We start from the raw sequence: 57671 nt of genomic DNA, 5'->3' as shown, positions 1-57671 counted from the left end.
GGCCGTTCTGAAGCGACTTTTTGGCCCGAGGTAACTATCGTCAGGCTTACTGCTAGGGCGGCCTCTCCAGTTCGAGCCCCGATCCGATGATGGTCGGTGCGGGCTGAGGGTTAGGCCGGTATGGATCAAAATATTGAAGGGGGTCCGCTGGATGCCTCGTCGGGTTGGGTTCCGCCTCTCAGGCCGAATACCTGGGGTCACTCATGATCGCCAGGACTTTGGTAGTCCGTGGGCTCCGGTTTTCGAAACGGTGAGGGGTGAGCCCGTCGAAATAGATGCTTTCCCCTGGTTTCAGGTTGATATCTCGAGAACCAACAGTCAGGTGGAACCGTCCCTGCAGTACGTAAATGAACTCGTCGCCAGCGTGTGATGAATGATCAGAAATCTTCGCCAGAGGTTCCAGGGTGACTTCGATGGGAATGAACCGACCGTCTTGAAGTCGAGGCAGGTGACGGTACGAGACACCTTCGGCTGCTGAGACAAATGTTCGATCTTTGCCGAATTCCCCGGTAATAAGCGACTCTTCGCCTCGCTCCGGCAGGCCGGACTCTGGTTCCAGGAAGTCGGTCACGCGGATGGAATTGAACTCAAGCAGTTTGTTGAGTCGGCCGATGGTGATGTCGGACTTGCCATTCTCGACGAGCGAGATGAAGCCGGCCGACAGCCCAGAGCCCTCGGCGACCTCACTTATCGTCAGACCACGATCTAGGCGCACTTGCTTGAGACGCATCCCGATTTCTCTTGGAGAAAGTATCACCGGTTCACTCCCTCCCGAGGGGCGTTGGTAGTCAGCATCGTAATGGTGTCCATTGCTGATCCCAAGTGGACACCCGGGCGGAGCCAAGCCGATGAAAGTTAACTCTCTGGAAACGGATATTCAATATTTTGAAAATGTGGCACAGGCATCCTGTTCTTACGCAAGTAGCTATTACAAGGAGAGCGATGCGTTCAATGAAAGATTTCGATGCGGATGTGATCGTCATCGGGCTAGGAGCGTGGGGGTCCTCGACCCTCTGGCGACTGGCTGAAAGAGGGGTTCGCTGCATTGGCATCGAAAGGTACGGGATCAATCATGCCTTTGGATCCTCCCATGGCTACTCACGGCTATTCAGGATCGCGTGCCAAGAGCACCCTGACCTCGTACCGCTGGCCCGACGCTCACGTGATCTGTGGCGCGAACTTGAAGACCGCTCCAGCGAGGAGCTGCTTTTCGAGACAGGGCTGCTCACGGTCGGAAAGCCCGAAAGCGACATGGTCAGCGGAGCAATCGCTGCAGGGGAGAAGTTTGGCGTCGAGCTGGAACAGTTCTCGGCGGAAGAAGTTCGAGCCAAGTACCCTGCCTACGCCACGGTCGCAGACGACGAAGTAGGTATCTGGGATGCCGCGGCAGGCATGCTGAGACCCGACGCAGCAGTGCGTTCGGCCAATGAAGCGGCCATCGCAGCTGGAGCCCAGACCTTCTTCGACTCCAAGGTAACTGGAGTAGAACTTGTTGATGGTGGCGTCGTCGTCACCACCGCCGGGAGGATCTTTGCTGCCCGACAGGTCATCGTCACAGCCGGCCCGTGGCTGGGAAAGCTGGTGCCGGGTCTGCCCGTGACGCCACTGCGCACGCCAATGCAATGGTTTGAGTCCAGGCTGGGGGAGTCAGACCCTTCATTTGAAATCGATCAATTTCCGGCTTTCATGCGGCGCATCGAAAACGGAGTCAGCCTCTGGGGTCACGGCCGCGCGTTTGGGGAACCGGTCAAAATCGGGCTCGGTATCGACAAGGGAGCTTTCGACCCCACGGATCCGGATGAATGCGACCGAGGTATCAACCCCGCCCGAGACTGGACCGTTTTGTCCCGCAGCATTGAGCAGTTGTTCCCCGGGCTCGATCCGGTCCCCTCCATGTCGAGGCCATGCATGATCGCCGTTACGCCGGACGATCAATTCCTGATCGGACGGCCAGGAAATGATCCCCGCCTCCTCATCGGTGGCGGCTGCAGCGGGCATGGCTTCAAGCACGCCACCGGAATCGGAGAACTCCTCGCGCAGATGTCCTTGGGTGAAGAACCCTTCATGAACGCCGACTTTGTTGATCCAAACCGATTTGATTCCGCTTCGCAGCTTCGAAAGGCAAGTTAAATGAGAAAATTTGGCGCCATTTCACGCCTTGCAGTCTTCTTGGCAGTGACCTCCGTTGTTGTCACGGGTTGTTCTTCCGGCGGAGAGGCCAAGTCTTCGTCGGTCAGTTATCCAGACTCGACGCAGACGCCCGGGCATATCCGCGTAGCAACCACGGGCGACTCCAAGCCCAGTTCATTCACCGCTGAGGGTAAGCAGCAGGGCTTTGACGTTGACGTGCTCGACGCCATTGCCCAAGCCAACGGCTACGAGACCGAATACGTAACGATGGACTTCAGTGCAATTCTTGCCACCGTTCAGAACGGCCAAGCCGACATTGCCGTAAACTCCATCTCCCGAACGCCCGCTCGCCTCAAGAACGTGGATTTCAGCGAACCGTATTACATCGGTTACGCATCGATCACCACCACCACCAAATCCGGAATCACGGATCCTGCCGGTTTGGCGGAAAAGCGCATTGGCTTTCTCAAAGGGTCGATTTACGAGGGATACACCGTCAAGGAGTATCCCAACGCTGACGCAGTAGCCTTCCCTGACTTCAACACCGCAATGCAGGCCCTTGCTACAGGAACAATCGATGGCTACTTCGGTGATCTTCCCCCGGTCCAGGATTACATAGCCAAGAACCCCGAAGAAGGGATCGTCATCTTGTCCAAAGAACCAATCCTTGACCTGCCTGTGGCGGCTGCGATCCGTAAGGGAAACATGCCGATGGCGGAGATGTTCAACGACGGCCTGAAGAAGCTGGTCGCGGATGGAACTTGGCAGAAGCTTTACCAAAAGTGGTTCCCGGACCAGCCCGTCCCCGAAATGTTCAGCTAGCCGCAAGGTGCCTTTCCAGAGGCTGCACTGACCCTCCGAATATCTCCAGAATCGTGGTGGGGCAGTCCCTGCCCCACCACGATGAGAAGGAATCATCATGGAAATCCTCGACCGCATCTTCCGCACATTTTTTGACTGGGAGTCCCTTATAGGCGTCCTCCCAACCATGCTTCAGTACGCAGTATGGAACACACTGTTGCTTGCCCTCTGTGCATCGGTTCTCGGGGTGATCCTCGGCATGGCCCTCGCACTCATGAGTATGTCCAACAAGATATGGCTCAAATGGCCAGCCCGAACATTTATCAATGTGTTTAGAGGCCTGCCCGCAGTTCTTACAATCCTCGTCATTGGCCAGGGGCTCTCGCCGCTCGGGCTGGAGTTGTGGGGTCCGAACCCTTACCCGCTCGGCATCCTGGCGCTGGGTTTAATCTCTGCGGCCTACATCGGCGAGATCTTCCGCTCGGGTATCGAGAGTGTGGAACGTGGACAATTTGAGGCATCCCGTGCCCTTGGTATGAGTCACAGCAGCGCCATGCTCAAGGTAGTTGTTCCTCAGGGAATTCGGCGGGTGTTGCCAGCCTTGGTTAACCAGTTCATTTCCAACATCAAAGATTCCTCTCTGGTCTACTTTCTGGGCCTGCTTACCAACCAGCGGGAACTCTTCCGGGTGGGGCAGGACGAGGCGATCACAACGGGAAATCTGTCGCCCCTTGTCACCTCCGGCATCATGTATCTGATCATCACCATCCCATTGACTTTCTTGGTCGGACGTATTGACCGGCGGCTGAAGGACGGCAAAAAGGTCTCAGTACCCGTTGAAGACGCGGACACCTTCGATAAGTACGCCGATCTCGTGTTGACCACCACTGCAAAGGAATCAAAATGAACGCCACACTCGAACTGGCAGCTCACCCCATCGGTGTGGAGATGTCCGACGTCAAGGTCAAGTTTGGCGACCACGAGGTGCTGCACGGAATCAATCTTGAGATTCCCAAGGGACGGACAACCTGCATCATCGGTCCGTCCGGATCAGGCAAATCGACTCTCCTCCGATGCATCAACCGACTGGAGCGTCCCTATTGGGGGCAGATTCTTCTGGGCGATCAGGACACTTCGGCCCTTAGGGACGACGACCTGCGACGTCGCATTGGAATGGTTTTTCAGCACTTCAATCTGTTCCCGCACAAGACGGTTCTCGATAACCTCACGATGCCATTACGAGACGTCCAGAAACTTGGGAAAGCCGACGCTGACGAGAAGGCGCGCGCATCGTTGAATCTTGTGGGCTTGGCAGACAAGGCCAAATTCCGCCCCGACTCGCTCTCTGGGGGCCAGAAACAGCGTGTCGCCATCGCCAGAGCCATTGCTATGGAACCGGAAATTATGCTGTTCGACGAGGCGACATCCGCCCTTGATCCTGAACTCGTCAAGGGCATTCTGCACCTCATGGCGGACTTGTCCGCGACCGGAATGACCATGGTAGCTGTCACGCACGAGATGGGGTTCGCGCGTGAAGTGGCCGACCAGGTCGTTTTCATGGACCGCGGCCGCATCGTGGAACAGGGAAGCCCGCAGAAACTATTTGATGCTCCCGAGTCGCCGAGGCTTCGGGCATTCCTGGAACAGGTTCTTTAGTGGATGAGCAGAATGGAGCCGCCGTCCCGGGGCAGTCTCGCCCAATTGCCGTTATTACCGGTGCCTCAAGCGGAATCGGCTTGGCCATCGCAGAGGAATTATCCGTAACTCATAAGCTTGTCCTAATTGGCCGGGCTGGCCACAAGTTGGAGGATATCGCCAATCGCTTTGAGCAAGCCGAAAGTATCGTCCTGGACGTGACGGGCGACATCGACGCGACCGCGCTCGCGATGTCAGAACGGGGTGTTGATGTCCTCGTTCACTCCGCGGGCATGAGCCTGCGAGGCAAGGCGGACAGTGTGACCCGACCGGAGTGGCGGGAGAGCTTTGAACTCAATCTGTTCGCCGTCGCGGAACTCACACGCCTATTGCTCCCGGCATTGCGGCGAAGCTCGGGTACCGTCGTCTTCCTCAATTCAGGTGCGGGCCTGTTCACCTCGCAAAAAAACAGCATCTATTGTGCGACGAAACATGCGCTGCGGGCTTATGCGGACGTACTGCGGGAGGAAGAACGGGTCAACGGTGTGCGAGTCACATCCATCCACCCTGGCTACGTTGACACTGCCATGGCGCGTAGCATCGCTTCGTTTGAGGGAGCGGAGCACCACCCTGAGACGTACTTGCGCCCGTCCTCGGTTGCAGCCGCGGTACGGCTGGCCGTTAATGCCACTGAGGAAGCGATGATTGAGTCCCTGTCCATTCGACCCCGGTTACCAGTGAAGATGTGAACGCCGAGGTTTCGGACCTACCATCAACGACACCGCGGCCAACTGCGGATACCACAGCTCGCGGCCGAAAGGCTTGGCCTGCTGATGAAGGCCGCTGTCGGCACTGTAGGGGAGCGGTGCCAAAGGCATGTGGACGACGGCGGGAGGTCCCGCCGTCGTCCACCGCCGGCCGCACAAACGCTCTAGGAAGCCCGCCCCCCGTCGTAGCACATGGACATACGAAGCAATGTTTCGGCGTGTCGCCCGTAACCTGTTTAGATGCCTCGTTTTGCGCTTGATATTGAGTCCGTGCCCCGCCCTGCCCGTTCGCAGGAGCTTCTGGACGCCGTGAACCACCGGGTCGTCATTGCCGACGGCGCCATGGGCACCATGCTGCAGGGCCGGGACCTGTCCCTGGAAACAGACTTCCAGGGCCTCGAAGGGTGCAACGAGATCCTCAACGACACCCGCCCGGACGTCCTCGCCGATATCCATGACGCGTACTTCGCCACGGGCATTGACGCAGTGGAAACCAACACCTTCGGCGCCAACTGGTCCAACCTCTCCGACTACGGCATCGACGACCGGATCGAAGAGCTCGCCCGAAAAGGGGCAGCGATCGCCCGCGAGCGAGCAGAAGCGGCTGAAGCAACAGACGGTCGCATGCGCTGGGTCTTGGGCTCCATGGGCCCCGGTACGAAGCTTCCCAGCCTCGGCCATACTAGCTACGACTACCTCAAGCAGACCTTCGCGCTGCAGGCCGAGGGCCTCATCGACGGCGGAGCGGATGCCTTCCTCATCGAAACCAGCCAGGACCTCCTGCAGACCAAGGCGGCGGTCAACGGCTGCAAGCAGGCCATCGTGTCCCGCGGCATCCGGCTCCCCATCTTCGTTGAAGTAACCGTCGAGACCACCGGAACCATGCTCATGGGATCCGAAATCGGCGCGGCGCTCACCGCACTCGAGCCTCTCGGCGTCGACGCCATCGGCCTGAACTGTGCCACCGGCCCGGACGAGATGAGCGAGCACCTGCGCCACCTCTCCAAGCAGTCCTCCGTCGCCATCGCCTGTATGCCCAACGCCGGCTTGCCCGTCCTCGGCGCCAACGGCGCGCACTACCCGCTCTCACCCACCGAACTCGCCACCGCCCACGAGCAGTTCGTGCGCGAATTCGGCCTCGGCCTGGTGGGCGGCTGCTGCGGTACGACGCCGGAGCACATGGCCGCCGTCGTCGAACGTCTTGCGCCCTTCCGCACCAAAGCCGTGCCCGCCACGGCGGACGGCAAGACACAGCCCGCCCGCGTCCCCACCGAACGCGAAGCCGGCATCGCCTCCCTCTACCATCACGTGAACTTTGACCAGGAATCCGCCTACCTCGCCATCGGTGAGCGCACCAACGCGAACGGTTCGAAGGCGTTCCGTCAGGCGATGCTCGAAGAGCGCTGGGACGACTGCGTGGATATTGCTCGCGAGCAGGTCCGCGTCGGCGCGCACCTGCTGGACGTCTGCATCGACTACGTGGGGCGCGACGGCGTGGCCGACATCAAGGAGGTCGTCTCGCGTTTCGCGTCGGCCTCCACCCTCCCGCTCGTCATCGACTCCACCGAACCGCCCGTGCTGCGGGCCGGGCTGGAACTCATCGGCGGACGCCCGGTGGTCAACTCCGTTAACTATGAGGACGGCGACGGCCCGGACAGCCGCTTCGCGCGCATCATGCCGCTCGTGAAGGAGCACGGCACCGCCGTCATCGCCCTGACCATCGACGAGCAAGGCCAGGCACGCACCACCGAGGGCAAGGTGGCCATCGCCTCCCGCCTCGTCGACGCCCTGGTGGGCGACTGGGGGATGCGCGTCGAGGACATCATCGTCGACGCCCTGACCTTCCCCGTCGCCACCGGCCAGGAAGAGACCCGCCGGGACGGCATCGAAACCATCGAGGCCATCCGCCAGATCACCACCAAGTACCCCGGCATCAACACCACACTCGGCGTTTCGAACGTGTCCTTCGGACTGAACCCGGCAGCACGCATGGTCCTGAACTCGGTGTTCCTGCACGAAGCCGTGCAGGCCGGCCTGACCAGCGGCATCATCGACGCCGCCAAGATCGTCCCGCTCGCCTCACTGCCGGAGGATCAGCGCAAAGTGGCCCTGGACCTCGTCTACGACCGCCGCGAATACGACGCCGACGGCAACACCACCTACGACCCCCTGGCTATCATGCTGGACCTGTTCGCCGGCGTCGACACTGCAGCGCTCAAGGACCAGCGCGCCGCGGAACTCGCTGCGCTGCCTACCGGCCAGCGCCTGGAACGGCGCATCATCGACGGCGAAGGCAAGGGCCTGGAAGAGGACCTCGACCTGGCACGCTCCGAGGGCATGAGCCCGCTCGGCATCATCAACGACCACCTGCTCGAAGGCATGAAGGTGGTGGGTGAACGCTTCGGCGCCGGCGAGATGCAGCTGCCGTTCGTGCTGCAGTCCGCCGAGGTGATGAAGAACGCCGTCGCCCTCCTCGAGCCGCACATGGAGAAGTCGGATTCTTCGGGCAAGGGCACCATGGTGATCGCCACCGTGCGCGGCGACGTGCATGACATCGGCAAGAACCTGGTGGACATCATCCTCACCAACAACGGCTACAAAGTCATCAACATCGGCATCAAGCAGGGCATTGCCGAGATCATGGCCGCGGCCGAGGAGCACAACGCGGACGTGATCGGCATGTCCGGGCTGCTGGTGAAGTCCACGGTGGTGATGAAGGAAAACCTCGCGGAGCTGCAGTCCCGCGGCCTGGCGAAGAAGTGGCCGGTGATCCTGGGCGGCGCCGCCCTGACCCGCGCTTACGTGGAGCAGGACCTGGCCGAGCAGTTTGACGGCGTGGTCCGGTACGCCAAGGACGCGTTCGAGGGCCTCGCCCTGATGGAACCGCTGGTGCGCGTGGCCCGCGGCGAGTCGCCGGACGACGTCGGCCTGCCGCCGCTGAAGAAGCGCATCCATAAGGGAGGCGCAAAGTTCACGGTGACCGAGCCGGAAGCCATGCCCGGCCGGTCCGACGTCGCCGCCGACAACCCCGTGCCCGCCCCGCCGTTCTGGGGCACCCGCATTGTGCGCGGCGTCTCGCTCCACGACTACTCGGCGTTCCTCGATGAGCGCGCCACGTTCATGGGTCAGTGGGGGCTCAAGCCCGGCCGCGGCGAGGAGGGCGCCTCCTACGAGGAACTGGTGGAACGCGAGGGCCGGCCGCGCCTGCGCTACTGGCTGGACCGCATCCTCGGCGAGGGAATGCTGGACGCGTCCGTCGCTTACGGCTACTTCCCGGTGGTCTCCGAGGGGGAGCAGGTGGTGGTGCTGCACCATGATACGGATCCCGACGGCGTCCTGGGCACCGCGGGTCTTCTCGCCCCTGACGGCGGTTCAGGCGGTCCGATCGGCACCGACCGGCTGCGCTTCGACTTCCCGCGCCAGCGGCGCGACCGGCACCTGTGCCTGGCCGACTTTGTGAAGTCGCGCGAATCCGGGCAGGTGGACGTGCTGCCGGTGCAGCTGGTCACCGCCGGCTCGAAGATCGAAGAGTTCACGTCAAAGATGTTCGCCGCCAACCAGTACCGCGACTACTACGAGCTCAACGGCCTGGTCATGCAGCTCACCGAGGCGCTGGCCGAGTTCTGGCACGCGCGGATCCGCAAGGAGCTGGGTTTCGCGGCCGAGGAACCGAAGGACACTGCAGGATATTTCAAGCTCGACTACCGCGGCGCACGGTTCTCGCTCGGCTACCCCGCGTGCCCGGACATGAAGGACCGCCGCAAGGTGACGGAGCTGCTGAAACCCGAGCGGATGGGCGTGATCCTGAGCGACGAGCTGATGCTGCACCCCGAGCAGTCCACCGACGCGTTCGTGTTCCACCACCCGGAGGCGAAGTACTTCAAGGTGTGAGTGGGTGCCGGTCCCTGGTTTGTCAGCGCCAGTCGTCGATCACATAAGCGTCAGAGTGGCTGTAGCCGGGCTCGTTGGGCCGGTGCATGGTCACGCCCTGCAACCCGGTACGGAAACCGCGGGCGACCATGCGCTGATAGGCATCTGGGCGGCCCAGGTTCATCCCTGCCTCGAGCTGCCTCATTCCGCGCTCGGAGGCCAGTTGCTCGCAGGCGTCGAGTAACCGCTCGAATCTGTCACCGGCCTGCCTGCCAGGGCGAACAGCGCCGAACTTAACGAAGCAAACATCCGACCCGGCCTCCGATCCCGGACCGCAATGACACACGGCCAGGCCGTCCAGCCCCGACTCACCCTGGAGCAGCACGGTGTCGCCAAGTCCTTGGGCATGAACAGCCGTAATTTCGCGTTCCAGGTCCAGACCCACGTACACAGAGTCGGTTAGGGTGCGACAGGCACTGATGTATTCGGCCTGTTCGGCGGCGGACATGTCGGCGTAGGTCACGTGGATGGGCATGGAGCCACTGGGCGCGACCTGTTTACGCATGACGGCGGTCAAGAATCGGGGCCAGAAACCGTACCGGCGGTAGAGCTCGAGGTGTTTAGGACTGTGTGAGAAGGTGAACAGGCCGAGGTGGTTATTCCCCCAAGACTCGAAGCATCCCATGATCGGTTCCATCAGGCTTTTACCGACGCCCTGGTCCCACAGATCGGGACGCACGGTCAACGGGCCGAAGAACCCGACGCTGCCCCAGCTGGTGGCGAAGTTCGATCCGACGAGCTCGCCGTCCACCATCGCGGCGAAGGCGGCATGCGGATCGGCGGCAAAGCGAGTCCTGACATAGTCAGCGGTTCCGAACAGATCGGGGACTCCGAGGAACGTCCCAAACGCTTCCCTGAGGATCTCGTCAGCACGATCAAGGTCCGCTTCCCCCAGCGGACGGACCAATACAGGGCCCACAACACTCTTGGGTCCGGTTTCCTGTGTGGTCATAAATTTCTGCCTCCATCAGTGTTTGCTTGTGCTCAGTTGCATCATCCGGCCAGTTGTTCGTCCATCTATGGACGTAGAGGCCTATGCCGCACCTGGTCCGCATTGCCGACGTACAGGGATCTCTGGGGCTGGCGGCGTCATGCTGGTTTCCACTCGAAAACGAAGTTGCCCCGCTCAGGCGGTGCCGAAGGGGTTGTCTATGATGAGCTTCCACCCTTGGTCGTTCAGACGAAGAACATCAGCAGCGGTGCCTTTCAGGTCCACTTCATTGCCATCGGCGGCCGTGCCCTTGATTGTCCAGTCAACGATCGCTAGCGCTATATCTCCTTCCCGTAGTACGTGGCGGACGGTCAAGTCGATCGGCAGTCCCATGGCGAGGAACTGGCGCTGGGCTACGAGGTTGTCCTCACCGCTGAGGGCCAACCCGGGCTGAGGGGCGAATACGGCATTTGTGTCCATGAAGCCAGCCATCCCGTCCAAGTCCTGGCGGTTGAAGCATTCTGCCCATGCAGGGTGCAGAGCGCCCGGATCTGTAATTTTCATTCTGTCCTCCAAACGGCCAATGTGCGCCTTCTCAGCAGTATTGGGCGGGAACCATACGTGCCTTCCAGTCGCAGGCCGAATCCCGTTACATGTCCATACCTCGGGTGAAGCGTGACGTTCGTGGGTCTTGCTGCAAACTGACTTCAGTTACGCTTCAGTTCCAGTACATCGTCTTGACCATTACTGCCGCGTTACCGGAACTCCGGTGCCGCCAAAGCGGCGGATCCACGGCTGGAGTAGGGAGCCGCCTGGGTAGCACCTGGCAGCAGCAGCGGTGGGATACCTACGAGGATTGGCCCCGGCTGTGGGCGGGTATACCGGACCTCGCGTTCGAACGTAAGATCAGTTCCGGTTGTTCCGAGGGGCCAAGGCAAGGAGCCGTGTGTCGGCGTGGAGTTGCCGCTGTGAAAGGCTGCAGTTATGGACAACTCATCTCGGGAACATGACCTCGTTCTCTACGGAGCGACGGGTTTCGTTGGCCGACTGATCGCGGGCTACGTCGCGGAGCATGTACCGGCCGGTATGCGAGTTGGACTCGCGGGCCGGTCGAGGTCCAGGCTCGGGGCGGTTCGGTCGCAGTTGCCGGTCGCGGCGCACGGATGGGCCCTCATCGAAGCCGACTCGGAGGACGCGGACTCGATCGCCGCCCTGGCCGCGGGCACACGCGTGCTCTTCACAACCGTCGGTCCATACGCGAAACACGGACTACCAGTCGTCGAGGCCTGCGCACGGGCCAATACCCACTATGCCGACCTCGCGGGTGAGGTGTCCTTCGTCCGGGAGGCGATTGATCGCTACGACGTTCTGGCCAGGACGAGCGGGGCCAGGATCGTGCACTCCTGCGGCTACGACTCGGTGCCGTCCGATCTCGCTGTACTGCTGTTGCATCAGGCGGCAGAAGCCGATGGCGCTGGCGGTTTGGTCGAGGTTCAACTCGTTGCTACGGCCAAGGGTGGCATCAGCGGAGGCACGCTCGAATCGATGCGCGGGCAGCTCGACGCGATGCGATCGAGCACCGCCCTGCGGTCATTAGCCGCGGACCCCTATGCTCTGAGCCCTGACCGGACACGGGAGCCGACGATACAACAGCCTCTTGACGCCGGTCCTGTGCGCCGTTCCGATGACGGCACCTGGACCGCGCCTTTCATCATGGCTCCGTTCAACACTCGGATAGTGCGCCGCAGCAACGCATTGCAGGGCTGGGCCTACGGCCGGTCCCTTCAGTACGGTGAGGTGATGGGGGTGGCCCCCGGACCGGCAGGAGCGGTCACCGCCAGGGCAATGGCACTAGGGCTCCGGGCATTCACGGGAGCGATGGCGTTCCCGCCGACCCGGCGGGTGCTCGACCGCTGTCTTCCGGCACCAGGTGCGGGCCCGAGCACCGGCACGCAGCGCGCGGGCTGGTTCCGTTCGAAGGTGACCGCCCGCACCGAGGACGGGCACTGTTACCAGGCGATTGCTGCTGGCCCCGGTGATCCCGGTTATGCCGCCACCGCCGTGATGGCAGGGGAGACTGCACTCGCTCTTGCCCTCGACGGTGACCGGCTGCCGACCGCGAAAGGATCGCTGACACCGGCCACTGCACTCGGCAACGTGCTCATACAGCGACTCCGCGCGGCCGGCCACACTTACGAGGTAAACAGACTCGCCTGAACCCAAGTCCTGCAGATCAACTGATAACGGGGCAATCCTGTTAGCCAGGCACCCGCGGAGGCGCTTGATGAAAGAAGGCTTCAAAACCGGGCGGGGAAGGGGCCGGCGGCGCCCGTCACGAGCGGGTGTTGAGGTAGTGCAGAATCACCCGGGCCGTCTCCTCAGGGGCGCTGACGTGGGGGCAGTGCCCGGTGGCCTGCAGCTGCACCAGGGTGCTGTGATCCAGATTCTTGTGCAGGTAGTCGCCCACTTCCGGCGGGGCAAGCCGATCGTCGGAGCACTGCAGAATCAGGCAGCTGGTGCGCAACTTTTTCAGTTCAGGGCGGGTGTCGGAGAAGAAGGTTACCCCGGCGAAGTGCCGTGCGATGGTCGGATTTGTCCGGCAGAAGCTGACGCGCAGGTCCTCCGCTAATGCCGGCTCCTGCGGGTTGCCCATGACCATGGGCGCCAGGGTCGCGGCCCAGGCGAAATAGTTGCTGTCCAGGGATGCCAGCAGGCCCTCGATGTCTTCGCGCGAAAACCCGCCCACGTAGCCGTCGTACGGGTCATCGGTGTGACGGGGTGAAGGAGCAAGCAGGACCAGGTGGGAGAAGCGGCTGGGGTCCTGCACTGCGGCGATCACGGCGATCATTGTGCTGACACTGTGGCCCACCAGGATGACGTCCTCAAGGTCAAGGGCGGCGCAAATCTCCAGCAGGTCCGACGCGTACCCGTTGAGGGACCCGTACTTCTCCCAGTCATAGGCGCTGATGTCGGAGTCTCCTGCACCAACATGATCAAAAAGCACCAGCCGGTAATCATCAGCGAAAAAGGGAAGCAGCTTCAGCCACATAGCCTGATCGCAGCCAAAACCGTGGGCAAACATCATCACAGGCCCATCATCCCGGCCCGATATGGTGACATTGTTCCGGCCGATTACCGCAGCAACTCCTTCTTTCACGTTCTCACTGACCCTCCGTAGGGTGGCGTCCTGTCCCAGACTATCCACGGGAAATAGCGAATCCTAGGGATCCTCCCACTATGACCTTCAAGGCGACGTCCATTCAGCCCATTGCGTGCGACGCGGCTTAGGTGACTCCCCGACAGGGACCATGGTGTCGGGTTTCGGGTGTCCTCAAACTCCAATTTGTAGCCGGTCCCTGGCTTGGTCGGATGAAGCCTGCGCGGCGTTTCTGCCAGCGCCTCCACCCGCGCCGTAGACCGGCTTCACCCGCCGGAGCGCCGCGAGGATCGCGCGCCCCACCACAGCGATCCCGATGATGGTGGTCACCGCACGCAGGGTGTCCCAGCCCGCCGTCGACGTCACCAGCGAGTAGAGCAGGAAGCTGCCCAGGTTGGTGGCCAGCGGCGCGCCCGGCTCGTACGAGATGCCGGTGCCGGCGCCGACGGCGAAGGGCCAGAACCACAGGTTCGTCAGCAGGCCGAACAGGTAGGACGCCACGGCGCCGTAGCCGCACAGCATCCACAGTTCCGCCTTGCCCCGGACGCTGCGGGGGAGCAGGCCGGCCCCCGCGCCCACCCACGCACAGGCGAAGATCTGGAACGGTGTCCACGGCCCGATCCCGCCCCACAAGGCGCTGGAGAGGGCGATGGTGGCGGTGCCGAGGAGCAGGCCGAAACGGGGACCGAAGGCCCGGCCGGCCAGGATCAACAGAATAAAGACTGCCTCGACGCCCCCGACGCCGGTGCTCGCCACCCGGACTGCGGAACCGACGGCTGCCAGGACGCCGAGCAGTGCCACCGTGTGGGCGGAGCGGACAGAGCCATCGAGGGATACGACGACGGCGACCGCGGCGAGCGGCGCGATGGCCAGGGCTGCGTAGGGGAGGGCCGCCGCGGCATCCTGCGGAAGGGCCGCGGCGAGCAGCGGCCAGCAGAATGCTGCCAGGGCCAGAAGATTTGCGGCGGCGAGAACTGCGAGTTCGACGCCGCGCGGCAGCCGGATGCGGCGTTTTCGTTCCGCGACTCGGGAGTCTGATTGCTCCTCGACGAGCGTTGCCCTGGGTCCGGCGCCTGCCTGCCGGGGGAGCGGAAGGGGCGCGTGAAGTTCTTCCGCCGGAAGAGAAGCGGGCGTGACGCCGTCACGCATTGGGAGGATCCGGGCGCCCAGGCCGTGGGCAAAGTCGTGGTCGTGGGTGGCGATGAGGACCGCCGCGCCGGAGTCTGCCGCAGCCCGCAAAGCTGAGGCGACTGCTGTACGTGCCGCCGGATCGAGTCCGCGAGTGGGCTCATCGATCAGGAGGACCTGGGGATCGTCCATGGTCTGCAGCGCGATGGCAAGGATCCTGCGCTCTCCGGCGGAGAGGTCCCGGGGATGCTCGTGCCCGATGGGGATGGTGACGCCGCCCCGCAGGCGGGCCAGGCGCGACGCCGCAAAGCCGGGCGCGGGCTGTCCGCCGTTCTTTCGGCGCGCAAGGCGACGCTCAGCCGCGCGAAGCTCTCCTGCGACCGTATCCCTGGTGAAGAGGTCGTCCGAGGCGTCCGGCACCAGGGCGACCCGACCGCTGTCGAGCGTTTTTACACCGCCACCGCCCTGACCGCCGCTGCCCGCACCGCGCGTGCCTTCACCTAGGGCCAGCGCCACCAGGAGGGACGACTTCCCGGCCCCGTTCGGCCCCACCAGGGCCACCACTTCACCGCGGTGCAGGGTCAGGGATGCATCGCGCACCAGCGAGGTGCCTTTGCGATGCACGGCGAGGTTTGTGGCCGTCAGCACAGGGGCGAGGTCAGTCGGGTATGCAGGTGCTGGGATGGCCTGGGTGGGCAAAGAGGGCCCTGGCGCGGCACCCGGGACCCCTGTAGTTGAGATCAATGTGCCGTCGTCGATGGTCCACCACGAGTCGGCAACGGTTATCAGCGCTTCCGCCCGGTGCTCCGCCACGATGACGCAGACGCCGGAGTCGCGGGCAAGGTCGTGGAGCACGGCGATGACGCGGCCGCGTGCCTTGGTGTCGAGGTCGGCCAGAGGCTCGTCAGCCAGGAGCAGGGCCGGTTGCTCCACCACTGCGGCCGCGATGGCCACGAGGGTTGCCTCGCCCGCCGAGAGGGTGCTGAGATTCCGGTCCAGCAGCGCGGCCACGCCAATCCGCTCGGCGACCTCCTCCACGCGGTCCTTGGCTGTGCCGAATGCCACGCCGCGCAGCTCAAGTGCGAGTGAGATTTCATCTCGGACCCGGGTGGTGGCGAAGGCCGCGCGGGGATTCTGCAGGACGACGCCGACGCGGCGGGCGGTATCGCGCGGGGGCGTGCTGGCACGGTCCATTCCGGCGACGCGCACCGTGCCGGAAATGTCTCCGCCGTCGACTTGGGAGAGGAGCCCGGCGATGCCCCTCAGGATGGTGGACTTGCCGGAACCCGTGGGTCCGGTGATCACCGTGATGGACCCGCTCGACGGCGTGAACCTGTTGACGCTCACCTGCGCGTCACCGATGCGGAACTGGGCGTCCCGCACCTGGAGCGGGCCGCCGTCGTCGTTCTTGGAAGAGCGCTGCGCCCGGCTCCCGAAGCCGCGCAGCTCCAGGGCCGCGGCAACTCGGCTGGCATGTTCCAGGGTGCGCTCGAGCACGGGCACCAGGGCGCGGGGGCCGAAGCGTTCGCCCCGCAACCGGAACGCCAGGCGGACGGAGGTCACGGCGTCGGAAAGTGCAGGGAGCGCCGCCCAGGCCACCACGAGCATCCGGCCTATGCCCTGCAGGGGGCCGCGGCGGGCCAGGTGCACAAAGCCGCGGGCCACGTCCACCCAGGCATTGAGCAGGCCGAAGCCGAGGAACATCCCGGCAATCGGCAGGGCGGACAGGACCGCCGCCCACAGCCCGGGCCCAGTGACCGGGCCGAGGAGGGCCACATGGGCGTACGGGGCTGGCAGCCGGATCGCCGGCAGGTCGAGCAGAACCGGTTCGCCGATGCCCGCCCCGTTGAAAAGGATGCGGTAGATGACCCGCGCCACGATGAAGACGACGGCGAGAGCCGCCGCAGCGCGTAACGGCGCGGGTCGGAAGGTCATGCCGCGGGGGTGGCCGGTTCGCCGTCGACCGTGTACAGCAGTTCCAGGCTCTCTCCGGGGCTCACCTTCAGGGTGGCGTGGCCTTCCTGGGCGTAAGCCCAATCACCGGAGGCCGGCTTAACCCAGAGGGACCAGTAGGCGAAGGCAGCGGTCATGCCCTTGCATTCTTCCCGGTATGTGCCGCCCTTGTGGACGATGTCGAGGTCAGCAGCGGGGACACCGTTCACGCGGCAGACCAGCTCGGTGGGGTACTGCGTGGTGCCCTCGGTCTTGATGTTGGCATCCTTGAGCAAATCGGCAGCGACGGTGGGCTCGTCCACGGGGACGCACACGGACGTGTCAGCGGCCTCCTGCTTCAGGGCGCCCGAGTCGACGATGACCTTCACGCCGTCGCAGGGCCCGGAGGCGGCGGCGGATGAAGCCGATGCTGTGGAAGAAGTTGCTGCCGTGGAAGCGGGCTCAGAGGCAGCTGGCTGGGTGGTGGCCGGCGCGGAACATGCGGCGAGGGAAAACAGGAGACCGGCGGCGGCGAGGGAGCTCGCGGCCGCGGTGCGGATCTTAGTCAAAGTCACCTGTTAAGGGTAGGGCGTTGCCTGTCCGGATCCGGATGCAGTCGCGTTTTGTGACGTCAGTTCTGTCATCGTTGGGGATGTGCGCTGGCGAACGCTTGGGGAACTATGGGGCCCTACCTTGCGTCGATGCAGATGCAGATGCAGATGCCGTTGCCTCAGCCCGGGCTTTGATGCCCAGGAGCATTTTCCTCATCATCGGGAAGTCCCCGAACTCCAGGAGGGGCACGGTGAGGATCAGGGAGGGGCCGGGGCGGTAACGCTGCTTGAGTCGCGTCACGAGCCGGGTCCCGCCGGTGGGGAGTTTGGTCAGGTGCCAGGCCCACGTGGAATCGGGCTTTGACCAGACGATGGAATCAGGCCTGTGAAGCGAGGCTACTGTGAAAGAGGTCGAGGGAGTGGCCTCGCTGGTCATCGGGGCTGCAACGTCTCCAATGTGGGGGTCCTGCCACTGCGGCAGGATGGTTTCGGCGCTCGGCTCTCCAAGGGAGTCGAGCAGGTCGTATGCATAGAATCCTGCCCTTTTGAAGCCGACCTGCATCAGCCAGGGCCAGACCATCTCAGGATCCGCGTCTATAGTTATCGCCCGCGTGGCGGTGAAGTGCGATACCGGGACCAGTTCGTCGCCGGGCATTGGTCCCGTGACCTCTTGATCCGTGGCGCCCCAGCGGAGGTGCCAGTGCCGGAAGAGCGGAGCGGTGATGAAGAGGGGGACAGCCTTGGCGGTCTCCGTCGCCTGGCGAATGGTTTTGGCCCAATGGTGTGCCTTCTGGCTTTCGGCGCTGCGCTGGGGCTGTTTCTTGCCTTGGACGGGGGAGTGAGGACCGAGTGGGCCGGCCGAACCGGCGTCAGCCAGGAACTCTTGCAGGTGGCTGTTCACGATGCCGGGCTGGGAAAGAGCGGCGAAGTGGTAGGCGTTGGGGATGATCTGCGTTTGTATGTCCGGGACCCACTTACTTGCACGCCGGAATACGGTACTTGGACGGTACAGCCGCTCCTTCGCGCCGATGAGGAGCAGCGTCGGCATCGAAATGGTCGCGAGGCGTCGCCGGGGGTAGACCCTGGGAAAAATATGGTTTGTCATGCCCCCGTGAACCATGGTCGCGAAGAACAGGTCTTCCCAGAGCGGATCGGGAGGCAGACCGTTCCTGAGCCAGTTCATGCCCCTTCGGATGTGCTGTCTGGTTGAGGGGAGCCGGGGGAAAAGTAAGGACAGGAATTTGGGAATGAAGAGGTGGATGTAGAAGGGGACAATGGCATGGAACGTCGCGGCCGGGTCAATCAGGACCAGCCGGCGGATGCGTTCCGGCATCTCCATGGCCAAGCCTGCGCTCAGGAAACCGCCGAAGGAAGCCCCCACGAGGTGCGCTTCGGCGAGGCCCAGCCCATCCAGCACTTCGGAGAACCATTGGGTGATGTCGCTGCTCTTGGTCATGGGTCGGGACGGGACGCTCCTGTTTGGTTCCCCGACGATATCGACGGCATAGGTTCTGAAATCCCGGCTGAGCTCCTCGACATTCGGCCCCCAGATGGTGGACGTTGCCAGCAGAGGGTGGAGAAATACAATCGGGGGTGCTTCTGGAGGGCCGCTCACAATCACGTGGGTTTGCCCGAAGGACGTTGGCACCACCTGTTCGGTGTAGGGAACGCTCCAGTGTTGGAGCACCCGGTCATATGCCCGCAGTACCTCCAGTTCGCCGGCGGGGGAGGTAAAGACCGAAAGCTTGGAGACTTGGTTCTTCATTCCGCACCTCAGGGATAGTGGACGGACCTGAACCCGTGGAGGGTGGGTTTTGGGTGTATGTTCAGGCTCAGTTCGGCTTCACGGGGGCTCTGCACGGGTGGATCTGCAGGTTGCTCCGGCGAGCCGCGCCAGGGCGAAACTATTGCGGGGGCGATTCCAAGCAGAGCAAGAACCAGGACCAGCTCCAAAATGCCGAACCCGAAGTACACGCTTTGCAGCCAGGAGTATCCGATGATGGCCAGCTCGGTGAAATTCCAGATCAGCATTGCGAAGCCAGCAACCCCCGACGCCAGTAGAGCCCAGGGACGCCGTCTGGGCACTGCGATCGCCGCAAACGTGTGCGTGCCGCCGAGGATGATTCCCAGGATGAGGCCTAGGACCAGGAAGGACTGAAACCATGAACCGGCAAGGAGCTCCAGCGGTACGCCCGCTCCGTTGAAGAAGATGGCCATGACGGCGCCACCGAAGGATGACACGGCATTGAAGATCAGCAGGGCGGCGAGTACCCGCGAAAATATTCTGCTGGAAAGCGGAAAATTCATGATTTGGGACCTTCCGATCGTCGCACTGGCAGGGAACCCCTGCTGGGGAATGGCTGAGGCCGCGCCGTGTTTTATCTGTCCCTCTGCTCGGCGGACAGGAGCCTGATCACCGGTGGAAAGATCAGATGAAGGATCATTTGCGCTCGTAGACCGGTAATTTGGAGTCGCCGCCTTCAGAGACTTGTACCCAGCCGTCCCTCGTTAGATCCCGCTTCAATTCCGCCAGTGCCGCAGTCATTCCCGGAGCCCATTCCTCCTGGGGATAAACCTGGTTGACCGATCGTGCTGCGGGAAATGTCGGGCTCTTGTAGCGGGTCTTTCCGTCGACTTGGCCCACGAACCGCTGCTGGGTGCTTCCGTACTGGGACGCCAGGGTGGTGAGAATGCTCGCCCACCAGGACGTGCCGCCGACATCCTCAAGGGCTATGGTGAGCTTCTTCTCCGGTGACCTCATGTAAGTGTCCTCTCAGTGTCAGCCAAGGAATAAGCTGTTCCATCTGATCCTGCTCCTAGCCGCCGGCGACTTCCTGGGCGTTAAGGATCCGGCCTGGTCCAGAGAACAGAATCGCTCGCTTCTTCTTTCCCTGACAGAGTCCAAAGTCCTTTCTCCACGAGCCGCCCGCCGTGATCTCTCCAGCAGCCTCGCCCATGACGACCCCTGACACGCCGGAAGCGGACGACGGCGGGAGCCTCCCGCCGTCGTCCGCTCCTGCTTTGAAAGGTGCCTAGAACCGGGTTGTGCCGCGCAATTTGCGGGGGCGGCCGTCCGGGTCCACCAGAAAGCGGTTTGCAGGAGCCGCCCAGAGACGCTGAAGGCGCGTTACCCGTTCTGTGGTGTGGTGCCGCACCTGTCCCTCGGGACGGGGCGGGCGGCGGCTGGTTTTGTGCCAATCGTCCAGGGCGTCGGCGGCGGCATTCCACAGGCCGAGGCCGTCGGCCGGATCGTGGAGCCGAGGGTCACTCTGGTCGAGGCCCAGGTGTTCGGCCCAGAGCTGGAGCCGGACCCTGTGGGCTAACGGACGGGAGGCGCCCGGACCAGTGTCTGCGCCGGACGCTTCCTGCTCACCGGCAGTGGTGTCGACTACCGCGCAGGTAAGCTCGCTGTCCGTGGTCCAGGACCGACGGTTGAAGTTGTCCGACCCACACGTGAACCAGGTGTCGTCGATGATGCAGATCTTGGCATGGACATAGATCGGAGTCCCTGCTCTGTTCTCCAGATTGAAGACCCCGAACCTGTCCGGTGCAACGCGGCTTATTGTTTCGATGGCACGCAGTTGCCCCAGCCGCTTGGGTGGCCCTCCGAGCGGACCGTCAGAGTCCGGGTAGCGGGGTACCACGGCGATCACGTGCAACCCGGGGTTCTGTTCGAGGGCCGCCGCGATTCCGGCGGCGACCTCTGCCGACCACAGGTACTGGTCCTCGATGTAAATCAGCGAACGGGCTAGTGAGAAGGCTTTTGTGTAGGCCTGGGCAACGCTCCGCTCGCCGCCGGGGGCGAAGGGGAACGGCGGATGCTTCACGCCGTAGGTGCGCAGCAGCTGCACGGCATGGGGGCCGGCCGGCGGCGGGGGCGGCGCAGTCTCCGGCAGGGGTTCGGGGTGCCGGGGCATGTCGGCCAGGCGTTGCAGCAGCATCCGGTAAGGCGTGCGCCGGTCCAGGGGATGGGGGTCGTTCCACCTTTCCGCGAACAACTCCAGTACATCTGCCACCACCGGGCCACGAAGTTCGAGGGCGGCGTCGTGCCACGGAGGTTGTTTCCCGTACCGCGGATCCATGTCCACCGCCTGCGGATCTCCCAGGTGGTCAGCATCGTCCCGGCGGCTGTGGGAAAGGTCAATCCCGCCCACGAACGCCACGTCCCGCGAAGGGTCGTTACGGCTGCGGATGACGAACAATTTCTGGTGATGGCAGCCGAAGAGGCGCACCCGCTGATCCAGCAGCACCTCGCCGCCGGCGTCGTTGATCTCGCGGCTGAGGAGCTCGTTGGACCGGTTGCTCATGGGGGCAGACAGTCGCTCGCCGTGGGATCTCCAGATCAGACCGCGCACTTCCACTCCGGCACGGGCCAGCCGCACCAGCAACTCGCCGATTGTCGGCCCGTCCGCCGTAAGCCGTTCGTCGCCATCACCACGCCAGTCGGTGAACCATACACGGTCTCCCTCTTGAAGCGCCGACAGCTCCTCATGCAGCCGGGCGAAGTAGGTGGCCCCATGAATTACGGGCCGGACCAGATTGCCCTCAGACCAGGCCTGCGATCCGGCACCTTCCGCATGCACGCTGGTGGCCGCATGCTCCCGCTCGGCACCACTCAAGAACCAGTAACCGGCACCACTGTCCACGCGTCGTTCCCTTCGGCCCCAGGGGCCGCCCTCATTGTCCGGCCTCCTTAGTAGCCTACGACGGTGTTGGGCAATGTCATCGGCCCGTTGGCGGGCACGTCGGCTCCGGCGGCGGGAAATTCCATGTTTTCGCGTCAATCCACGTGGCGCGGGCAGCGGCCGGGGCTCCTTTAGAGGGTGAGCTCCATGAAGACGCTGTTGGGGTCCAGGACATAGTGGGCGAAAGGCGGGCACTCCACGAAGCCGTTCCGGGCATAGAGACGCCTGGCCGGAGCGAAGTAGTCCTCGGTGCCTGTTTCAAGATAGATGCGCTCGAGGTTCCGGGCCCGGGCGTCGTCGAGGATATGGCGGAGCATCAGGGTGGCCACCCCCCGTCCCCGTGCGCTCGCCCTGGTGCGCATGGACTTGATCTCCCCCTGCTTGGGCGTGCCGGCCGGGCACTCCAGGAGCTTAAGTGCGCCGCACCCCAGCAAATCGCCGTGCTCGCGGACCGTCCAGAACGTGATGGACGGCGCGGCCAGGGCGGAGTGGTGCAGCGCGTGGACGCTTTCGGCCGGCGAGGTGGCGTACATGTCCGCCAAGTGTTCGCCGAGGAGCTGGTGGACGTCGCCGCTTGCAGGGTCGTCCCGGTCAATGGAAATCATCGGCTCAAATGTACCTCCCGACGCCGCCGACTCCACATCAGCAGGTACCAAAGGGAGCGGACGACGGCGGGACCCTCCCGCCGTCGTGCGCCCTACATCCGGCCGATGTGCGCACCTCACTATCGGCCCCGATTGCCTTTCACCCGGGCCAGCGGGGACGCCGACGTCCCGGGAATTTCGGAAGGTCTGGACACAGGTAGCCGCCGGACTTACTGTGCAAATGTGGCGGCTGCCTGACTGGCAGGATCCGTGCTGCCGGTCCGCCGTTGCGGCCGTCCGTCCTGAGGAGGAAGCAGATGGAACACGTTGAAGAGACCCTCGATGTCGCCGTCCCGGTGCGGACCGCGTACAACCAGTGGACCCAGTTCGAATCTTTTCCGCAGTTCATGTCCGGTGTGGAATCGGTCACCCAGCTGACAGACACCACCAACCACTGGGTGACCAACGTGGGTGGAGTCCACCGCGAATTCGACACTGAAATCGTTGACCAGGAGCCTGACGACCGGATCGCCTGGCGCAGCACCGACGGCAAGTCCCATGCCGGCATCATCAGGTTTACGCCACTGGATGCCAACCACACCAAGGTCAAGGTCCACTTCGAGTGGGCGCCGGAAACCGTCACCGAAAAGGCCGGCGCGGCACTGAAGATCGACGAGATGCAGGTAAAGGCCGACATGCGGAAGTTCAAGGACTTCGTCGAATCACGCGGTACCGAAACCGGCGGCTGGCGTGGCGAAGTGAAGGACAGCGGCCCCACCGGCCAGTTCTAGAAGTGCCACCGGGATCAGCTGAGGAAGCGAAGCCTGACAAACAGAAGGCGGACGACGGCGGGAACCTCCGATGCGGCGGGTACCGGTTCACTCCAGGGTGAGGCCGGCCTTCTTCGCTTCGCGGAACTCGCCATCGATGTGCACCACGTCGCGGCCTGCGCGCTGCAGCAGGCTCGCCGCCACCGCCGAGCGGTACCCGGAACCGCAGTGCACCCACAGCCGCCCGGCGGGCACCTCGTCCATGCGGCGCAGCAGCTCATGGACCGGGATGTTCGCTGCCTCCCGGATATGGGACTTTTCGAACTCGTCGGTGCGGCGGACGTCGAGGATGCAATCGTCCTTGGGCTTCCGCAGCACTTCCTGCCAGCCAACGCTCTCGTAGGAGGAAGTCGCTGCCCGGGGCGCGAGTTCCGCCGGTCCGCTGCCGATGGCCGCGTCCGGGTTGTCGATGCCGATGCGGGACAGGTCCCGGATGGCGTTCTCCACATCCTGGTGTTCACCCACGAGGGTCAGCTGTTCATCCCAGGGCAGGACCCAGCCCAGGAATGCGGTGAACTTGGTGCCGTCGCCGTATTCGAAGCTGACGCTGCCGCTCAGGTGGCTGCTGGCAAAGGCAATGCGGTTCCTGAGGTCCACCACCCACTCTCCCCGCTGCAGCCGGGATGCCAGCTCGTCCTGGTCCAGGGAGTCGGGCAGTTCCAGGTCCGGCGCCGTGGGGCCTGCCAGGTTGATCGGGGCCATATGGGCGTAATACGAGGGATAAGCCGTGAGGTTGTGGATGAGCTCGCGGACAAAATGGTCCTCGTCGGGGTCCGTCAGGGCATGGTTTTCCTTCAGCTGCTCGCCGATGGTGGAGGATTTCGCCCCGCTGGCCGGGCCTGAGGAACAGAAGGAACCGAAGCCATGGGTCGGGTAGAGCCCGGCGTCCTGGCCCGCCTCCTCCGTCAGGCGCCGTACCGAGGCGTACTGGTGGTGGGTGAGCGGCACGGTGTCTTCCCTGCTGACCAGGTCGGTGCGGCCCACGGAGCCGTAGAGCAGGCTCCCTCCCGAGAACACCGCCTGGCGCTCGCCGTCCGTGACGATGTAGGAGAGGTGGTGGTGGGTATGTCCCGGCGTGGCCACCGCTTTGAGGGTCATCCTTCCCACCTGCACCGTGTCTCCGTCGGAGATCGGTTGGCGGGTGTAGGGCACATCGTCCGCGGCACTGATCAGGTAGGCGGCGTTGTGGTCGCTCGCGAGCTGCAGCCCGCCCGTCACATAGTCGTTGTGGATGTGGGTCTCGGCCACATGGGTGATTCTCACCCCCGCACCTGCAATGGCCTTTTCCAACCGGTCGGTGTCCCGCTGGGGATCGATGACCACGCCCACCGCGCCGTCGTGGACCAGATAGGTGCGGTCGCCAAGCTGGGGCGTTTCGATCGTGACGACTTCCATGCCCGATTCCTCCCTGAATGCGCATCAGCCTGATCGCCACGTTACCCCCGGGCATGCCCTGCTGGTAGCCCCGCCTGTCCAGACTGGAGGTAACATCGTCAGCAGGCCAACCGCGGCGGCAGTTACTCACTGCCGGACTTGGCTCAAAAGGTTTTGGAAGGGGAGCATTGCGCCCAACGGTCAAAGATGTCGCCCGCCGCGCCGGCGTTTCGCCCAAGACTGTCTCGAACGTGATGAACGGAATCATTCCGGTGAGTGGTGCCACCAGGTCCAAGGTGGAGCAGGCCATTCTCGAACTGGATTACGTCCCCAACCTCTCCGCCCGCGGACTGCGTAATGGGAGATCCGGTGTGATTGCGCTGGCCTTGCCTGACCTTGGCACGCCGTACTCGGCAGAAATTGCCCACAATATCGTCGAAGTGGCGCACGAGCAGGGCTGGATCGTGCAGATCGAGGAGACCGGCTCCGATCCCCAGCGCGAGCACGAACTCATGGTGCGCGCCCGCTCCAACCTGATCGACGGACTGATCCTTAACCCTGTCGTGCTGGATGAGAGCGCCGTCCAGGTGGGCGTTGCCCTTCCACCCGTGGTCCTGCTCGGTGAGGTGACGCAAAAGCTCGCAGACCGCGTGTTCGTGGACAGCTTCGGGGCCGCGCGGGACATGACCTTGGCCCTGGCACAGTCCGGGCGCCGCCGGATCGCCGTCTTGGGAACCACCCAGGGCAGGGGATCGGCCGCGGCAATTCAGAGAACGCAAGGCTATGAAGAGGCGTTGGCGATCCTCGGCGTTGACCGGGACGAGTCGCTGCTGATTCCCTGCGAAAAATGGACCCCGCAGACTGCTGCCGACGCGCTCACTGACTATCTGGACTCACACCCGGTTCCCGAGGCCTTGTTCTGCTTCACGGATTCCATGGCAATCGGCGCCCTGAGCGTGCTGTCGAAGAGGGGGCTGCGGATTCCGGAGGACGTTAGCGTGGCGGGCTTCGATGACATTGCCGACGGCCGCTATGCCGTTCCCTCCCTGACCACCGTCTCCTTCGACAAACGTGCCATTGCCACCGAAGCCTTGCGTCTCCTGACGGAGCGGATGGCGGACCGGGGCCAGGAACAGCGCGTGGTTTCCATCGCTTACAGGATTGTGGAGCGGGACAGCAGCCGCGGCTGAAGAGAGAGCGCCCGGTCACATTGTTTGCGCTAACAGCTTTCTCTTGCCGCGACTATTACATCGATGTAATGTGAGACCTGCGTCACCCCGGAGGGCAGTCGGCCCAAGAACGGAGCGCGCCGGAACCGGAGTTTTAGCAACAAGAAGTGACCTTTCAGCGGACCCATCCAAAGGAGTGATTGGTGAAGCAGTTTGAATTTTCTCCCGGGAAACAGTTCTCCCGGAGGCAGCTACTGACAGGAACGGCGGCCTTGGGCAGCCTTCTGGCAGCAGGCGCACTGACCGGCTGCGGTGGAAACGCGGCGGCTTCCACCGTCCGGGACATCGGGTTCTGGCATTTGCTGTCCGGTGGCGACGGTATCAAGATGCAGGCGATGATCAACAGCGCCAACCAGGCCAACCCCCAGTTCAGGGTGCATCCCACGGTGCTGGCCTGGGGGCCGCCGTACTACACCAAACTGGCCATGGCCTCGGCAGGCGGACGTCCGCCGGAGCTGGCGATCATGCATGCCAGCCGGGTTCCGGGCTACGCGCCGGGCGGCCTGATCGACCCGTGGGACCTCTCACTGCTGGCAGAGCACGGAGTGACTGGTGCTGACTTCGCTCCCCGAATCTGGGAAAAGAGCCAGCAGAACGGCCAGGTTTTCTCCATCGCCCTGGATTCACACCCGTTCATCATGTTCTACAACACGGACATCGCGAGCAAAGCCGGTGTCCTGGGCAGCAGTGGACAACTGCAGGAAGTGACTTCCCCGCAGGACTTCATGGCCATGGCCAGGGAAATGCAGAAGGTCACCCAAGCCCATGGATTGTCCTTTGGCTACCTTGGCAGTGGATCCCAGATGTGGCGGCTCTTCTACACGCTCTACAAACAGCACGGCGCGGACATCACCCTGACACCGGGCCAGCGGATGAAGGTTGACCGGGAAGCAGCCATCGAGTCGCTGGAATTCATGGCATCACTCTTCGATGACACCATCGCGGCCAAGAGCGGCGACATCAGCACCGGCATTGCGGAATTCGCCCGCGGCGACTCAGGCATGCTCTTTAGCGGCGTCTGGGAACTTCCGACGCTCAAGAAAGCAGGTCTTCCAGTGGACGCCGCAACCATTCCCACGCTCTACGGCACACCGGCTTCCTACGCAGACTCACATTCCTTCGTCCTCCCACGGCAACTGAACGTAGACGAAGAGAAGCGCCGCGACGTCTACAAGTTTGTCAGCGACGTCCTGAAGGGATCGCTCTCCTGGGCGGAAGCAGGCCACATTCCTGCGTACCAGCCCGTGGTCAAGTCGCAGGCGTACAAGGACCTCACGCCGCAGGTGCATTATGCGGATGCAGCGGATGTCATTGCCTACGATCCCGAATCCTGGTTCAGCGGCTCGGGCTCTGACTGGCAGACCTACTTTGCGGAGAACGTACAGAACGTCTTCCTGGGCCGCGACAAGGCAGCCGCAGGATGGGACGCCTTCGAAGAGCGCACCAACCACCTTCTTTCCCGTCCCAACCCTGTCTAACCGCACCGAGCGACAAAGGAGTCCTTCATGAGTTCTTCACTAGCAGCCCGGCGGCGCCCCGGGAGCCTGACCAGGAGCAACCTCAGCGGTTGGGGGTTCGCCGCGCCCTTCCTGGTTTTCTTCCTCGTTTTCCTTGTGTGGCCCCTTCTTTACGGCGTCTACATGAGCTTTACCGGCAAGTCCCTTACCGGAGCCAATGACAGCTTGATCGGCTTCGCGAATTACGCCGAGGCCTTGGCCGACGCCGGCATGTGGCGCTCGCTCGGCAACACCCTCTACTTCACGGTCATCAGCACTGTCCCGCTGGTACTGGTCGCCCTGGTGATGGCCGCACTGCTCAACGTCGGATTGCCTGCACAATGGCTGTGGCGGCTCTCCTACTTTGCGCCGTACCTGCTTGCGTCCACTGTGGTTTCGCTGTTCTTCACCTGGATGTACAACCCGCAGCTTGGCCTGATCAACGATTCCCTGGCCAAGGTCGGCATCCCCAAGGTCGCCTGGCTCAACGATCCCAACGTGGCCATGTGGGCAATCGTGATTGCCACGCTGTGGTGGACGGTCGGTTTCAACTTCCTGCTGTACCTGGCCGCAATGCAGAACATCCCGCATCAGCACTATGAGGCAGCATCCCTCGACGGCGCCGGAGCCTGGCGGCAGTTCTTCTCCATCACCCTGCCGCAACTGACCCCCACCACCGTGATGATCGTGCTCCTCCAGATCCTGGCCTCGCTCAAGATCTTCGACCAGGTGTACCAGATGACCGCTGGCGGCCCCGGAGGATCAACCCGCCCCGTGGTGCAGTACATCTTTGAAACCGGGTTCACCGGCTACCGGCTGGGCTACTCCGCAGCCATCTCCTACATCTTCTTCGGACTGATCGTGCTCGTCTCGGTCATGCAGTTCGCCATCACCCGCCGCAGGAGTGCATAACCATGGCAATTCAGACCCTCGACCGCCCCGAGTCAAGCACAAGCGCCAGCCAAGAACTCCGCCAGCCCCGCAAGAAGATGACCGCAGGCAAGATCGCCGCCGTCGTAGTCGCCGGCCTGATCGCAGTGCTGTGGCTGATCCCCTTCGCCTGGGCAACCGCCACGGCCTTCAAGACCGAGACGGATGCCGCAGCGCCGAAGATCAGCTGGCTGCCGCCGTCGGGCTTTACTCCCGAAGCGTTCGTGAAGGTTTTCCAGGACGGCAACATCCCCCTCTGGACGTGGAACTCGCTGTATACCTCGGCGGCCATCACGGCTATCACCCTGGTGATCTCTGCGTTGGTGGCCTATGCCCTGTCCCGGATCGACTTCAAGGGCAAGAAGGTGCTGATGACGGTGATCATTGCCTCGATCATCATCCCTCCGCCGGTCCTGATCATCCCGCTTTTCTACCAAATGCTCGCCCTGCACATGATTGATACCTCCTGGGCGATCATCCTGCCGCAGGTCATCCATCCGGCCATGGTGTTCGTGCTCAAAAAGTTCTTCGACCAGATTCCCCGCGAACTTGAAGAAGCCGCGGTGATGGATGGCGCCAGCCGCATGCGGATCTTCACCCAAATCATCCTGCCGCTGTCCCGGCCCATCCTGGCCGCCGTCGCCATCTTTGTGTTCATCGGCGCCTGGAACAACTTCCTGTGGCCGTTCATTGCCACCAACGACGGCGCGCTCCTCACCCTGCCGGTGGGCCTGCAGACCATTAAGAGCGCCTACGGCATCCAGTACGCGCAGAACATGGCGTCCGCCTTGCTCGCGGCGCTGCCGCTCATCCTCGTGTTCCTCTTCTTCCAGCGCCAGATCATCAAGGGCGTTGCGACGACGGGCCTCGCCGGAACCTGAATCGGCGCTTTCCGCCTCCCAGCCAACCCTCAAAAAACAGACCTTAATCAGAAACAAGGAGACGCTGCATATGTCCCGCGCACGGATCACCCTCGACCGCGACTTTACTATCGGCGAAGTACCCCGCCGCCTGTTTGGCTCCTTCGTGGAGCACATGGGCCGCTGCGTCTATACCGGCATCTACGAACCGGGCCACCCTGAAGCAGATGAAAACGGCTTCCGGCTTGACGTCCTCAAGCTGGTCAAGGAACTGGGCGCCACCGTTATCCGGTATCCCGGCGGCAACTTTGTCTCCGGCTACAACTGGGAAGACGGGATCGGCCCGCAGGAGAGCCGTCCACGCCGGCTGGACGGCGCCTGGCACACCGTGGAGTCCAATGCGTTCGGCCTGCATGAATTCGTGGACTGGTCCCGAGCGGCCGGCACGGAAATCATGGAGGCCATCAACCTGGGCACCGGGGGAGTGGACGCGGCCCGCGAGATTGTCGAATATGCCAACCACCCCGGCGGCAGCTACTGGTCCGATCTCCGCGCCAAGAACGGCCACAAGGATCCGTTCAATATCAAGCTCTGGTGCCTGGGCAACGAGATGGACGGGCCATGGCAGATCGGCCACAAGACCGCCGAGGAATACGGCCGCCTTGCTCAGGAAGCGGCCAAGGCCATGCGCTTCGTGGACCCGGATATCGAGCTGGTGGCCTGCGGAAGTTCCAACTCACGCATGCCGACTTTCGGTGCGTGGGAGCAAACGGTCCTGACGCACGCTTACGAGGAGGTGGACTACGTCTCCCTCCACGCCTACTACCAGGAGTACGAAGGGGACGCCGGCAGTTTCCTGGCCAGCGCAGTGGACACTGACTACTTCATTGAATCAGTCATCGCGACTGCCGATGCCGTCCGGGCCAAGGGAAAGCACAAGAAGCACATCAACCTTTCCTTCGACGAGTGGAACGTCTGGTACCAGCGCGGCCGGGACACCGAGGACCAGCTGCGCAACGTCGCCAAGGCGGGCTGGCGCGAGCACCCCCGGCTCATCGAGGACAAGTACAACGTGACGGACGCCGTGGTGGTGGGAACCCTGCTGAACTCGTTGCTCCGCCACGGCGACCGCGTCAAGATCGCCAACCAGGCGCAGCTGGTCAACGTCATCGCCCCCATCCTCAGCGAGGAAAACGGCCCGGCATGGCGCCAGACCATCTTCCACCCGTTCGCGCGTATGGCGGAGCTGGCCAAGGGCCAGATCCTGCGCTTGTCCGTCGACTCCGACAAATACGAAAACGCCCGCTTCGGGGACACGGACCTCGTGGATGTCAGTGCGACGTGGAACGAGGAAACGGGCCGTGTGGCGCTCTTCTTCGCGAACCGCGGCCTCGAGGAAGCGGCAGACATTGAAGTTTCACTGCGCGGGTTTGATGCCCGTCAGGTACTCCGCGCGGAGGTTTTGGAAATCCCCGAGGGCGGGGACCGTTTCATCATCAACACCCAAAGTCGTCCGGACCAGGTGGGGCTCAAGCCGTTGGAAGATGCGAAGGCGAGCGGCTCTGAACTCCGGGCAACGCTCCCGGCGCTGTCCTGGGCTGTCATTGAGCTCGATGTCGCCAAAAACTGACGCTTCTGCCGCGGCGTAGGGGAGCGGCACCAGACAGAGCGGACGACGGCGGGATCCTCCCGCCGTCGTCCGTTTCGATGAGCCGCCGCTCGGGGTGAGCGTGCGCCGACGAAAGCTACAACCGATCGAGGAAGTCCTCCGTGAACCGCTTGACGCCGTCCCACTCGGTGTACACGTAATCCCGTGACGTGTCGGTGTCCAGGGAGCCCTTGTCGCTGGTGATCTTCTTCATGACGAGGCGCTTGATGAACCCGTACTGGGTGTAGAGCAGTGCCCCGCTGAAGAGTCCCACCTGGGCCGGCCGCCAGCCGGTCTCTTCCTCGAATTTCTCCACGTAATTCTCTGCGTTCTCGGTGTCACCGTGGGCGGCCAGACTGACAGAGAAGAGCGCACACGGGACGCTTTCCAGCATCGCCCTGTTCTTCCGGACAAAGTCCCGGACGTAGTTTTCGTGCTTGCCCATATGGACCGACGCCCCGACCAGGATCGCGTCGTACCCGTCCGGGATAGCATCTCCGGCTTCCCTGATGTCTGCCATTGTGACGTCATGGCCATGTGCTTGGACCACTTCCGCGATGAACTCGGCGATCTTGGCCGTTTGGCCCTCGCTGGTCCCGTAGGGGATATAGACATTGGCCATGATTGGCCTCCTCATGGTGTTGGGCCTGTTTCACGCCACTCTGCCAACTCCCGGGATGCAGCCGTAGGGCCGAACGTCCCCCGTCGTCTGCTGTATCCGCCTTTAAGCCTCGATGGTTAAAGCCGTGCTGCCTGAGGAGGATTGAGCATGGAGGGTGGGAAGGACTTCCTGGCTCAGGTGCTGAGGTCCCAGTGGGCCCGGATGGCCTCGGCGACGGGGCCCGCGGTGACGTCCACCCGGAAGGCAACGGGCGCCGTCCCTGTCTCTTCGATTACGGTGTCGCGGTACACGCGGCCGCATTTGGGGCACAAGGTGTAGAGGTCCTCGTCCGCGGGCCATGCCGCCAACCCTTCGGGGACGGGGGTATCTCGTCCTGCGTAGACGGGTAGGCCTTGCGAGTTGGCCTGAATCAATCCGTCCTGGCTGACAGTGTTGCCGCACACGCAGGTGATTGTGGTGACATCGTGGCCGATCACAGCGGCCGTTTCAGTGTCCATGATGAGCTCCCGGTGATGGAAGGGACCTGCTGGTAACAGCTTATGCCTGCTGAATTCCGGGCGCGCCTGACGGTTAGGCCAACGCTTGTAAATTCTCATTGTGGTGGCTGCCCAACTGGGCCACGATGATCCTATGGATGCTGAAACACCTAAAGCGGTGGAACTGAGCCTTCCCCAGGCTTTCCTGCTGTTGGCCACAAATGACCAAAACGGCAAACCTGAAGTGCCGCTGTTTGCACTCAGGACAACGCTAGCCGGGGCAATATTGGCCGAGCTGGACCTGCTCGGTGCCATTGAGCTGCAGGGGAAGAACGTCCGGGCAACCGGCACTACTCCCGAAACCGAGCTCCAGCACGAGCTGGAGCTCATCCGCGGCAAGTCACGGCCGCACAGTCCCCGGCGGTGGGTCTCCATGCTGGAGGGCCGCGCCGAAACGCAGCGTGTCTATGAGGGGATGGCGTCGCTGGGCATTGTGGAACATGTCGGTGAAAAGCACCTGGGCCTGTTCCGGGCCGTGCGGTACCCGGAGAAGGACCATGCTCCGGAGGCGGCGCTCCTGAAAGAGCTTGAGGCCGCACTCAGTGGTTCCCCCTCCAAACTCGAAGTGCCGGGCACCACGGTGACCGATGCCGGGGCCTCTGGTGCGGGGACGGCGGATGGCAGCATGACCGGGTCCGCGGAGCCTGGTGGCGACGCGCCTGGGACCAAGCCCGTTTCGAAGGCACCCGCGGCCAGAACCATAGCGCTGATCGCCCTGCTTCAGGCAGCCGGACTGCTCTCGAAGCTCTTCCCGGAGGCGGATAGGATCCGGGCGGATGAGCTGGCGAAGGACTATTGGCCGGCCCGTGCCGTGGAGGATGAGCTTCGCATGATCAGGCTGGCGGAGGAAGAAGCGGCCACCTTGTGATTTCGCATCCGGGCATTCCGGGCATCGCTCATGACGCAGTGCGACGCCCCGTCCCGGTGGAGTTGGAGTTGCGGATAGGTTGAGAAGAGCGGACGACGGCGGGACGTCCCGCCGTCGTCCGCCGTATCCGCCTTCTACGCCTCGATGGTCACGCCGCGCCAGAATGCGATGCGGTCCTCGATCTGCTTGGCCCGCGCCTTGGGCGCCGGGTAGAACCAGGCCGCGTCCACGTTCAGCTTCCCGTCCACCTCGAGCGTGTGGTAGCTGGCCTTGCCCTTCCATGGACAGATGGAATAGAGGTCGCTGTCCCGCAGGTAGCCGGCGTTGACGGCGTCGCGCGGGAAGTAATGGTTGCCCTCCAGCACCACGGTGTCCGTGGATTCGGCGATGACTTTTCCGTTCCAGATAGCCCTGACCATATGGTTCCCTTCGTACGTGCCGCCGTAATGAAAGGCGGCTCGGGTCGTAGGGATGCCAACGGTGTTAAGGGCGCGAATGTTCCCGAACGGCAGACGGACTGCCGGAGGGTTCGACGGCGGTGCTACCGCGGACTATTGTCGATGACGCAGAACCGGTTCCCATCGGGATCGGCGAGGACCACGAAGTCGGGGTTCTCCGGGTACAAATCCCAATCGACGCGTCGGGCGCCAAGTGAGATCAGCCGCTCCACCTCCGCGCCCTGATCGTCGGCATACAAATCGAGGTGGGTGCGCGGGTGTTCCTGAGCCGGGGTCTCGCTCAGCATGAGTGCAAGCTGTGCGCCCGGTCCCGCCGCCGGCACGAGAATCACCCACGATTCATCGCCCGGCTCCCGCGGGACGTAGCCGAGGGCGGCGTGCCAGAAGGCGGTGGCGCGGGCGACGTCGTTGACGCCGAGGACGGTGCTGCCGATGGTCAACATCCGCCCAGCCTAATCCCGGCCGGTGATGCCTGTCTCGGCAGGGGGCGGACATCTGCTTGTCCCAGCGCCAATACGTCGGAGATTTCCGACATATACTAATTCCGTGCTTCCTGATGTGTTCGGCGCTGTCTCCAACCCGGCAAGGCGCGTCATCCTCGACGAGCTCCGCCAGGGGCCAAGGACGGCCGGCGAACTCACCGGTTTGCTCGAGCTCAGCCGCTCAGCAGCGTCCGAACACCTGGCCGTCCTTCGCGAGGCCGGCCTGGTTCGGGAAGAACGGCACGGCCGGAACCGGCTGTACCACCTCCAGCCTGCGGCGCTCGCCGAGATCGGCGGCTGGGTGAAGCACTTCGAGCACTACTGGAACCGGCGCCTCGACGCGCTGGCCGAACTTCTGGACGAGGAGAAACCGTCATGACCGAGAACGCCATCCGGCTCGAACGCCGCTTCCCGCACCCCGCCGACGCCGTGTGGGCCGCGCTGACCACGCCCGAACTGCTCGCCCGCTGGTGGGCGCCCGGTGACATCGCACCCATCGTCGGCCACCGCTTCACCCTGGACATGGGCGCTTGGGGCCAGCAGCAGTGCGAAGTCCTCATCGTGGACCCCGGCAAGTCCATCACCTTCCTCTTCTCCGAAGGCATGCTGGACACCACCATTACCTGGCGGCTTGAGTCCGTCGACGACGGCACCATCCTTCACCACGAACACGCCGGCTTCCGCCTCGACACGCCCATGGGCAAGCAGGCCATAGAAGGCATGGGCAACGGCTGGCCCGGCCTGCTGGCACGGATCGACGAGGTCCTCGCCGGCGTCTCCTGAGGCATGAGGTGAGCGGACGACGGCGGGACGTCCCGCCGTCGCCCGCTTACCTATTCGAGGTGTTCCGCACACCCCGCCCGGCCTCGCGATTCCTTTCCCCGCCGCCTTCGCCCGAAGTGTCCACCTCGTCCAGCGTGGCCGCTACCTCCATCGCGCGAAAGGTGGGGATGCCGCGCATCCGGCGGCGCCAGGACCGCACCCAGGGCCATCGCGGCGGCCAGCGGGATTTCCGGGAACAGCCACCAGACCACAAAGCCCGCGGTGATGGTGCCTCAGGGGGCTGGAACCTACCGTCCCCCGGCAGCGGAGCCGGCAAGCTGGCGCTGGCGGTGCAGGTACTCGAACAGCTGCCGCAGCCCGAAGGACCATTCCGGCAGTTCCTCGGCGCGGCCCACCTGGTTGATGAGCGCACCGAGGTGCCGGCTGCGGATGGTCACGGTGTCGCCCAGCTTGTGGGTGAAGCCCTGTCCCGGCTCGTCCCGGTCCTGCGTCGGGGCGAAGAGGGTGCCGGTGAACAGGGCGAAGCCGTCCGGATACTGGTGGTGGCGCCCGCGCGTTGCCGCCACGAGCTCCTCGAAAGGCCGGCTGATCCGGGCCACGGAATTCCGGCCCTCAAGCGAGTAGCCGTCCTCACCTTCAACCCGCAGCAGGATCTCCTCCTCGCGGAGCGTGCCCAAGGTGAAGGTGCCGTCGAACAGCCGGATAAACGGACCCAGCGCACTGGAGGCATTGTTGTCCTTGGCCTTGCCCAGCAGGAGGGCACTCCGGCCTTCAACATCGCGCAGGTTCACGTCGTTGCCGAGCGTTGCGCCCACAACAGAGCCCTCCGACGTGGCGATCAGTACCAGCTCCGGTTCCGGGTTGTTCCAGTGGGAAAACGACGGGATTCCCACCTGCGCGCCAAGCCCCACGGAGGAAAGCATCGGAGCCTTCGTGAACACCTCGGGGTCCGGGCCGATGCCCACCTCGAGGTACTGCGACCACAGCCCCTCCGCCATCAGCACCTTCTTGGCCTCGGCGGCTTCCCGGGAGCCCGGGCGGATCGAGCCGAGACTGCCGCCCAGTGCCTTCGCCACCAGCTCGCGGGTCTGCTCGGCCCGGCCGGCGTCTCCGCCGCAGCGCTCCTCGATCACGCGCTCGATCATGCTGTCCACAAACGTCACGCCGCAGGCCTTGACCACCTGCAGGTCCACCGGCGCCAGGAGATGCGGGCGGTTTGTATCCCGCGCCAGCGACGCCTCAACGATCTCCGACGTCGTCCACCGCGGCGCGGTCATCCCGGTGCGGACATCAGCCACCAGGTCCGGGCGTTCGAGAAGCTCGGAGACCGTCCCGGCCAGTGGCTGGAGGTCGTAGACGTCTCCGCCCTGGACCGCAACGACGCGCGGGCCTGACGTTTCGATGTCCCACACCCGGCCGATCAGGAGCGCGGAATCCGCGTCCTCCGGCAGCACGGACGCCGGCGTGATGTTCTTGAGCGTGTTCACTTCACATCACCGCCCGCCGTAGCCGGCGCTGCCTCCGGCCGGTGCCACTCGCCGTCGATACGCTGCGGCACACCCCACGGGTTGGCGTCCTGCAGGGGTTCCGGCAGCCGGTCCGCCGGGAAGGACTGGTAAGCGACGGGCCGCAGGAAACGCCGGATGGCGGCAGTTCCCACGGACGTGGTGTTCGACGACGTTGCCGGGTACGGTCCGCCGTGGTGCTGCGCGTAGCTGACGGTAACGCCCGTGGGCCAGCCGTTCCACAGGACCCGGCCACTGATATCGGTAAGCCGTTCGGCCAAGTCGGAGACGTCGTCGTCCGCTTCCGCCTGCAGGGTAGTGGTGAGCTGGCCCTCCAGGAGTCCGGCCAAAGCGGGAAGCTCCGACTCGTCCCCGTACTCCACAATGAGGCTCGCGGGCCCGAACATCTCCTGCCGCAGGATGGAAGGATCGCGGCGCACCGCGGCCGCGGAGGTGTGCAGCACGGTGGGTGACGGCGCCTCGGCGAAATCGCCCTCAACCAGTACCTCCACTCCCTCCATACCGCTGAGCCCGCGCACGGCACCGGCGTACCCTTCGTGCAGGCGCCCGCTGAGCAGCGGGGCAGCAGTGAAGCCTGCCAGGGCCTGGTCCAGCCCCGCCCGAACCGCGTCCGCGTGCCCGGCCGGGATGAACAGCAGCCCCGGTTTGGTGCAGAACTGGCCCATCCCCAGGGTGAAGGAGTTGGCGTAACCGGTAATGATCTCCTCGGCGCGGGCGGCCCAGGCCTTTTCAGTCGCGAAAACGGCGTTGATGCCGCCGAGCTCACCAAAGAAGGGGATGGGCTCGGGCCGCGCGGCGGCGCGGTTGAACAGGGCGCGGCCGCCCGCCGTCGAGCCGGTGAAGCCGATGGCCTTGACCAGGGGGTGGTCAACGAGGGCCTCCGCGGCGGCCCGCCCGGTAACGAGCGAGAACAGGCCGGACGGCGCACCGGCGGCGTCGAGGGACGCGATGACGATCTCCGCGGTGCGCAGCGCCAGCTGCAGGTGCCCGTCGTGCGCCTTGTGCACCACGGCGCAGCCGGCAGCCAGCGCCGAGGCGCTGTCGCCGCCCATCACGCTGAAGGCAAACGGGAAGTTGGAGGCGCCGAAGACTCCCACCGCGCCGAGCGGCACGTTGTACCGGCGCAGGTCAGGCCGCGGCCCCATGCCCCATTCCGGATCCACGTGGTCGATGGTGGCGTCGAAGTGCTCGCCGCGCCGGATCTCGTCGGCGAAGAGTCGAAGCTGGAAGGTGCTGCGCGTCAGTTCGCCGCGGAGCCGCGCCTCGGCCAGGTGCGTTTCCTGTTGCGCGAGGGCCACCAGCGCGTCGGCATCCTTGTCCAGGCCTGCCGCCACGGCGTCCAGCCACGCTGCCCGGGTGAAGGGATCCGCCGTGCGGGCTTTTCCGAAGGCGGCGTGGGCGGCCTCGACGACGGCGGCCAGCTTTTCCACGCCGGTGGTCATCGGGTGCCTCCCGACTGGGCAAGCTGGGCGCCGGTGACGGCGGCGCGGTTGCCTACTTCCGCCCAGCCGGCCCCGCCCGGGAATTCCCAGCGGGTCCGTGAGGCGCTGAACATTTCTGCGCCTGTGCCGGGCAGCTGCGGGGCAGCGTAGCGGCCGTTGGTGATGCGGACGGGCTCGGCGAAGTGCTCGTGCAGGTGGTCCACGTATTCGATCATCCGGCCGTCCTGGCTGCCGGTGATGGCCGCGTAGTCGAAGAAGGAGAAGTGCTGGACGAGCTCGCAGAGTCCCACCCCGCCGGCGTGCGGGCACACCGGGACGCCGAATTTGGCAGCGAGCAGCAGGATGGCGATGTTCTCGTTGACGCCGCCGACGCGGGTGGAATCCAGCTGGAGAACGTCGATGGAGCCGGCCTGGAGAAGCTGCTTGAACACGATGCGGCTGGCAACGGCCTCACCGGTGGCAACCCGGACCGGGGAAACACCCTTGCGGATGTCCGCGTGGCCCAGGATGTCGTCCGTGCTGGTGGGCTCTTCAATCCAGTACGGGTTGAACTCGGCCAGCTGGTTCACCCATTCGATGGCTTCTGAGACCTCCCACCGCTGGTTGGCATCAATCGCGATGGGCAGGTCACCCACTGCCTGCCGGGCCAGGGCCATGCGGCGGCGGTCGTCATTGATGTCGCCGCCCACCTTGAGCTTGATCATGGCGAAGCCGTCCGCTGCTGCTTCCTTGCTCAGCCTGACCAGCTTTTCGTCGCTGTAGCCCAGCCAGCCGGGAGAGGTGGTGTAGGCGGGGTAGCCGTCCGCTTTGAGCGCGGCGATCCGGGCGGCCTTGCCGTCTTCGCCGGCCCGGAGGATGTCCAGGGCCTGCTGTGGGTTGAGGGCGTCGCGGATATGGGTGAAGTCGACGACGTCGACGATTTCCTCCGCGGGCATTTCGCTGAGCAGGAGCCACAGGGGTTTGTTCTCACGCCGGGCCCGGATGTCCCACAGAGCGCTGACCAACGCACCCGCCGCCATCTGGGTGACGCCCTTCTCCGGGCCCAGCCAGCGCAGCTGTGAATCGTGGATGAGCCGCTTTGATGCGTTGCCCAGGTCGTAAATGAGCTCATCGATCTCGCGGCCGCGCAGGAGGGCGGCGTAGGAGTCGATGGCATGGGTGATGATTTCGTTGCCGCGTCCGCAGCTGAACACAAAGCCGTGTCCTTCATCGCCCGCGTCGGTGCGGATGACCACATAGGCGGCGGAGTAGTCCGGGTCAACGTTGACCGCGTCGGAGCCATCGAGCTCCAGGGACGTGGGGAAGCGGACGTCCTGGGTGTGGATGGAAGTAATGGAAGGCATGCTGTTCTTCTCTCTGCAATCTGAGGAGTGAGGGCAATTCCTATACGAATCCTCATAATCATATAGGAAGTGTGACGCAGATCAAGGGGCAGGTGCAGAAGTGGGGCAAAAAAATGCCCCGGCCTGAAGCCGGGGCACTCATTCACGTCACACGATGCGGGTCCTGGGCGGTCCGCCCTCCTCGAGCGGCTCAAGATCAACAGTTCCCTCGAAGGCCTGGGCAAAGCGAGTGAAGGAGTTTCTGATGTGCTGCGCCATCGCCTCCTCCGCCGCTTCGGGCCGGCAGGCCAGAATTGCCTCCCTGACTGCTGAATGCTCCGCTACCGTGATGGCCCCGTCGACGTCGGCCGGGTACAGGCGGAAGGTGTGCAGGTGGCAGTGGGTCTGGGCGAACGCATGCCGGACCACCGGGTTTCCGGCTGCCGCCAGGATGGTGTCATGAAAGCGGGTGTCGTGAGCAACGAGGTCCTGCCGAAGATCCTGCCCGCCCCGCATCACTTCCTGGAAGGCGGTGAGTTCCTTTTCCAGTGCACGGGCGGGGTTGGCCAGCCGGTCCACTGCTGCCGCCCGGGCAGCCCACGGCTCAACCAGCAGCCTGAATTCAAACAAGGAGCGCAGTTCGTCCAGTCCGAGCAGGGGAGTGGTGCTGTAGCCGCGGCCCGGTGTGTAGACCACGAGGTTGTCACCCTCCAGCCGCTGGAGCACCTCCCGGACGGGCGTTTGTGACACGCCCATGCTGCGGGAAACCGCGTCGATGTTGATCCGCGTTCCGGGTTCGATCTCACCATTGAGGATGGACGTCCGCATGGCGGAGTAGACGTCGGTAACGGCCGCTTTCGTGCGGGACGTATCGGACGGTTGACGTGGGGGCACGCGTTTTACCTCTTTGCATGGGTGGCCGGAGTCGCTGTGGGAATCATAAGCCACCGGCCCGTTTCGTCGCGGTGGGGAAGTTTTTCGGACCCTGCACTTGTCCTGGATCACTTTCCATATATGATTGTCATAATTCCTATACGATCATTCCCCCTTAAAACCCGTCGCCTGGCCGTCCCCGTGCCACTGCGCCCAAAGCCCGTGTTTACGTCAAAGGAGACCGTATGACTGCTCTAGGCAGTAGGCTTGCCCCTAAAAATTCCCCCAAGGCCCCCCGCACCATGACCCGTAAACGTTGGATGATCATCTGGCTCGCCTTCATCGGGTTGAGCATCAACTACCTGGACCGTTCCAGCCTCAGCGTGGCGCTGCCGTTCATGGGCAAGGACTTCGAGCTCTCAGCCACCCAGCAGGGCCTGATCTTCGCCGCTTTCTTCTGGGCCTACGATTTCTGCCAGTTGGCAGCCGGCTGGTACGTCGACAAGGTGGGCCCCCGCCGGTCGTTCTCCCTGGCCGCCGTATGGTGGTCCGTTTTCACCATGGTCACCGCCGCTGCCACGAACTTCTGGTCCCTCTTTGCTGCCCGGTTCCTGCTCGGGGTGGGTGAGAGCCCCGCTCCGAGTACTGCCGCCAAGGTAGTGGCCACGTGGTTCCCCGTCCGGGAGCGCGCATTTGCCACCAGCATCTGGGATTCGGGCTCCCGCGTGGGAGCGGTCATCGCCCTGCCGATCGTTACCCTGATCGTTGCGTTCACCTCGTGGCACGCCGTATTCATCATCATCGGCGTCGCGGGCCTCATCTGGGCCGCGGTCTGGTGGAAGGTCTACCGCAGCCCGGAAGAGCACCCGACGGCGGACGCCGCCGAGGTTGCCTACATCCGGGAAGGCGGTGCGCGGAGTGCCGCCAGTGACGACGAGAGCGCAGCGAAGCTGCCGTGGCGGTCGCTTTTCAAGTACCGCACCGTCCTCAGCATGATGTTCGGATTCTTCTGCCTCAACAGCGCCATCTACTTCTTCATCACGTTCTTCCCGAGCTACCTGGTGAAAGAGCGGGGCTTTGACCTGCTCAAACTGGGCTTCTTTGGCGCCATTCCCGGCATCTGCGCCGTGGCATTCGGCTGGCTGGCCGGCTATGTTGCCGACCGTGCCGTCCAGCGCGGCGTCTCGGTGACCCGGGTTCGCAAGACCGCCATCGCCGGCGGCCTGGCGGGCGGTTCGGTCATCATGTTCGCGGCATTGGTGCCCGAGGCCTGGATGGCGTTGGCCCTGCTCTCGGTTGCCTACTCCAGCCTGACCGTCGCGGCCACGGGCATCTGGTCCCTTCCGGCCGACGTTGCCCCGAGCTCACGGCATGTGGGTTCCATTGGCGGCCTTCAGAACTTCGCCTCCAACCTTGCCGGCATCTTCACCCCCATCCTGATCGGCGTCCTGGTGGACCAGACCGGCTCCTTCGTGGCGCCGCTCGCCGTCATCGGTGGTGTGGCCCTGGTCGGCGCCGCCAACTACCTGTTTGTGATGGGCAAGATCGAGCCGCTGAAGGTGGCTGAGCCCGCCAAAATGTAGGGCAGCGACCCGCGAGCAAGCGGACGACGGCGGGAGGTTCCGCCGTCGTCCGCTTTGGTGTCTGCTCCGGAAAGTACCGAAACCTGCCCGTGACTTACGCGGTCAGTTCCGGAAGAACAACCAACCCGTCGGCAACCAGCCTGCCGTTGTGGGTGACGGTACGGTCCGTGCCGCGGTCCATGACGGCGCTGGTGACGGTTTCGCCCTCCACCATAACGATATTTGCTGCGTCTCCAACAGTGAGGCCGGGCCGGTCATCCGTACTGGTGAGGCGCTGAACCGTGCGGTCCACGATGGAGGCGCCTCCGACGGTGGCGATCGCCGCGCAGTGCTCGATCAGCCGGTCCTTGCGCAGCCGGTGGGTGAAGGCCAACTGCCAGGTGCGGTCCAGCATGTCGCAATTACCGTACGGGCTCCAGTAGTCCCGTTGGCCGTCCTCGCCAAGACCCACGCGGATCCCGGCCGCGGTCATCTGGGCCAGGTCGAACTGTGTGCCGCCGCTTGCCGGGGCCACCGTTGCCCAGGCGACGTCCAGTTCGGCCATCTGCTCCATGATCCGGGCTGTCACATCGGGGTGGACGTTGGCCAGATCGTAAGCGTGGGACAGCGACACGCGTCCCTGCATGGCCAGTGCGCGGGTGCGTTCGAAGACAAGTTCCGCGCTGAAGACCCCAAGCTGCCCGGGCTCGTGAAGGTGGATATCGACGTCGACCCCGTACTTCTCAGCCAGGCCGAACACGATGTCCAAATGGCGCACCGGATCGCGGTCCAGCTGGCAGGGGTCGATGCCGCCGATAGTCGTGGCCCCCGCCCGCAATGCCTCCTCGAGCAGCGGGACAGTGCCTTCCTCCAGCAGGATGCCGGCCTGGGGGAAAGCCATGATCTCCACGTCCGCCGCGCGGGCAAAGCGCTCCTTCGCGGCCATGACTGCCTCGAAGCGCTCAAGCTTGCAGTCCACGTCGATCTGGGCGTAGGAACGGACGCGCGTGGTGCCCCGGGCGATCATCCGTTCCAGCGTCCCCGCCACCACATCAGGGTAGGGGATGGGGGTGCCGCGCCAGTTTTCCCGGTCATTGCGCATCATGTTCCACACGCCCGGCGAGCCCGTGTGCCCCCGGAACGGCAGCCCGATCCGGGTCGAGTCCAGGTGGACGTGCACATCCGTGAATGCCGGGAGGGCAATTCGGCCGCGCCCGTCCAGTTTCTGGCCGTCAGCGTCATCAGTTACGGCGCCGGTCCCGGCCGCGTGGACGGCCGAGATCCGTCCCCCGCTAATCTCCAGGTCTACGGCGTCCCCGCCCCACGAACGGACATTGGTGATGAGCATGCCTGATTCCTTCTGCAGTGCTGTGCGGTGAACGGTCTGTGGTGTTACGACGGCAGGGAAGGCACCGATCCTACGCGCCGGCGTCTTCCCTGCCGCAGCATAGGCTAGAAATGGAAGGCGAGCTGCGCAATGACTGCCGCGGCGACGAAGCTCGCGGTGAAGGTCATCAGGGCGACGATGATGATCTTCCAGCTCAGTGAGCGGAGCGCCTTCACATCTCGGCCCAGTGACATGCCGATAAGGGCGATCATGGGCAGGCCTGCGAAGAGGACGTTGATGTTCTGGGTAGTGGAGGCAATGAACGGGCCGACGGGCAGGAACGTCGCGGAGGCAATCGTTGCCAGGGCCAGGACCCAGATGCTGGACGGAACTGCTCTGACGAGCTTGGCGAGAACCAGGGCGATGGCAGTAAGTGCCAGAAGGATTGTCACGCCGACCACATCCAGCGGCCGCACTGATCCCGTGCCGAGCGCGTTCAGGAGGACGCCGGCCGCTCCTGTCGCGGCGAACGCGGCGAGCCACGTCTTGGGGGAGCGGACAACAACGGGGTCCGCTTCGATGCCGTGGACGTCCACGGTGTCAGTGCCGGACAACTCATCCGGCTCCGTGACCGCGCCGCCCCGGTGTGCCTGGACGGACCCGCCTGCTTGGGTCCCGGCTGCGGCGCCAAGGAGAGCTCCGCGGCGGACACGGCGGCCCAGGTCGTCCCGTCCGAAGATACGGGACCACATCCTGTAGAGCTTTTGGCACATCGGTAGCGCGATGAAAACGCCGGCGTAGAAGCCCACGATGTTGGTCACCAGGTTGGAGAGGGCAGCGAGGGCCATGATCTCGCCCGCCATTTCCGGGTACAGGATGGACAGGGCACCCACGCCGCCGAGCATCATGGAGGCGGACCCGAGGCCAAGTCCCAGCGCGAGGGCCCGCGGGTCAAAGAAGTCCAGTCCCCCCAGAAGGCCTGCCAGCAGCGAGATGAACACGGCGCCGAACACACTGCCCAGAACCCACACAGCGAACACGCCGCGGTACTCGGGGGAGCGGACGCCAAAGCGCTGAATGGCGAAGGCAAGGTAGGACTCGCGGTCAATCGACCAGGTGGCGCCGACCGCAGTGCGGCCCAGGCCAAGCGCAACAGCGACCGGCAGGGCCAGGATCACCGTGCCCACCACGTGGCCCACCTCCTGCAGCAGGATCGCAGGACCGATGCCGGTGAACTTCGTCAGGGACGGGCCGATCTGCGTGCCGAGGCCCGCCAGGAAGAACACGATGGAGACGTCCATGAGGTGGGTGGACACTGCACGGGCACGCCCCCCGATTGGTTTCCATCTCTGCACTCCAAGAAAGCCGCCGATGAGCACGGTCCACAGGATTGGCATCAGGACGATCGCGGCCGGGCCGAGGTGGAACTTGTGGGTTCCGATCATGATGGCCACGGCACAGACGGCGGTGGAGATCGCGATCATCGCAAACCACAGGACGGGTCGGGCACGGAAAGTACGCGACGGTACCGCGTCCACCAGGACGGACGCGGTACCGCCTGTGGTCTTCGCTTCATTGCGCATGACGCAGGCCTTTCGAGGGGGAACAGGGAGAGGAACAAGAACATCCCGCAGTTTGGGAATGTCGTTCTGGTATACCAAAAGACTGTATACTCATACCTTGTGAGAGGCAAGTCACATTTTGTAGCCGGCCGGAGTGATCCCCGGCGGCAGGTGCAAGGAGGCACGATGTACACGAAAATCTCAGCCCGGTACGTTCTGGGTTTTGATGGAAAGCGGCACACCCTCGTTGAGGACGGCGAAGTCGTGTTCGAAGGAGATGTCATCGTTTTTGTGGGGCGGGGCTATAGTGGCCCGGTTGATGAGGAACGCGACTACGGCAAGAGCCTTGTCATGCCCGGCCTGATCGACTTGGATGCCCTCGCCGACATTGACCACCTGATCCTCGACTCATGGCCTTCGCCCGACGTTGCGGCCGGCCATCTGTGGTCCGAGGACTACTTCGCCAACCGCCGCAGGGACGTGTTCAGCCGGGCTGAGCGCGCTCAGGTCCGGGAATTCGCGCTGGCGCAGCTGGCCCTGCACGGCATTACCACCTACATGCCGATCGCCTCGGAGATCCACAGTTCCTGGGCTGAAGGCCTCGATGAACTCGTGGACATGGCAGGGACCAGCCGGCGGATCGGACTCCGGGGCTACCTCGGGCCGGCCTACCGTTCGGGAGTCCATGTCACCACTGACGCAGGCGGCCGCGAGGTCCACTTCGATGAAGCCCGTGGGGTTGCCGGACTGCAGGACGCACAGGACTTCCTGGACTATGCTGTCGACCTCGCGGACCCGCTCATCACCGGCGTCCTGCTGCCGTGCCGCATTGAGACGTTGTCCGAAAACCTCATGCGGGAGACTGCCCGGATTGCCCGCGACCGCGACGCGCTCGTCCGGCTGCACTGCCTCCAGTCACCCTTGGAAGACGGGCTGCTGCAGCGCTCTGCCGGACGCGGCGTGCTGGAGCTCCTCGAATCCACCGGCCTTTTCGGTACACGGCTCCTCATCCCGCACGGCGTGGTGATCGACGCCAAGGACCCTGCCGCGGCGGGGCCCGGAGGCCCGCTGGACCTGCTGGCGCGCCATGGGGTCAGCATTGTCCACTGCCCCCTGACGTCGTTCCGTTACCAGAAGCAGCTTGTCTCGTTCGACCGCTTCCGCGAGGCGGGCGTCAACTTGTGCCTGGGCACCGACTCCTTCCCGCCGGACCTGGTCCGCGGCATCGATGCGGGCATGCACCTGACCCGGCTGGTCGAGGAAAGGCCCGGCGCCGGCGCCCTGACTGACTACTTCGACGCCGCCACCCTTGGCGGGGCCAAGGCCCTTGGGCGGCCGGACCTGGGAAGGCTTGCCCCCGGCATGCAGGCGGACATCACGGTGGTCTCGCTGGGCCATTTCGCGGACGGGGTCGTTGAAGATCCGCTGCGCACCCTGGTGCTGAACGGTACGGCGCGCCAAGTGACGGACACTTTCGTGGCCGGGCGGCCGGTAGTGGTGGAAGGCGCCCTGCCCGGCGTCGACCTCGCGGCGCTTCGGGCCGAGGGCCAGCGCCTCTTCGACCAGATGAAGGCTGCCTACGGAGAACGGGACCACCGGCGCCGGGAAGCGGACGAGCTGTTTCCGCCTGCCTATCCGCAGGCGGACATCGTTACCCCGGCAGCCGTTTCATGACGCACTCTATTCGTAACGCCGTTGCCGTCTACTATTGGTTTGGTATACCAAATGGGCTACCGTGGATGGACACGAGGGCCACCAGCGCGTAGTGGGGGAAGCTCACCCGACCCTCACCAAAAGCATGACAGTCACCGATCCCACCGGACCCCGCGCTCCTGCTGCCGGGCCCTTTCCTTTGGAGAAAACCATGTGCCTGCACGACCACACCCCCGCTGCCCTCCCTTCCGCCGCAGTTCCGCGCCGCGGCATTCTCGCGGGGGCAGCCGCGCTCGCCGGAATCTCAGTGGCCAGCCTTGCCGCACAGTTGGGAAATGCCCCGGCTGCTAAAGCCGAGGGCAACGCAACAAGCACCGGCTACCATGCGCGTCCTGCGTCGCCGCCAATGATCATCGAAGGCGGCACCATCGTGGACCCCAAGACAGGCGGTGCCGTCGAAGACGGCGTCCTGGTGCTGGAAGGAGGAAAGGTCAGCGCGGTGGGTACCCGTGAGGAAACACGCCGTGCAGTCGCCGCACTTGCCGGCCGTGCCCTCATGGTGGATGCCTCCGGTCGCTGGGTCGTTCCCGGCCTCATCGATGTGCACGTCCATGCGAACGCGCTGTCTGATGCGCGCGCCATCCTGCAGGGCGGAGCAACCAGCGTCAGGAGCGGTTCGAGCAGCTTCTACCAGGACGTCGCCTTGGCCGCCCTGCCTGCCTGGGCCGCCGGCGCTTCGCCGCGGATGAGCCCGGCCGGCCTGTTCATTTCACCCGAACTGGGGGACTCGCTCCTCGCCGACCCGGATCTTGCACCCCTGGCTTCCCTGACGGGGGGAGTCACGGAACCGGGCGACCTCGCCTACCTCACCCGCATCAACCTGAAGCGCGGCGCGCAGGTGATTAAGACGAGGGCCAACCCCCGCGCGGGCCTGCCGGAGCAGGATCCCCGCGAGCTGGTCTACAACTACGATCAGCTCTCCGCCGTGGTCAAGGCCGCAAGCAACGCGGGCGTGCTGTGCCATGCCTACAGTGCCCAAGGGATAGACGGCGCGGTCCGGGCCGGTGTGCGCAGCATCGAGCACGGCGTCTTTGTCAGCGAAGAGACCATCTCCCGGATGGCCAGCCAGGGGACGTATTTCACGCCGACCATGGACGCCATCACCAGCATGGCGGGCTCGTCCAACCCGATCCTTGCCGCCCGCGGCAAGGAGTACACCCCCATCATCAAAGCAGCCGTGAAAGCTGCTCATGATGCCGGCGTGACCGTCGTTGCGGGTACGGACTCCTTCGGATCAGACGTGACACCGATCGGCACGGAAGTGCGTCTGTTGAGTGAGGCCGGGCTTTCGCCGCTGGACGCCCTGAGGGCCGCGACAGTCAATGCCGCCGCGCTGCTCGGCTGGAGTGAAAACGCCGGCCGGTTGATGCGCGGTTCCTTCGCGGACGCCATCATTGTGGACTCGGATCCCTTGGCCAGCGGCTCCGCCCTGGAAGGAATCCGGGCCGTGGTGGCGCAGGGAGTCCTTGTTCGGAATGACCTCTGACCAGCCTGACCTCCAGGGGCCCGGTTATCCGGCCCGCCCTGCCCGCCAAGGCCAACGCGCCCTTCCATTCAGAAAGCCATTCCCTATGACCCTGATCCTTAAAGCGTCCGAGCTCCAGGCCCTGGCCGACATGCCCGGGACCATTGCCGCCGTCGAACGCGTCTTTGCCGGGCTCAGCCGAGGCACTGCCGTCCAGCCTGCCCCGGATTCGCTCCTCCTCCCGTCCTCGGATGCGAGGTTCCTGCCGATGGCGGCGCTGTCCGAAGCGGAGGAGTTGGCGTCAGTGAAACTGCTGGCGGACATCCCGTCCAACGGTGCGGCCAGCCTGCCTACCCAGCGGTCCACCATCATGCTCGTCTCCCAGCTGACCGGTGAAACCCTGGCCATCCTGGACGGTAAAGTTCCCACCCGGGTCCGCACCGCGGCAGCCAGCGCGGTGGCAACGAAGCTCCTTGCGAGGCCCCGCAGCACCACCTTGGGGCTGGTGGGGGCAGGCGCCTTGGCGGTGGCCCATGTGGAAGCCATGCTGGCCGTGCTGCCAATGAGAAACGTGGTGGTGTGGTCCCGTTCCACTGAGACCGTCGCTGCCTTCTGCGACGAAATTTCCTGTTACGGGCTGAACATTACGCGGGCCGCCAGCGTGCGGGAGGTCGTCGAGGGCTCGGACGTGCTGTGCACCCTCACGCCAGCGGTTGAGCCATTGGTCAAAGGGGAGTGGTTCCAGCCCGGACTGCACGTTAACGCCGTCGGATCCCGTCCGCGGCCGGACCACCGGGAAGTTGACTCAGCGGGCATGGTCCGGGCGCGGGTTTTCGTGGACAGCCTCGCTACAGCAAGGGCCAAGTCCGGGGGGCTGATCATCCCGGTAACGGAAGGCGCCATGGGCTTCGAGGATGTGGAAGCAGAACTTGGTGACGTGGCGGCTGGGACAAAAGCAGGCCGTCTGGGGGATGAGGACATAACCTTGTTCAACTCGGTGGGTATCGGCCTGCAGGACCTTGCGATCGGGCGGCTCCTGTATGACGCTGCACTTGACCAGGGGATCGGCACCCATGTGGAGCTGAATAACTGAGGCGGCATCGAAGCAGGGCGCCGGAATCAACGGGAGGCATCATTGACTGTCCATGCGGACTCACCCGCGTCCTCGGCTGACGCTACCCGGGCACGGATCCGCGAGCTGATCATCTCGGGTGACTTCGCGCCCGGCTCCCGGCTTAGGGAACGCGAGCTGTCCCAGGCCTTGGACGTTTCCCGGGTACCCGTCCGCGAAGCCCTCCAGCTGCTGGAAGCCGAAGGCTTCATTGACACCTCTCCGCGGCGCGGGGCCACCGTCAAGCAGATCACCCTGAGGGACGTCAACGAACTCTTTGATGTCCGGCTCAGCCTCGAAGTCCTCGCCGCGCGGCTCGCCGCCCAGGCCGCCGCGCGGGGGGAGTCCTCGGCGCGCCTCCAGCAGATGATGGACCGGGCCGAAGAAGCGACCCTGCGCCACGACCACGCGCAAATCCCGCTGAGCAACACGGCCCTGCATGCAGAGATCGTCTCGATGGGCGGCAACGCATTGCTGGAGTACTCCATGAAGCCGCTCCTGGGCAGGATGCAGTGGCTCTTTACCCTGACCGGGCACCGCGACCCCCTGGTTCAGTGCGCAGAGCATCTAAGCCTATGCAAGGCGATCTATGACGGCAGAGCCGAACTTGCGGCAGCGCTGGCGTTTGCCCATGTGGAGCTGGGCCGGGAACCCTCCCTCCGGGGACTTGCCGGGCGGCTGCCTGAACAGTAGGCCCGCGACGGCGGCGTGTCCGCCGTCGTACGTGCGCCTTGAAACCGCGCGGATTTTGCATCCCGCCCCCGCAACCTGTAGGGTGTGAGCCGTGTCACCCACCAGTGGCACATGCTAATGATCTGCGGCGGGAGAGTCCTGCCGGTACGTTCAGCAGGCGCCGTAGGAGCAAACCCTCCCCAGGAATCTCTCAGGCCCACGTACCGCCGCGGCAAGGCAACTCTGGAAAGCAGTCCGGGCAACCGGACTCACCGACGGTGCAAGTGGCGTCCTGCGAAACGGCAGGGCAACGCAAAACTCTCAGGTCCAATACAGAGCGGGGAGGAACCCGAATCAACGTGGTGCTTAGGCGCCACCTGAATTATGGAGTTCCTCTCATGACGGTTCAATCGTCCCCCACCACCTTCGCAGACCGCCATATCGGCGCACGCCGCCAGTCCGACATCGACACCATGCTCAAGGCCGTCGGCTACGACAGCCTCGATGGCGTGGTCGACAGCGCCGTTCCCGATTCCATCCGCCAGGACAAGCCCCTCACCCTCGAGAGCGCCCTGAGCGAAGTCCAGGTTCTAGCCGAGCTCCGCAAGCTGGCGGGCAAGAACAAGATGGCCGTGCAGATGATCGGCCAGGGCTACTACGACACCGTGACCCCGCCGGTGATCCGCCGCAACGTCCTCGAAGCTCCCGCCTGGTACACCGCCTACACCCCTTATCAGCCGGAGATTTCCCAGGGCCGGCTCGAGGCGCTGCTCAACTTCCAGACCATGGTCCAGGACCTCACCGCGCTCCCGGTGGCCAACGCCTCCCTCCTGGACGAAGCCACCGCCGTCGCCGAAGCCGTGCTCCTGATGCGCAGGGCCAACAAGAACAAGACCGCGAAGGACGGCAAGACCGTCCTCGACGCCGACCTCCTTCCGCAGACCATCGCCATCGTGCTGGGCCGCGCCGAAGCCCTCGGCTTCGAGGTGGAAATCGCCGACCTCACCAACGGACTGCCCGACGGCGACATCAACGGCGTGGTCCTCCAGCAGCCCGGCGTCTCCGGCCGGGTCTGGGACCAGACCTCCGTCATCGCCGAGGCCAAAGACCGCGGCGCCCTGGTCACCGTCGCCGCCGACCTCCTGGCCCTCACCCTCATCACCCCGCCGGGAGAGCAGGGCGCGGACATCGCCGTCGGCTCCACCCAGCGCCTGGGCGTGCCGCTGTTCTTCGGCGGACCCCACGCCGCCTACATGGCCGTCCGCGAAGGCATGGAACGCACCCTCCCCGGCCGCATCGTAGGCGTTTCGAAGGACAACGCCGGCGTTCCCGCCTACCGCCTGGCCCTCCAGACCCGCGAGCAGCACATCCGGCGCGAGAAGGCCACCTCCAACATCTGCACCGCACAGGCCCTGCTCGCCATCGTCTCGTCCTTCTACGCCGTCTACCACGGCCCGGACGGGCTGAAGGCGATCGCCGAAACCGTCCACAACAACGCCCGAGCCCTCGCCGCCACGCTGAAGATCGCCGGCCGCGAACTGGTCAGCGACACCTTCTTCGACACCATCACCGTGCGCGTGCCCGGCAAGGCAGCCAAGGTCATTACCGCCGCCGAAGCCCGCGGCGTCAACCTGCGCCTCATCGACCCGGACACAGTCGGCGTGTCAGTTGATGAAACCACGACGCCGGAGGTCCTCTCCGCGGTGGTCGTCGCCTTTGGCGCGGGTCCGGTTGTGGAGGCCGCCGGGTTCGAGCTGCCTGAGCCGGTGGTGCGCACCTCCACCTACCTGCAGCACCCGGTGTTCAACACCCACCGGTCCGAAACCCAGCTGCTGCGCTACATCCGCCGCCTCTCCGACCGCGACCTGGCCCTGGACCGCACCATGATCCCGCTGGGCTCCTGCACTATGAAGCTGAACGCCACCGCCGAAATGGAAGCCATCTCCTGGCCGGAATTCGCGTCAATCCACCCGTTCGCCCCCGACTCCCAGACGGCCGGCTGGCGCGAACTCATTGCCGGCCTGGAAGCCGACCTCGCCGAGATCACCGGGTACGACCAGGTGTCCATCCAGCCCAACGCCGGCTCGCAGGGCGAGCTCGCGGGCCTGCTGGCAATCCGCGGCTACCACCACTCCCGGGGCGAGGCACAGCGCAATGTCTGCCTGATCCCCGCCTCGGCGCACGGCACCAACGCCGCCTCCGCCGTCCTCGCCGGCATGACGGTTGTTGTGGTGGCTACTGCTGCCGACGGCACCATCGACCATGCCGACCTGCAGGCCAAAATCGAGGCCCACAAGGACGTCCTCTCGGCCATCATGATCACCTACCCGTCCACCCACGGTGTATACGACTCCGATGTGCGCGAAGTCTGCGACGCCATTCACGCGGCCGGCGGCCAGGTATACGTTGACGGTGCCAACCTGAACGCACTGGTCGGTCTGGCGCAGCCGGGCAAGTTCGGCGGCGACGTGTCCCACCTGAACCTGCACAAGACGTTCTGCATCCCGCACGGCGGCGGCGGACCCGGCGTCGGACCTGTTGCTGCCAAGGCGCACCTGGCGCCGTTCATGCCGGGCGACGCCAACAAGGCTGCGCATGAAGCCGGCCACGGCGTAGCGATCTCCGCATCCCGCTTCGGTTCCGCCGGCGTGCTGCCCATCTCCTGGGCTTACGTGAAGCTGATGGGCGGGCAGGGCCTCACCGAGGCCACCAAGTCCGCATTGCTGGCCGCGAACTACGTCGCCGCCCGCCTGGACGAGCACTTCCCCGTGCTCTACACCGGTGAGAGCGGGCTGGTGGCGCACGAGTGCATCCTGGACCTGCGCGACCTGACAGCGCGCACGGGTGTCACTGCCGAGGATGTAGCCAAGCGCCTCATCGACTTCGGCTTCCACGCCCCCACGCTGTCCTTCCCGGTGGCAGGCACGCTCATGGTGGAGCCGACCGAATCCGAGGACCTCGCGGAGATCGACCGCTTCATCGAAGCCATGATCACCATCCGCCAGGAAATCGACCAGGTGGCCGCCGGTGACTTCTCCGTGGAGAACTCCCCGCTGCGCAACGCACCCCACACGGCAGCCGCCGTCGTCTCTTCCGACTGGAACCGGACGTACCCGCGCGAGCAGGCCGCCTTCCCGGTGGCCTCACTCCGGCAGGACAAGTACTTCCCGCCCGTCGGCCGGATCGACGGCGCAGCAGGGGACCGCAACCTGGTCTGCTCCTGCCCTCCGCTTTCCGAATTCGAGGTTTCGACAGGCTCAACCACCGGATTGGAAGGCTAACACCATGAGTGAGAACTACACCGCGCTGTACGATCAGCACAAGATTGCCGGCGCCTCCTTCACCGACTTCGGCGGCTGGCAGATGCCCCTGAAGTACAGCTCCGAGCTGGCCGAACACCACGCCGTCCGCAATGCTGCCGGCCTGTTCGACCTCTCCCACATGGGCGAAGTCTGGGTCACCGGCCCCGACGCCGCAGCCTTCCTGGACTACGCCCTGGCCGGCAAGCTGTCCGCCGTTGCCGTGGGCAAGGCAAAGTACTCGCTGATCTGCCAGGAAGACGGCGGCATCATCGACGACCTCATCTCCTACCGCCGCGGCGAACAGAAGTACCTCGTGGTCCCCAATGCCGGCAACGCCGGGGCGGTTGCCGCGGCACTGGCCGAACGGGCTGCCAACTTTGACGTCACCGTTGAGGACGTCTCCGCCGAGACCTCCCTCATCGCCGTCCAGGGCCCGAACGCCGAGGCCATCCTCCTGGCACTGGTCCCCGCAGAACAGCACCCGCTGGTGACGGAGCTGAAGTACTACGCGGCGGTCGAGGTAGGGATCGCCGTCAACGGCACTGTGCAGGAGCTGCTGCTGGCCCGCACCGGCTACACCGGCGAGGACGGCTTCGAGATCTACATCCCGAACGAGGACGCCGCCGGACTGTGGGACGCGCTGCTGGAAGTTGGCGCCGGCCACGGTCTGATCCCCGCCGGCCTTGCCTGCCGCGACTCGCTCCGCCTCGAAGCGGGCATGCCGCTCTACGGCAACGAGCTCTCCCGCGAGGGCAACCCCTACGCGGCCGGGCTGGGCCCGGTTGTCTCGCTCAAGAAGGAGTCGGACTTCGTAGGCAGGGCCGTGCTGGCGGAGCTCAAGGCCTTGGGCGCCGGTTCCTCCGGGCGCAAGCTCGTGGGCCTCAAAGGCCTGGGCCGCCGTGCAGGACGCAGCCACTACCCAGTCCTCAAGGACGGCAACGTGGTGGGCGAGGTGACCTCTGGCCAGCCAAGCCCCACCCTGGGCTACCCGATCGCCCTGGCCTATGTCGACGTCGAATTCACCGCACCCGGCACCACCCTGGACATCGACCTGCGCGGCAAGCCAGAGCCCTTCGAAGTCGTCGCCCTCCCGTTTTACAAGCGCACCAAATAGCCGAAGTTACCGGCCCGCCGGACCCGACCTCCTCTGCATGCTGGGCCCACACCGTCCGGGTTCCCTAACCGAGCTTGCGAGCTTAGGGGGACGGTGGGGAGCACGCTGCCGGAGGCCGGGTCCGAAGGGGCCTTGTACGTCACCTTGGTTACTGACCTGTGGCGGTGAGCGGATTCCGGAAGCGTGCGTCAGAGCGACGAAGGAGCAGCACGCGGAGGAATTCGGTCACCAGCCTCCCGACCCGACCACGACAAGTTTTCAAACGTAAGGAAAGAATCATGAGCAAAGTTGTTGCAGAACTGAAGTACTCCGCCGAGCACGAGTGGGTTGCTGCTGATGGATCCGGGCCTACTGGCGTCGGAATCTCCGCTGTGGCCGCCGACGCCCTGGGCGACATTGTTTACGTGGACCTGCCCGAGGTGGGCTCCACGGTGACCGCGGGGGAGACGTGCGGCGAGGTGGAATCCACCAAGTCCGTCTCCGACCTCTACGCCCCCGTCACGGGAGAAGTTGTGGAGATCAACGACGAAGTGGTCTCCGACCCCGCCCTGATCAACAACGACCCCTACGGCGCCGGCTGGCTCTTCAAGGTGGCCGTCACAGAAGAAGGACCGCTGATGTCCGCTGAAGAGTACGCGGCAGCCAACGGCGGCGAACTGTGAGCGCCGCGGCCGCAACAGCGGCGTTCGAGCAGGTCGTTTCCCCGTCGCTGGACGCGGACCTGTCCGCGCTGGATCCGGAGATCGCCGCGAAGATCGACGACGAGCTCACCCGCCAGCGTGACGGCCTGGAGATGATCGCCTCCGAGAACCACACCGCCGTCGCCGTGATGCAGGCGCAGGGCTCGGTGCTGACCAACAAGTACGCCGAAGGCTACCCGGGCAAGCGGTACTACGGCGGCTGCGAGCACGTGGACGTCATCGAACAGCTCGCGATTGACCGGATCAGGGCGCTGTTCAGCGCGGAGTTCGCCAACGTGCAGCCGCACTCGGGCGCGCAGGCCAACGCCTCGGTGATGCACGCGCTGATCAAGCCGGGCGACACCATCATGGGCCTGAACCTGGCCCACGGCGGCCACCTCACCCACGGGATGAAGATCAACTTCTCCGGCAAGCTGTACAACGTGGTCCCGTACGGCGTCCGCGAGGACACCCACACCGTGGACATGGCCGAGGTGGAGCGCCTGGCCCAGGAGCACAAGCCGGCGCTGATCGTTGCCGGCTGGTCCGCCTACGCACGGCAGCTGGACTTCGCCGAGTTCCGCCGGATCGCCGATTCGGTGGGCGCGTACCTGATGGTGGACATGGCCCACTTCGCCGGACTCGTGGCCGCAGGGCTGCACCCGTCGCCGGTCCCGCACGCCCACGTCACCACCTCCACCACGCACAAGACCCTCGCCGGTCCGCGCGGCGGCATCATTTTGACCAACGACGCCAACATCGCCAAGAAGATCAACTCGGCTGTGTTCCCGGGCCAGCAGGGCGGCCCGCTTGAGCACGTCATTGCCGGCAAGGCCGTGGCGTTCAAGATCGCCGCGTCGGAGGAGTTCAAGGAGCGCCAGGAGCGCGTCCTCGCAGGCGCCCGCATCCTGGCCGAGCGACTGGTCCAGCCGGACGTCACCGCCAAGGGGATCAGCGTGGTCTCCGGTGGCACCGACGTGCACCTGGTCCTCGTGGACCTGCGCAACTGTGAACTCGACGGACAGCAGGCCGAGGACCGGCTCGCGGAAATCGACATCACCGTGAACCGCAACGCCGTCCCGTTCGACCCCCGCCCGCCGATGGTCACCTCCGGGCTGCGGATCGGCACCCCGGCCCTGGCCACGCGCGGCTTCGGTGAGGCTGCCTTCCGCGAGGTTGCGGACATCATCGCCGAGGCTTTGACGGCCGACGCCGGCGCGGACCTTTCGGGCCTGCGTCACCGCGTCGAAGCACTCGCTAAAGCCCACCCGCTCTACCCGGGCGTAGCGAACCTCAGCTGACTCGGCAGGGTTCGACAGGCTCAACCACCGGTGGTTGAGCCTGTCGAATCCCCTCAACCACCGACCCCCTTCTAGTTAGGAATCACCATGGCTGTTGGAGTCTTTGATCTATTTAGTGTGGGGATCGGGCCTTCGAGCTCGCACACCGTCGGGCCGATGCGGGCTGCTGCCGTTTTTGCGGAGGAGCTCAAGGCCCACGGCAAGCTCGCGGATGTGGCGTCGCTGCGGGTGGACCTCTATGGTTCGCTCGCGGCGACGGGCCACGGGCACGGCACCATGACGGCCATCCTGCTTGGGCTGGAGGGTTTCCATCCGGAGCTGATCCTGCCGGAGGAGGTGGAGGAACGGCTGGCCGTGATCGCCGAGACTGGCATGCTGCAGCTCGCCGGCGCCGTGCCGCTGCCTTATGGGGTGAAGGACATGGTGCTGCGGCCGCTGACCATCCTGCCGCGGCATACCAACGGCATGACGTTCACGGTGTCCGACGTGGACGGCAACGTCCTGCACACGGCGACCTTCTTCTCGGTGGGCGGCGGGTTCATTGTCCGCGAGGGCGAGGAGGACGCGGCGCAGCAGGAGCTCGAGGAGTCAAAGAAGGAACTGCCGATGCCGTTCCGGACTGCCGCCGAACTGCTTGAGCACTGCCGGGAAACCGGGCTGGGCATCAGCGACGTGATGCGGGTCAACGAGGAGGACAGCCGCACTCCTGAGGAGATCCGCGAAGGCTTGCTGCACATCTACTCCGTGATGGAGGGCTGCGTGGAGACCAGCCTGAAGCGCGAAGGCGTGCTGCCCGGCGGGCTGAAGGTCCGCCGTCGGGCCCCGGATTGGTACGACCGGCTGAAAAAGGAAAGCTCTCGGCCGGACAGTGAAGGCCAGGACCAGGAGTTCCACGACCCGAAGTATTGGCAGGAGTGGGTTAACTTGATCGCCCTGGCCGTGAATGAGGAGAACGCTTCCGGCGGCCGGGTGGTCACTGCACCCACGAATGGTGCGGCCGGGATCATTCCGGCGGTGCTGTACTACGCGCTCCACTTTGCGCCGGGGATGGAGAACGCCACCCAGGAGGACCGCGACGACGTGGTGGTCAAGTTCCTGCTGGCGGCCGGCGCCGTCGGGGTGCTGTACAAGGAGCAGGCCTCCATTTCCGGTGCTGAGGTGGGCTGCCAGGGCGAGGTGGGCTCGGCGTCGTCCATGGCCGCCGCGGGACTCGCCGAGGTGATGGGCGGAACTCCTGCCCAGGTGGAAAACGCCGCCGAAATCGCCATGGAACACAACCTGGGCCTGACCTGCGATCCGATCGGCGGGCTGGTGCAGGTGCCCTGCATCGAACGGAACGCGATTGCCGCGGCGAAGGCGATCAACGCCTCGAAGATGGCCCTCTGGGGCGACGGTTCGCACCGCGTTTCCCTGGATGAAGTGATTGTGACCATGCGCGAGACCGGCAAGGACATGAGCTCCAAATACAAGGAAACGGCCATGGGCGGCCTCGCCGTCAACGTCGTGGAATGCTAAGGAAAGAGTACTGATGACACTGGCACCTGAAGGCCGGAAGCTTTTGCGCGTTGAACAGCGCAACTCGGCTGTCCCGGTGGAACGTAAGCCGGAGTGGATCAAGGCCAAGGTCCAGATGGGCCCCGAATTCGTCGGGTTGAAGAACCTGGTGAAGAAGGAAGGCCTGCACACGGTGTGTGAGGAGGCCGGCTGCCCCAACATTTTTGAGTGCTGGGAGGACAAGGAAGCCACGTTCCTGATCGGCGGGTCCGAGTGCACCCGGCGGTGTGATTTCTGCCAGATCGATACCGGCAAACCCTCCCCGGTGGACCGGTTCGAACCCACCAAGGTGGCCAGGTCGGTGCAGGCGATGCAGCTGCGCTATGCCACCGTGACCGGGGTGGCCCGGGACGACCTCGAGGATGAGGGCGTGTGGCTGTACGCCGAGACGGTCCGCAAGATCCACGAGCTGAACCCCGGCACCGGGGTGGAGCTGCTGATCCCGGACTTCTCCGGCAAGCCCGAACACATCGCCGCGATCTGCGACTCGAGGCCTGAGGTGTTCGCGCACAATGTGGAGACCGTGCCGAGGATTTTCAAGCGGATCCGGCCCGCGTTCCGCTATGAGCGGTCCCTGGATGTGATCACGCAGGGCCGGAACCTGGGCATGGTGACCAAGTCCAACCTGATCCTGGGCATGGGCGAGACCCGGGAAGAGATTTCCGAGGCGCTGCGGGACCTGCACGAGGCCGGCTGCGACCTGATCACCATCACCCAGTACCTGCGCCCGTCGGAGCGGCACCTGCCGGTGGACCGGTGGGTCAAGCCGCAGGAGTTCGTGGACCTCCAGGACGAGGC

At 64.6% G+C, this 57671-nt stretch carries 50 protein-coding genes and 2 riboswitches (2 of these 52 running past the window's edge); of the genes, 28 read left to right on the top strand and 22 right to left on the bottom strand.

Features of this window, described 5'->3' with window-relative positions; genetic code table 11:
- Positions 1-34: the end of an exonuclease domain-containing protein gene (locus tag FBY31_RS10990; RefSeq protein WP_235013198.1), read on the top strand. The gene continues 1145 nt to the left of window position 1, outside the view; only the last 34 of its 1179 coding nucleotides appear in the window; the start codon falls outside the window, past its left edge; the stop codon is at positions 32-34.
- Positions 35-178: 144 nt separating this feature from the next.
- On the opposite strand, the gene FBY31_RS10985 is transcribed toward FBY31_RS10990, so the two are convergent.
- A complete protein-coding gene (locus FBY31_RS10985) occupies positions 179-757 on the bottom strand; it encodes a cupin domain-containing protein (protein ID WP_142040557.1) in 579 nt (192 codons plus the stop codon).
- Between the two features lie 194 nt (positions 758-951).
- On the opposite strand from FBY31_RS10985, the gene solA reads away from it, so the two are divergent.
- The 6 genes from solA to metH all read left to right on the top strand — a co-directional run bounded on the left by solA (position 952) and on the right by metH (position 9224).
- Entirely contained in the window at positions 952-2130 is a 1179-nt protein-coding gene (gene solA / locus FBY31_RS10980; protein ID WP_142040554.1) for an N-methyl-L-tryptophan oxidase, read from the top strand.
- Entirely contained in the window at positions 2131-2952 is an 822-nt protein-coding gene (locus FBY31_RS10975) for a substrate-binding periplasmic protein (protein ID WP_142040551.1), read from the top strand. It begins immediately after the preceding gene.
- A 97-nt stretch (positions 2953-3049) separates the two neighbouring features.
- Positions 3050-3838, top strand: coding sequence for an amino acid ABC transporter permease (locus tag FBY31_RS10970; protein ID WP_142040548.1), 789 nt, complete (start codon positions 3050-3052; stop codon positions 3836-3838).
- Entirely contained in the window at positions 3835-4587 is a 753-nt protein-coding gene (locus tag FBY31_RS10965; protein ID WP_327436924.1) for an amino acid ABC transporter ATP-binding protein, read from the top strand. Before FBY31_RS10970 ends, FBY31_RS10965 begins: the two co-directional genes overlap by 4 nt.
- Positions 4587-5315 (top strand): SDR family oxidoreductase, encoded by a 729-nt coding sequence (locus tag FBY31_RS10960; RefSeq protein WP_235013020.1) that lies wholly within the window; start codon positions 4587-4589, stop codon positions 5313-5315. Before FBY31_RS10965 ends, FBY31_RS10960 begins: the two co-directional genes overlap by 1 nt.
- A 258-nt stretch (positions 5316-5573) precedes the next feature.
- Positions 5574-9224 (top strand): methionine synthase, encoded by a 3651-nt coding sequence (gene metH / locus FBY31_RS10955; protein ID WP_142040545.1) that lies wholly within the window; start codon positions 5574-5576, stop codon positions 9222-9224.
- Between the two features lie 22 nt (positions 9225-9246).
- Here the strand turns inward: metH and FBY31_RS10950 are convergent, their stop codons facing one another.
- A complete protein-coding gene (locus FBY31_RS10950; RefSeq protein WP_142040543.1) occupies positions 9247-10215 on the bottom strand; it encodes a GNAT family N-acetyltransferase in 969 nt (322 codons plus the stop codon).
- 174 nt (positions 10216-10389) lie between these two features.
- Positions 10390-10758, bottom strand: coding sequence for a YybH family protein (locus tag FBY31_RS10945; protein ID WP_142040540.1), 369 nt, complete (start codon positions 10756-10758; stop codon positions 10390-10392).
- 420 nt (positions 10759-11178) lie between these two features.
- Here FBY31_RS10945 and FBY31_RS10940 point away from each other — a divergent pair, with 420 nt between their 5' ends.
- On the top strand, positions 11179-12411 hold the full coding sequence (locus FBY31_RS10940; protein WP_142040537.1) for a saccharopine dehydrogenase family protein: 1233 nt from the start codon (positions 11179-11181) through the stop codon (positions 12409-12411).
- A 115-nt stretch (positions 12412-12526) separates the two neighbouring features.
- Here the strand turns inward: FBY31_RS10940 and FBY31_RS10935 are convergent, their stop codons facing one another.
- The 8 genes from FBY31_RS10935 to FBY31_RS10900 all read right to left on the bottom strand — a co-directional run bounded on the left by FBY31_RS10935 (position 12527) and on the right by FBY31_RS10900 (position 22252).
- Positions 12527-13351, bottom strand: a complete 825-nt coding sequence (locus FBY31_RS10935) for an alpha/beta fold hydrolase (RefSeq protein ID WP_142040534.1) — start codon at positions 13349-13351, stop codon at positions 12527-12529.
- Positions 13352-13525: 174 nt separating this feature from the next.
- The gene (locus tag FBY31_RS10930; RefSeq protein WP_142040531.1) at positions 13526-16414 is read right to left on the bottom strand and encodes an ATP-binding cassette domain-containing protein; all 2889 of its coding nucleotides are present in this window, start codon (positions 16412-16414) and stop codon (positions 13526-13528) included.
- Positions 16411-16986: a hypothetical protein gene (locus tag FBY31_RS10925; protein ID WP_142040528.1), complete on the bottom strand. Its 576-nt coding sequence runs from the start codon at positions 16984-16986 to the stop codon at positions 16411-16413. The genes FBY31_RS10930 and FBY31_RS10925 overlap by 4 nt, the downstream gene beginning before the upstream one ends.
- A gap of 103 nt (positions 16987-17089) precedes the next feature.
- Positions 17090-18727 (bottom strand): alpha/beta fold hydrolase, encoded by a 1638-nt coding sequence (locus FBY31_RS10920; RefSeq protein WP_142040525.1) that lies wholly within the window; start codon positions 18725-18727, stop codon positions 17090-17092.
- An 8-nt stretch (positions 18728-18735) separates the two neighbouring features.
- Positions 18736-19269 carry a hypothetical protein gene (locus FBY31_RS10915; RefSeq protein ID WP_142040522.1) on the bottom strand — a complete coding sequence of 178 codons (534 nt, stop codon included), beginning with the start codon at positions 19267-19269 and terminating at the stop codon, positions 18736-18738.
- Positions 19270-19402: 133 nt separating this feature from the next.
- Complete coding sequence (locus tag FBY31_RS10910; protein ID WP_142040519.1) at positions 19403-19723, bottom strand: hypothetical protein; 321 nt, start codon at positions 19721-19723, stop codon at positions 19403-19405.
- 271 nt (positions 19724-19994) lie between these two features.
- Entirely contained in the window at positions 19995-21608 is a 1614-nt protein-coding gene (locus FBY31_RS10905; protein ID WP_142040516.1) for a phospholipase D family protein, read from the bottom strand.
- 170 nt (positions 21609-21778) lie between these two features.
- Positions 21779-22252 carry a GNAT family N-acetyltransferase gene (locus FBY31_RS10900; RefSeq protein WP_142040513.1) on the bottom strand — a complete coding sequence of 158 codons (474 nt, stop codon included), beginning with the start codon at positions 22250-22252 and terminating at the stop codon, positions 21779-21781.
- A gap of 296 nt (positions 22253-22548) precedes the next feature.
- On the opposite strand from FBY31_RS10900, the gene FBY31_RS10895 reads away from it, so the two are divergent.
- The gene (locus FBY31_RS10895; RefSeq protein WP_142040510.1) at positions 22549-23022 is read left to right on the top strand and encodes an SRPBCC family protein; all 474 of its coding nucleotides are present in this window, start codon (positions 22549-22551) and stop codon (positions 23020-23022) included.
- A gap of 87 nt (positions 23023-23109) precedes the next feature.
- Here FBY31_RS10895 and FBY31_RS10890 read toward each other — a convergent pair whose 3' ends face one another.
- Positions 23110-24456, bottom strand: coding sequence for an MBL fold metallo-hydrolase (locus tag FBY31_RS10890; protein WP_142040507.1), 1347 nt, complete (start codon positions 24454-24456; stop codon positions 23110-23112).
- 167 nt (positions 24457-24623) lie between these two features.
- On the opposite strand from FBY31_RS10890, the gene FBY31_RS10885 reads away from it, so the two are divergent.
- From FBY31_RS10885 to arfA, 5 genes are all read left to right on the top strand, one after another.
- Positions 24624-25625: a LacI family DNA-binding transcriptional regulator gene (locus FBY31_RS10885; protein WP_142040505.1), complete on the top strand. Its 1002-nt coding sequence runs from the start codon at positions 24624-24626 to the stop codon at positions 25623-25625.
- A 182-nt stretch (positions 25626-25807) separates the two neighbouring features.
- The gene (locus FBY31_RS10880) at positions 25808-27142 is read left to right on the top strand and encodes an extracellular solute-binding protein (RefSeq protein ID WP_142040502.1); all 1335 of its coding nucleotides are present in this window, start codon (positions 25808-25810) and stop codon (positions 27140-27142) included.
- A gap of 27 nt (positions 27143-27169) precedes the next feature.
- Complete coding sequence (locus FBY31_RS10875; RefSeq protein WP_142040499.1) at positions 27170-28072, top strand: carbohydrate ABC transporter permease; 903 nt, start codon at positions 27170-27172, stop codon at positions 28070-28072.
- A gap of 2 nt (positions 28073-28074) precedes the next feature.
- Positions 28075-28971: a carbohydrate ABC transporter permease gene (locus tag FBY31_RS10870; RefSeq protein ID WP_142040496.1), complete on the top strand. Its 897-nt coding sequence runs from the start codon at positions 28075-28077 to the stop codon at positions 28969-28971.
- 70 nt (positions 28972-29041) lie between these two features.
- Positions 29042-30580 carry an arabinosylfuranosidase ArfA gene (arfA, locus tag FBY31_RS10865; protein WP_142040492.1) on the top strand — a complete coding sequence of 513 codons (1539 nt, stop codon included), beginning with the start codon at positions 29042-29044 and terminating at the stop codon, positions 30578-30580.
- Positions 30581-30695: 115 nt separating this feature from the next.
- On the opposite strand, the gene FBY31_RS10860 is transcribed toward arfA, so the two are convergent.
- Both FBY31_RS10860 and FBY31_RS10855 read right to left on the bottom strand, forming a co-directional pair.
- Complete coding sequence (locus FBY31_RS10860) at positions 30696-31220, bottom strand: flavodoxin domain-containing protein (protein WP_142040489.1); 525 nt, start codon at positions 31218-31220, stop codon at positions 30696-30698.
- Positions 31221-31393: 173 nt separating this feature from the next.
- Positions 31394-31717 carry a hypothetical protein gene (locus FBY31_RS10855; RefSeq protein ID WP_142040486.1) on the bottom strand — a complete coding sequence of 108 codons (324 nt, stop codon included), beginning with the start codon at positions 31715-31717 and terminating at the stop codon, positions 31394-31396.
- A gap of 133 nt (positions 31718-31850) precedes the next feature.
- Here FBY31_RS10855 and FBY31_RS10850 point away from each other — a divergent pair, with 133 nt between their 5' ends.
- Positions 31851-32624 carry a GOLPH3/VPS74 family protein gene (locus tag FBY31_RS10850; protein ID WP_142040483.1) on the top strand — a complete coding sequence of 258 codons (774 nt, stop codon included), beginning with the start codon at positions 31851-31853 and terminating at the stop codon, positions 32622-32624.
- A gap of 134 nt (positions 32625-32758) precedes the next feature.
- Here FBY31_RS10850 and FBY31_RS10845 read toward each other — a convergent pair whose 3' ends face one another.
- Both FBY31_RS10845 and FBY31_RS10840 read right to left on the bottom strand, forming a co-directional pair.
- Positions 32759-33043 (bottom strand): DUF427 domain-containing protein, encoded by a 285-nt coding sequence (locus tag FBY31_RS10845; RefSeq protein WP_142040480.1) that lies wholly within the window; start codon positions 33041-33043, stop codon positions 32759-32761.
- Positions 33044-33165: 122 nt separating this feature from the next.
- Complete coding sequence (locus tag FBY31_RS10840; protein ID WP_142040477.1) at positions 33166-33525, bottom strand: VOC family protein; 360 nt, start codon at positions 33523-33525, stop codon at positions 33166-33168.
- A 103-nt stretch (positions 33526-33628) separates the two neighbouring features.
- On the opposite strand from FBY31_RS10840, the gene FBY31_RS10835 reads away from it, so the two are divergent.
- Complete coding sequence (locus FBY31_RS10835) at positions 33629-33943, top strand: ArsR/SmtB family transcription factor (RefSeq protein ID WP_142040475.1); 315 nt, start codon at positions 33629-33631, stop codon at positions 33941-33943.
- Positions 33940-34347 (top strand): SRPBCC family protein, encoded by a 408-nt coding sequence (locus FBY31_RS10830; protein ID WP_142040472.1) that lies wholly within the window; start codon positions 33940-33942, stop codon positions 34345-34347. Before FBY31_RS10835 ends, FBY31_RS10830 begins: the two co-directional genes overlap by 4 nt.
- A 287-nt stretch (positions 34348-34634) precedes the next feature.
- Here FBY31_RS10830 and FBY31_RS10825 read toward each other — a convergent pair whose 3' ends face one another.
- The 4 genes from FBY31_RS10825 to FBY31_RS10810 all read right to left on the bottom strand — a co-directional run bounded on the left by FBY31_RS10825 (position 34635) and on the right by FBY31_RS10810 (position 39531).
- Positions 34635-35834 carry a fumarylacetoacetate hydrolase family protein gene (locus FBY31_RS10825; protein ID WP_142040469.1) on the bottom strand — a complete coding sequence of 400 codons (1200 nt, stop codon included), beginning with the start codon at positions 35832-35834 and terminating at the stop codon, positions 34635-34637.
- On the bottom strand, positions 35831-37315 hold the full coding sequence (locus FBY31_RS10820) for an aldehyde dehydrogenase (NADP(+)) (RefSeq protein ID WP_142040466.1): 1485 nt from the start codon (positions 37313-37315) through the stop codon (positions 35831-35833). Before FBY31_RS10820 ends, FBY31_RS10825 begins: the two co-directional genes overlap by 4 nt.
- On the bottom strand, positions 37312-38658 hold the full coding sequence (locus tag FBY31_RS10815) for an L-fuconate dehydratase (RefSeq protein ID WP_142040463.1): 1347 nt from the start codon (positions 38656-38658) through the stop codon (positions 37312-37314). Before FBY31_RS10815 ends, FBY31_RS10820 begins: the two co-directional genes overlap by 4 nt.
- Before the next feature lie 147 nt (positions 38659-38805).
- Entirely contained in the window at positions 38806-39531 is a 726-nt protein-coding gene (locus FBY31_RS10810; RefSeq protein ID WP_235013019.1) for a GntR family transcriptional regulator, read from the bottom strand.
- A 281-nt stretch (positions 39532-39812) separates the two neighbouring features.
- Between FBY31_RS10810 and FBY31_RS10805 the strand changes: the two genes are divergently transcribed.
- A complete protein-coding gene (locus FBY31_RS10805) occupies positions 39813-41093 on the top strand; it encodes an MFS transporter (protein ID WP_235013018.1) in 1281 nt (426 codons plus the stop codon).
- Positions 41094-41187: 94 nt separating this feature from the next.
- Here the strand turns inward: FBY31_RS10805 and FBY31_RS10800 are convergent, their stop codons facing one another.
- Together FBY31_RS10800 and FBY31_RS10795 are read right to left on the bottom strand one after the other, a co-directional pair.
- Positions 41188-42420 carry an amidohydrolase family protein gene (locus FBY31_RS10800; protein ID WP_142040457.1) on the bottom strand — a complete coding sequence of 411 codons (1233 nt, stop codon included), beginning with the start codon at positions 42418-42420 and terminating at the stop codon, positions 41188-41190.
- Between the two features lie 104 nt (positions 42421-42524).
- Positions 42525-43982 (bottom strand): DUF3100 domain-containing protein, encoded by a 1458-nt coding sequence (locus tag FBY31_RS10795; protein ID WP_235013017.1) that lies wholly within the window; start codon positions 43980-43982, stop codon positions 42525-42527.
- A gap of 165 nt (positions 43983-44147) precedes the next feature.
- On the opposite strand from FBY31_RS10795, the gene FBY31_RS10790 reads away from it, so the two are divergent.
- The 10 genes from FBY31_RS10790 to lipA form a co-directional block, all read left to right on the top strand.
- On the top strand, positions 44148-45635 hold the full coding sequence (locus tag FBY31_RS10790; protein ID WP_142040454.1) for an amidohydrolase family protein: 1488 nt from the start codon (positions 44148-44150) through the stop codon (positions 45633-45635).
- A 124-nt stretch (positions 45636-45759) separates the two neighbouring features.
- Entirely contained in the window at positions 45760-47160 is a 1401-nt protein-coding gene (locus tag FBY31_RS10785) for an amidohydrolase family protein (protein ID WP_235013016.1), read from the top strand.
- An 85-nt stretch (positions 47161-47245) separates the two neighbouring features.
- Positions 47246-48232, top strand: a complete 987-nt coding sequence (locus FBY31_RS10780) for an ornithine cyclodeaminase family protein (RefSeq protein ID WP_142040450.1) — start codon at positions 47246-47248, stop codon at positions 48230-48232.
- A gap of 42 nt (positions 48233-48274) precedes the next feature.
- Positions 48275-48943, top strand: a complete 669-nt coding sequence (locus FBY31_RS10775) for a GntR family transcriptional regulator (RefSeq protein WP_142040447.1) — start codon at positions 48275-48277, stop codon at positions 48941-48943.
- Between the two features lie 118 nt (positions 48944-49061).
- Positions 49062-49159: riboswitch (glycine riboswitch) on the top strand.
- A gap of 1 nt (position 49160) precedes the next feature.
- Positions 49161-49268, top strand: a riboswitch (glycine riboswitch).
- Between the two features lie 52 nt (positions 49269-49320).
- Positions 49321-52203, top strand: coding sequence for an aminomethyl-transferring glycine dehydrogenase (gene gcvP / locus FBY31_RS10770; protein WP_142040443.1), 2883 nt, complete (start codon positions 49321-49323; stop codon positions 52201-52203).
- Between the two features lie 4 nt (positions 52204-52207).
- Positions 52208-53338, top strand: coding sequence for a glycine cleavage system aminomethyltransferase GcvT (gcvT, locus tag FBY31_RS10765; protein ID WP_142040440.1), 1131 nt, complete (start codon positions 52208-52210; stop codon positions 53336-53338).
- 278 nt (positions 53339-53616) lie between these two features.
- Positions 53617-54000 (top strand): glycine cleavage system protein GcvH, encoded by a 384-nt coding sequence (gene gcvH, locus FBY31_RS10760; protein ID WP_142040437.1) that lies wholly within the window; start codon positions 53617-53619, stop codon positions 53998-54000.
- Positions 53997-55319, top strand: coding sequence for a serine hydroxymethyltransferase (glyA, locus tag FBY31_RS10755; protein WP_142040434.1), 1323 nt, complete (start codon positions 53997-53999; stop codon positions 55317-55319). Before gcvH ends, glyA begins: the two co-directional genes overlap by 4 nt.
- A gap of 87 nt (positions 55320-55406) precedes the next feature.
- Positions 55407-56834: an L-serine ammonia-lyase gene (locus FBY31_RS10750; protein ID WP_142040431.1), complete on the top strand. Its 1428-nt coding sequence runs from the start codon at positions 55407-55409 to the stop codon at positions 56832-56834.
- A gap of 13 nt (positions 56835-56847) precedes the next feature.
- Positions 56848-57671 carry the 5' portion of a lipoyl synthase gene (lipA, locus tag FBY31_RS10745; RefSeq protein ID WP_142040428.1) on the top strand. 184 nt of this gene lie beyond the right edge of the window, so only the first 824 of its 1008 coding nucleotides appear in the window; its start codon is at positions 56848-56850; its stop codon lies off the right edge, out of view.

Origin of the sequence: Arthrobacter sp. SLBN-100, from assembly GCF_006715305.1 — a bacterium.
GTDB lineage: Bacteria > Actinomycetota > Actinomycetes > Actinomycetales > Micrococcaceae > Arthrobacter.
Note: the sequence above shows the minus strand (reverse complement) of the source record. Positions and strands in the feature narration are given on the sequence as shown.

Coding starts and splice junctions, on each gene's coding strand:
- solA (WP_142040554.1), top strand. CDS start 952: ATGAAAGATTTCGATGCGGATGTGATCGTCATCGGGCTAGGAGCGTGG.
- FBY31_RS10975 (WP_142040551.1), top strand. CDS start 2,131: ATGAGAAAATTTGGCGCCATTTCACGCCTTGCAGTCTTCTTGGCAGTG.
- FBY31_RS10970 (WP_142040548.1), top strand. CDS start 3,050: ATGGAAATCCTCGACCGCATCTTCCGCACATTTTTTGACTGGGAGTCC.
- FBY31_RS10965 (WP_327436924.1), top strand. CDS start 3,835: ATGAACGCCACACTCGAACTGGCAGCTCACCCCATCGGTGTGGAGATG.
- metH (WP_142040545.1), top strand. CDS start 5,574: ATGCCTCGTTTTGCGCTTGATATTGAGTCCGTGCCCCGCCCTGCCCGT.
- FBY31_RS10950 (WP_142040543.1), bottom strand. CDS start 10,215: ATGACCACACAGGAAACCGGACCCAAGAGTGTTGTGGGCCCTGTATTG.
- FBY31_RS10945 (WP_142040540.1), bottom strand. CDS start 10,758: ATGAAAATTACAGATCCGGGCGCTCTGCACCCTGCATGGGCAGAATGC.
- FBY31_RS10940 (WP_142040537.1), top strand. CDS start 11,179: ATGGACAACTCATCTCGGGAACATGACCTCGTTCTCTACGGAGCGACG.
- FBY31_RS10930 (WP_142040531.1), bottom strand. CDS start 16,414: ATGACCTTCCGACCCGCGCCGTTACGCGCTGCGGCGGCTCTCGCCGTC.
- FBY31_RS10920 (WP_142040525.1), bottom strand. CDS start 18,727: ATGAAGAACCAAGTCTCCAAGCTTTCGGTCTTTACCTCCCCCGCCGGC.
- FBY31_RS10915 (WP_142040522.1), bottom strand. CDS start 19,269: ATGAATTTTCCGCTTTCCAGCAGAATATTTTCGCGGGTACTCGCCGCC.
- FBY31_RS10910 (WP_142040519.1), bottom strand. CDS start 19,723: ATGAGGTCACCGGAGAAGAAGCTCACCATAGCCCTTGAGGATGTCGGC.
- FBY31_RS10900 (WP_142040513.1), bottom strand. CDS start 22,252: ATGATTTCCATTGACCGGGACGACCCTGCAAGCGGCGACGTCCACCAG.
- FBY31_RS10895 (WP_142040510.1), top strand. CDS start 22,549: ATGGAACACGTTGAAGAGACCCTCGATGTCGCCGTCCCGGTGCGGACC.
- FBY31_RS10890 (WP_142040507.1), bottom strand. CDS start 24,456: ATGGAAGTCGTCACGATCGAAACGCCCCAGCTTGGCGACCGCACCTAT.
- FBY31_RS10875 (WP_142040499.1), top strand. CDS start 27,170: ATGAGTTCTTCACTAGCAGCCCGGCGGCGCCCCGGGAGCCTGACCAGG.
- FBY31_RS10870 (WP_142040496.1), top strand. CDS start 28,075: ATGGCAATTCAGACCCTCGACCGCCCCGAGTCAAGCACAAGCGCCAGC.
- arfA (WP_142040492.1), top strand. CDS start 29,042: ATGTCCCGCGCACGGATCACCCTCGACCGCGACTTTACTATCGGCGAA.
- FBY31_RS10860 (WP_142040489.1), bottom strand. CDS start 31,220: ATGGCCAATGTCTATATCCCCTACGGGACCAGCGAGGGCCAAACGGCC.
- FBY31_RS10855 (WP_142040486.1), bottom strand. CDS start 31,717: ATGGACACTGAAACGGCCGCTGTGATCGGCCACGATGTCACCACAATC.
- FBY31_RS10850 (WP_142040483.1), top strand. CDS start 31,851: ATGGATGCTGAAACACCTAAAGCGGTGGAACTGAGCCTTCCCCAGGCT.
- FBY31_RS10845 (WP_142040480.1), bottom strand. CDS start 33,043: ATGGTCAGGGCTATCTGGAACGGAAAAGTCATCGCCGAATCCACGGAC.
- FBY31_RS10840 (WP_142040477.1), bottom strand. CDS start 33,525: ATGTTGACCATCGGCAGCACCGTCCTCGGCGTCAACGACGTCGCCCGC.
- FBY31_RS10830 (WP_142040472.1), top strand. CDS start 33,940: ATGACCGAGAACGCCATCCGGCTCGAACGCCGCTTCCCGCACCCCGCC.
- FBY31_RS10820 (WP_142040466.1), bottom strand. CDS start 37,315: ATGACCACCGGCGTGGAAAAGCTGGCCGCCGTCGTCGAGGCCGCCCAC.
- FBY31_RS10815 (WP_142040463.1), bottom strand. CDS start 38,658: ATGCCTTCCATTACTTCCATCCACACCCAGGACGTCCGCTTCCCCACG.
- FBY31_RS10805 (WP_235013018.1), top strand. CDS start 39,813: ATGACCCGTAAACGTTGGATGATCATCTGGCTCGCCTTCATCGGGTTG.
- FBY31_RS10800 (WP_142040457.1), bottom strand. CDS start 42,420: ATGCTCATCACCAATGTCCGTTCGTGGGGCGGGGACGCCGTAGACCTG.
- FBY31_RS10795 (WP_235013017.1), bottom strand. CDS start 43,982: ATGCGCAATGAAGCGAAGACCACAGGCGGTACCGCGTCCGTCCTGGTG.
- FBY31_RS10790 (WP_142040454.1), top strand. CDS start 44,148: ATGTACACGAAAATCTCAGCCCGGTACGTTCTGGGTTTTGATGGAAAG.
- FBY31_RS10785 (WP_235013016.1), top strand. CDS start 45,760: ATGACAGTCACCGATCCCACCGGACCCCGCGCTCCTGCTGCCGGGCCC.
- FBY31_RS10780 (WP_142040450.1), top strand. CDS start 47,246: ATGACCCTGATCCTTAAAGCGTCCGAGCTCCAGGCCCTGGCCGACATG.
- gcvP (WP_142040443.1), top strand. CDS start 49,321: ATGACGGTTCAATCGTCCCCCACCACCTTCGCAGACCGCCATATCGGC.
- gcvT (WP_142040440.1), top strand. CDS start 52,208: ATGAGTGAGAACTACACCGCGCTGTACGATCAGCACAAGATTGCCGGC.
- gcvH (WP_142040437.1), top strand. CDS start 53,617: ATGAGCAAAGTTGTTGCAGAACTGAAGTACTCCGCCGAGCACGAGTGG.
- FBY31_RS10750 (WP_142040431.1), top strand. CDS start 55,407: ATGGCTGTTGGAGTCTTTGATCTATTTAGTGTGGGGATCGGGCCTTCG.